The 50,120-nt window shown below is 66.1% G+C and carries 53 protein-coding genes and 1 tRNA gene (1 of these 54 running past the window's edge); 19 read left to right on the top strand and 35 right to left on the bottom strand.

Annotation, left to right across the window (positions count from 1 at the left end):
• Positions 1-940, top strand: a 940-nt coding sequence (locus ABZS43_RS22410; RefSeq protein WP_355037866.1) for a nucleoside hydrolase, incomplete at its 5' end; no start/stop codon positions are given.
• Positions 941-1,112: 172 nt separating this feature from the next.
• Complete coding sequence (locus tag ABZS43_RS22405) at positions 1,113-1,529, top strand: DUF4254 domain-containing protein (RefSeq protein ID WP_355037865.1); 417 nt, start codon at positions 1,113-1,115, stop codon at positions 1,527-1,529.
• A 98-nt stretch (positions 1,530-1,627) separates the two neighbouring features.
• On the opposite strand, the gene ABZS43_RS22400 is transcribed toward ABZS43_RS22405, so the two are convergent.
• Positions 1,628-2,389 (bottom strand): ESX secretion-associated protein EspG, encoded by a 762-nt coding sequence (locus ABZS43_RS22400; protein WP_355037864.1) that lies wholly within the window; start codon positions 2,387-2,389, stop codon positions 1,628-1,630.
• Entirely contained in the window at positions 2,386-4,425 is a 2,040-nt protein-coding gene (locus ABZS43_RS22395; RefSeq protein WP_355037863.1) for a hypothetical protein, read from the bottom strand. The genes ABZS43_RS22400 and ABZS43_RS22395 overlap by 4 nt, the downstream gene beginning before the upstream one ends.
• Positions 4,426-4,702: 277 nt before the next feature.
• Here ABZS43_RS22395 and ABZS43_RS22390 point away from each other — a divergent pair, with 277 nt between their 5' ends.
• The 3 genes from ABZS43_RS22390 to ABZS43_RS22380 are packed head-to-tail and all read left to right on the top strand — an operon-like array spanning position 4,703 to position 8,120.
• Positions 4,703-4,975, top strand: a complete 273-nt coding sequence (locus ABZS43_RS22390) for a hypothetical protein (RefSeq protein WP_355037862.1) — start codon at positions 4,703-4,705, stop codon at positions 4,973-4,975.
• Positions 4,975-7,485 carry a hypothetical protein gene (locus tag ABZS43_RS22385; RefSeq protein ID WP_355037861.1) on the top strand — a complete coding sequence of 837 codons (2,511 nt, stop codon included), beginning with the start codon at positions 4,975-4,977 and terminating at the stop codon, positions 7,483-7,485. The genes ABZS43_RS22390 and ABZS43_RS22385 overlap by 1 nt, the downstream gene beginning before the upstream one ends.
• On the top strand, positions 7,482-8,120 hold the full coding sequence (locus ABZS43_RS22380; protein WP_355037860.1) for a hypothetical protein: 639 nt from the start codon (positions 7,482-7,484) through the stop codon (positions 8,118-8,120). Before ABZS43_RS22385 ends, ABZS43_RS22380 begins: the two co-directional genes overlap by 4 nt.
• A gap of 43 nt (positions 8,121-8,163) precedes the next feature.
• Here the strand turns inward: ABZS43_RS22380 and ABZS43_RS22375 are convergent, their stop codons facing one another.
• The 17 genes from ABZS43_RS22375 to ABZS43_RS22295 all read right to left on the bottom strand — a co-directional run bounded on the left by ABZS43_RS22375 (position 8,164) and on the right by ABZS43_RS22295 (position 19,294).
• Positions 8,164-8,763 (bottom strand): DUF3558 domain-containing protein, encoded by a 600-nt coding sequence (locus tag ABZS43_RS22375; protein WP_355037859.1) that lies wholly within the window; start codon positions 8,761-8,763, stop codon positions 8,164-8,166.
• Entirely contained in the window at positions 8,760-9,149 is a 390-nt protein-coding gene (locus tag ABZS43_RS22370) for a hypothetical protein (RefSeq protein WP_355037858.1), read from the bottom strand. The genes ABZS43_RS22375 and ABZS43_RS22370 overlap by 4 nt, the downstream gene beginning before the upstream one ends.
• A 133-nt stretch (positions 9,150-9,282) precedes the next feature.
• The gene (locus ABZS43_RS22365; RefSeq protein WP_355037857.1) at positions 9,283-9,915 is read right to left on the bottom strand and encodes a hypothetical protein; all 633 of its coding nucleotides are present in this window, start codon (positions 9,913-9,915) and stop codon (positions 9,283-9,285) included.
• Between the two features lie 71 nt (positions 9,916-9,986).
• Positions 9,987-10,367: a hypothetical protein gene (locus tag ABZS43_RS22360; protein WP_355037856.1), complete on the bottom strand. Its 381-nt coding sequence runs from the start codon at positions 10,365-10,367 to the stop codon at positions 9,987-9,989.
• A gap of 250 nt (positions 10,368-10,617) precedes the next feature.
• On the bottom strand, positions 10,618-11,598 hold the full coding sequence (locus tag ABZS43_RS22355; protein ID WP_355037855.1) for a GAF domain-containing protein: 981 nt from the start codon (positions 11,596-11,598) through the stop codon (positions 10,618-10,620).
• Between the two features lie 106 nt (positions 11,599-11,704).
• The gene (locus tag ABZS43_RS22350; RefSeq protein WP_355037854.1) at positions 11,705-12,496 is read right to left on the bottom strand and encodes a hypothetical protein; all 792 of its coding nucleotides are present in this window, start codon (positions 12,494-12,496) and stop codon (positions 11,705-11,707) included.
• A complete protein-coding gene (locus ABZS43_RS22345) occupies positions 12,496-12,708 on the bottom strand; it encodes a hypothetical protein (RefSeq protein ID WP_355037853.1) in 213 nt (70 codons plus the stop codon). The genes ABZS43_RS22350 and ABZS43_RS22345 overlap by 1 nt, the downstream gene beginning before the upstream one ends.
• Complete coding sequence (locus ABZS43_RS22340) at positions 12,705-13,094, bottom strand: hypothetical protein (RefSeq protein WP_355037852.1); 390 nt, start codon at positions 13,092-13,094, stop codon at positions 12,705-12,707. Before ABZS43_RS22340 ends, ABZS43_RS22345 begins: the two co-directional genes overlap by 4 nt.
• Positions 13,091-13,561, bottom strand: coding sequence for a hypothetical protein (locus ABZS43_RS22335; protein WP_355037851.1), 471 nt, complete (start codon positions 13,559-13,561; stop codon positions 13,091-13,093). The genes ABZS43_RS22340 and ABZS43_RS22335 overlap by 4 nt, the downstream gene beginning before the upstream one ends.
• Entirely contained in the window at positions 13,558-13,857 is a 300-nt protein-coding gene (locus ABZS43_RS22330) for a hypothetical protein (protein ID WP_355037850.1), read from the bottom strand. The genes ABZS43_RS22335 and ABZS43_RS22330 overlap by 4 nt, the downstream gene beginning before the upstream one ends.
• Before the next feature lie 145 nt (positions 13,858-14,002).
• Positions 14,003-15,358, bottom strand: coding sequence for an AAA family ATPase (locus ABZS43_RS22325; RefSeq protein ID WP_355037849.1), 1,356 nt, complete (start codon positions 15,356-15,358; stop codon positions 14,003-14,005).
• A complete protein-coding gene (locus ABZS43_RS22320; protein WP_355037848.1) occupies positions 15,355-17,085 on the bottom strand; it encodes a hypothetical protein in 1,731 nt (576 codons plus the stop codon). Before ABZS43_RS22320 ends, ABZS43_RS22325 begins: the two co-directional genes overlap by 4 nt.
• Complete coding sequence (locus ABZS43_RS22315) at positions 17,066-17,314, bottom strand: hypothetical protein (protein ID WP_355037847.1); 249 nt, start codon at positions 17,312-17,314, stop codon at positions 17,066-17,068. The genes ABZS43_RS22320 and ABZS43_RS22315 overlap by 20 nt, the downstream gene beginning before the upstream one ends.
• On the bottom strand, positions 17,311-17,721 hold the full coding sequence (locus tag ABZS43_RS22310; protein ID WP_355037846.1) for a hypothetical protein: 411 nt from the start codon (positions 17,719-17,721) through the stop codon (positions 17,311-17,313). The genes ABZS43_RS22315 and ABZS43_RS22310 overlap by 4 nt, the downstream gene beginning before the upstream one ends.
• Positions 17,718-17,876 (bottom strand): hypothetical protein, encoded by a 159-nt coding sequence (locus ABZS43_RS22305; RefSeq protein ID WP_355037845.1) that lies wholly within the window; start codon positions 17,874-17,876, stop codon positions 17,718-17,720. The genes ABZS43_RS22310 and ABZS43_RS22305 overlap by 4 nt, the downstream gene beginning before the upstream one ends.
• A gap of 81 nt (positions 17,877-17,957) precedes the next feature.
• Entirely contained in the window at positions 17,958-18,899 is a 942-nt protein-coding gene (locus ABZS43_RS22300) for an ATP-binding protein (protein WP_355037844.1), read from the bottom strand.
• A 170-nt stretch (positions 18,900-19,069) separates the two neighbouring features.
• Positions 19,070-19,294, bottom strand: coding sequence for a hypothetical protein (locus ABZS43_RS22295; protein WP_355037843.1), 225 nt, complete (start codon positions 19,292-19,294; stop codon positions 19,070-19,072).
• Positions 19,295-19,479: 185 nt separating this feature from the next.
• Here ABZS43_RS22295 and ABZS43_RS22290 point away from each other — a divergent pair, with 185 nt between their 5' ends.
• The 4 genes from ABZS43_RS22290 (at position 19,480) to ABZS43_RS22275 (ending at position 22,634) form a co-directional block, all read left to right on the top strand.
• Complete coding sequence (locus ABZS43_RS22290) at positions 19,480-19,869, top strand: helix-turn-helix transcriptional regulator (protein WP_355037842.1); 390 nt, start codon at positions 19,480-19,482, stop codon at positions 19,867-19,869.
• 176 nt (positions 19,870-20,045) lie between these two features.
• The gene (locus tag ABZS43_RS22285) at positions 20,046-21,221 is read left to right on the top strand and encodes a tyrosine-type recombinase/integrase (RefSeq protein ID WP_355037841.1); all 1,176 of its coding nucleotides are present in this window, start codon (positions 20,046-20,048) and stop codon (positions 21,219-21,221) included.
• 119 nt (positions 21,222-21,340) lie between these two features.
• Positions 21,341-21,414, top strand: a tRNA-Gly gene (locus ABZS43_RS22280).
• 770 nt (positions 21,415-22,184) lie between these two features.
• A complete protein-coding gene (locus ABZS43_RS22275; RefSeq protein ID WP_355037878.1) occupies positions 22,185-22,634 on the top strand; it encodes a hypothetical protein in 450 nt (149 codons plus the stop codon).
• A 471-nt stretch (positions 22,635-23,105) separates the two neighbouring features.
• On the opposite strand, the gene ABZS43_RS22270 is transcribed toward ABZS43_RS22275, so the two are convergent.
• From ABZS43_RS22270 to ABZS43_RS22260, 3 genes are read right to left on the bottom strand one after another with little or no spacing between them, the layout of a single operon-like run.
• Positions 23,106-23,603, bottom strand: coding sequence for a flavin reductase family protein (locus ABZS43_RS22270; protein ID WP_355037840.1), 498 nt, complete (start codon positions 23,601-23,603; stop codon positions 23,106-23,108).
• On the bottom strand, positions 23,596-24,129 hold the full coding sequence (locus ABZS43_RS22265; RefSeq protein ID WP_355037839.1) for an NAD(P)H-dependent oxidoreductase: 534 nt from the start codon (positions 24,127-24,129) through the stop codon (positions 23,596-23,598). Before ABZS43_RS22265 ends, ABZS43_RS22270 begins: the two co-directional genes overlap by 8 nt.
• Before the next feature lie 27 nt (positions 24,130-24,156).
• Positions 24,157-25,386 carry an SfnB family sulfur acquisition oxidoreductase gene (locus tag ABZS43_RS22260; protein ID WP_355037838.1) on the bottom strand — a complete coding sequence of 410 codons (1,230 nt, stop codon included), beginning with the start codon at positions 25,384-25,386 and terminating at the stop codon, positions 24,157-24,159.
• Between the two features lie 350 nt (positions 25,387-25,736).
• Here ABZS43_RS22260 and ABZS43_RS22255 point away from each other — a divergent pair, with 350 nt between their 5' ends.
• Complete coding sequence (locus ABZS43_RS22255) at positions 25,737-26,231, top strand: GAF domain-containing protein (protein ID WP_355037837.1); 495 nt, start codon at positions 25,737-25,739, stop codon at positions 26,229-26,231.
• A 127-nt stretch (positions 26,232-26,358) separates the two neighbouring features.
• Here the strand turns inward: ABZS43_RS22255 and ABZS43_RS22250 are convergent, their stop codons facing one another.
• The 3 genes from ABZS43_RS22250 to ABZS43_RS22240 form a co-directional block, all read right to left on the bottom strand.
• Positions 26,359-26,691, bottom strand: coding sequence for a hypothetical protein (locus ABZS43_RS22250; RefSeq protein WP_355037836.1), 333 nt, complete (start codon positions 26,689-26,691; stop codon positions 26,359-26,361).
• Positions 26,692-26,817: 126 nt separating this feature from the next.
• A complete protein-coding gene (locus ABZS43_RS22245) occupies positions 26,818-27,441 on the bottom strand; it encodes a TetR family transcriptional regulator (protein WP_355037835.1) in 624 nt (207 codons plus the stop codon).
• A 41-nt stretch (positions 27,442-27,482) separates the two neighbouring features.
• Positions 27,483-28,340 carry an oxygenase MpaB family protein gene (locus tag ABZS43_RS22240; RefSeq protein ID WP_355037834.1) on the bottom strand — a complete coding sequence of 286 codons (858 nt, stop codon included), beginning with the start codon at positions 28,338-28,340 and terminating at the stop codon, positions 27,483-27,485.
• 135 nt (positions 28,341-28,475) lie between these two features.
• On the opposite strand from ABZS43_RS22240, the gene ABZS43_RS22235 reads away from it, so the two are divergent.
• A complete protein-coding gene (locus ABZS43_RS22235; protein ID WP_355037833.1) occupies positions 28,476-29,261 on the top strand; it encodes an alpha/beta fold hydrolase in 786 nt (261 codons plus the stop codon).
• 14 nt (positions 29,262-29,275) lie between these two features.
• On the opposite strand, the gene ABZS43_RS22230 is transcribed toward ABZS43_RS22235, so the two are convergent.
• From ABZS43_RS22230 to ABZS43_RS22220, 3 genes are read right to left on the bottom strand one after another with little or no spacing between them, the layout of a single operon-like run.
• Complete coding sequence (locus tag ABZS43_RS22230) at positions 29,276-29,911, bottom strand: TetR/AcrR family transcriptional regulator (protein WP_355037832.1); 636 nt, start codon at positions 29,909-29,911, stop codon at positions 29,276-29,278.
• Between the two features lie 4 nt (positions 29,912-29,915).
• Positions 29,916-30,677: a crotonase/enoyl-CoA hydratase family protein gene (locus tag ABZS43_RS22225; protein WP_355037831.1), complete on the bottom strand. Its 762-nt coding sequence runs from the start codon at positions 30,675-30,677 to the stop codon at positions 29,916-29,918.
• 12 nt (positions 30,678-30,689) lie between these two features.
• On the bottom strand, positions 30,690-32,198 hold the full coding sequence (locus ABZS43_RS22220; protein ID WP_355037830.1) for an acetyl-CoA acetyltransferase: 1,509 nt from the start codon (positions 32,196-32,198) through the stop codon (positions 30,690-30,692).
• Positions 32,199-32,320: 122 nt separating this feature from the next.
• On the opposite strand from ABZS43_RS22220, the gene ABZS43_RS22215 reads away from it, so the two are divergent.
• From ABZS43_RS22215 to ABZS43_RS22200, 4 genes are all read left to right on the top strand, one after another.
• Positions 32,321-33,082 (top strand): crotonase/enoyl-CoA hydratase family protein, encoded by a 762-nt coding sequence (locus tag ABZS43_RS22215; RefSeq protein ID WP_355037829.1) that lies wholly within the window; start codon positions 32,321-32,323, stop codon positions 33,080-33,082.
• Between the two features lie 158 nt (positions 33,083-33,240).
• Positions 33,241-34,350: a DUF4185 domain-containing protein gene (locus ABZS43_RS22210; protein WP_355037828.1), complete on the top strand. Its 1,110-nt coding sequence runs from the start codon at positions 33,241-33,243 to the stop codon at positions 34,348-34,350.
• Between the two features lie 140 nt (positions 34,351-34,490).
• Entirely contained in the window at positions 34,491-35,711 is a 1,221-nt protein-coding gene (locus ABZS43_RS22205) for an erythromycin esterase family protein (protein ID WP_355037827.1), read from the top strand.
• A 14-nt stretch (positions 35,712-35,725) separates the two neighbouring features.
• Positions 35,726-36,415 (top strand): class I SAM-dependent methyltransferase, encoded by a 690-nt coding sequence (locus tag ABZS43_RS22200; RefSeq protein WP_355037826.1) that lies wholly within the window; start codon positions 35,726-35,728, stop codon positions 36,413-36,415.
• A 58-nt stretch (positions 36,416-36,473) separates the two neighbouring features.
• Here the strand turns inward: ABZS43_RS22200 and ABZS43_RS22195 are convergent, their stop codons facing one another.
• The gene (locus ABZS43_RS22195) at positions 36,474-36,968 is read right to left on the bottom strand and encodes a VOC family protein (RefSeq protein WP_355037825.1); all 495 of its coding nucleotides are present in this window, start codon (positions 36,966-36,968) and stop codon (positions 36,474-36,476) included.
• A gap of 46 nt (positions 36,969-37,014) precedes the next feature.
• Entirely contained in the window at positions 37,015-37,608 is a 594-nt protein-coding gene (locus ABZS43_RS22190) for an alpha/beta family hydrolase (RefSeq protein WP_355037824.1), read from the bottom strand.
• 297 nt (positions 37,609-37,905) lie between these two features.
• Here ABZS43_RS22190 and ABZS43_RS22185 point away from each other — a divergent pair, with 297 nt between their 5' ends.
• The gene (locus ABZS43_RS22185) at positions 37,906-39,741 is read left to right on the top strand and encodes an acyl-CoA dehydrogenase (RefSeq protein WP_355037877.1); all 1,836 of its coding nucleotides are present in this window, start codon (positions 37,906-37,908) and stop codon (positions 39,739-39,741) included.
• A gap of 66 nt (positions 39,742-39,807) precedes the next feature.
• On the opposite strand, the gene ABZS43_RS22180 is transcribed toward ABZS43_RS22185, so the two are convergent.
• Complete coding sequence (locus tag ABZS43_RS22180; RefSeq protein WP_355037823.1) at positions 39,808-40,950, bottom strand: GGDEF domain-containing protein; 1,143 nt, start codon at positions 40,948-40,950, stop codon at positions 39,808-39,810.
• 274 nt (positions 40,951-41,224) lie between these two features.
• Between ABZS43_RS22180 and ABZS43_RS22175 the strand changes: the two genes are divergently transcribed.
• A complete protein-coding gene (locus ABZS43_RS22175) occupies positions 41,225-42,310 on the top strand; it encodes a DUF4185 domain-containing protein (protein ID WP_355037822.1) in 1,086 nt (361 codons plus the stop codon).
• A gap of 70 nt (positions 42,311-42,380) precedes the next feature.
• Here ABZS43_RS22175 and ABZS43_RS22170 read toward each other — a convergent pair whose 3' ends face one another.
• The 3 genes from ABZS43_RS22170 to ABZS43_RS22160 form a co-directional block, all read right to left on the bottom strand.
• The gene (locus ABZS43_RS22170) at positions 42,381-42,704 is read right to left on the bottom strand and encodes a hypothetical protein (RefSeq protein ID WP_355037821.1); all 324 of its coding nucleotides are present in this window, start codon (positions 42,702-42,704) and stop codon (positions 42,381-42,383) included.
• A gap of 242 nt (positions 42,705-42,946) precedes the next feature.
• The gene (locus ABZS43_RS22165; RefSeq protein WP_355037820.1) at positions 42,947-43,153 is read right to left on the bottom strand and encodes a hypothetical protein; all 207 of its coding nucleotides are present in this window, start codon (positions 43,151-43,153) and stop codon (positions 42,947-42,949) included.
• Positions 43,154-43,858: 705 nt separating this feature from the next.
• Positions 43,859-45,553, bottom strand: a complete 1,695-nt coding sequence (locus ABZS43_RS22160; RefSeq protein WP_355037819.1) for a VanW family protein — start codon at positions 45,551-45,553, stop codon at positions 43,859-43,861.
• A 527-nt stretch (positions 45,554-46,080) separates the two neighbouring features.
• Between ABZS43_RS22160 and gnd the strand changes: the two genes are divergently transcribed.
• Positions 46,081-47,109 (top strand): phosphogluconate dehydrogenase (NAD(+)-dependent, decarboxylating), encoded by a 1,029-nt coding sequence (gene gnd / locus ABZS43_RS22155; RefSeq protein ID WP_355037818.1) that lies wholly within the window; start codon positions 46,081-46,083, stop codon positions 47,107-47,109.
• A gap of 346 nt (positions 47,110-47,455) precedes the next feature.
• Here the strand turns inward: gnd and ABZS43_RS22150 are convergent, their stop codons facing one another.
• Positions 47,456-48,766, bottom strand: a complete 1,311-nt coding sequence (locus tag ABZS43_RS22150; RefSeq protein WP_355037817.1) for an acetyl-CoA C-acetyltransferase — start codon at positions 48,764-48,766, stop codon at positions 47,456-47,458.
• Positions 48,767-49,003: 237 nt separating this feature from the next.
• Here ABZS43_RS22150 and ABZS43_RS22145 point away from each other — a divergent pair, with 237 nt between their 5' ends.
• On the top strand, positions 49,004-50,120 hold the 5' portion of the coding sequence (locus ABZS43_RS22145; RefSeq protein WP_355037816.1) for a 3-oxoacyl-ACP reductase. 257 nt of this gene lie beyond the right edge of the window; only the first 1,117 of its 1,374 coding nucleotides appear in the window; the start codon lies at positions 49,004-49,006; its stop codon lies beyond the right edge, outside the window.

Below are 50,120 nucleotides of genomic sequence, written 5' to 3'. Positions count from 1 at the left end.
CGGACAACCAACCTTTCGGGAATCATCTGACCAGCCGAAAACCATGCAACAAGAACCAATCCAGCAACAGGTTCGAACTGGCGATAGAAATATCGGGGGTGACCCCGATGATTTCGTTGCTTTGGTGATCGCGGCGCGGTTGGTGCCGCAGCTGCTGGTGGTCACCGCTGACGAGGTCGGTGGTCTGCGTGCGGAGCTGGCGCGGCGGGTGCTGGAGCTGCTGGGGCGAGGCGATGTCGAGGTGATCGAAGGGATCGATCTGGGCGGGCGTCGTTTGTTTCTGCCCGATCCAGGCCAGTCGGTGCCGCCGTATGTGCTGGCGAGTGTGGAGGAGCGCGAAGACCGCCGCCACGAACTGGCCGATGCGTTGAATCAGCGGATCGTGAATTCCGACGGGCCGGTGCGGTGGGTGGGCTGCGGGCCGATGACCAACCTGGCTACCCTGCTGCGGGCGGCACCGGAGATCGCCGAGCAGATCACCGTCACCCAGATGGGCGGATGGGTCGATCACTACCGCGATCCCGAACGCGCTGAACACAACTTGCGTACCGATAGCCTCGCGACCGGGTGGGCGCTGCGGATACTGCCCGCACCACGACTCGTACTGGCCGATCACACCAATCACCCGGCGATCCAGGTGACCGCCGACTGGGCGTTGATGCAGGCGTGGGAGTCCGACGCCGCCCCGGGATGGGCGCGGCTGCTGTCGGCGCATTTTCATCGGTGGATCGCGCGCGGGTACGAGGGGTCGTGGATGCATGACCCGCTCACCCTGTCGGCCGCGTTGGGCCTGCCGTTCGTGAGCTTCGCCGAAGAACGTCTGCGTATCGGCGACGACGCCCGCCTCTACCGCGACCCCTACGGGCGGGTCATGCAGGTTTCGGTCGCGGCCGACTACGCGGGTTTCCTGCGCTGGCTGCACCAGGTGCTCTCGTGGTGAACCACCACGCACCCAGCCGCTCGTCGACGTGCCGTCGGAGCGGTTTTCGGCTGCGCGGTCGCGCCATTGCGTGGTGAGCGAGAAGTGCGCGATCAAGCCATACACGGTCTGGGTTTGGACGACTTGTCACCACAGCCAACGAGTGCCGGATAGGCGCTCGAGTCAGGACTTCATGAGTACTCCGTTGCCCTCGAAAGACATGGTCGCGAGCGCGTGCGCCGGGATTGTCGCCCTCGACCATCCGGTCCTGCATGCCGCTCGGGAGTTGGGCGAGCTCCACCAGGCACGGGAGCACACCAACGTGGACGCCTTCGACTGTGAGCGGACGCGACTGGTCGGCCGTATCGATGAATGGGTGGCCGCGGTGATCCCGGCGACTCTGGGTGCCGCGTACCTGCATTCGGAGACCGTCGGCATGATCGTCGATCGCCTCGCTCGGCTTTCGGTCGATGCCCGTGCCGCCGATGCCGAGCCGGGTTCGGTGTCGTGTCCGGGGCGGGCTCGCGATCGGTTCACCGAATTGGCCGATGCCTATGGTGATCTCGCTTTCGAGATCGCGCGGGGGACGCGTCGCCTGCCGAGGTTCTGATGTCGACCGTTCCCGAACCGCGGATCATGGTGACCCGTCTACCTCGCCTTGGCCCGCCACCCGCGATTCGCATTCCCGGTCGCGGCGGTAAAGCGGGTTCATTGGCCGAGGTCGGCGCGGTGGTGTAGCTGCTGGGCGATGGTCTCGGGGGAGGCGGGGGTGACGGTCGTGTCGTTGTTGTCGACGGTGATCAGGTAGCGGCCGTGGGCGGGTTGGTCGTCTCGGATGTCGATCCAGCTCAGGTAGGTCGGCGGGTAGGGGCGCGGCTGGTGGAGGTGGCGTTCGACGCGGAGGTGGCCTTCGGCGCTGCGGGGTAGTCGGATCAGACTGCGGATGCGTTCTTCGACCGGACGCCCGTGATCGGCCGATACCCGCCACGCGGTGGGTTGTTCTTCACCACGGACGCGGGGGGTGTATCCGGTCATCGCAGCGACCGTGCCAGCGGGTGTCCTGGGCATGGTGTGGGCGATGTGTTTGGCGAGGTGGTGTCGTTGGGTGACGACCAGTTTGAGGTCACCACCGAAATCGGCTGTGGCGCCGGAGCGTTGATAGAGCACGACCGCGAGGTCGGCGACAGCGACACCGAGCGTGCGGACTCGCTTGTGGGAGCGAAGTGATCGTCCGACGCACACGATGCGCAGTTCCGGGTCGGCGAGTGCGCGCAGCGGGCCGGTGAGGTCGGGATCGGCATGGCGTGGGAAGCGGCGACGAATGTCGGCGGCGAGCAGGTCGTAATCGTTTTTGGTGGTGGGTGTTTCGAGGATGCTGATCGGATCGGGGTATTCGTCGGCTCCGGTTTCAGCGCCCCATATCCAAGCGAATTCGTCCGGGTTGAATTCCCATACGGTCTGCGGGTTCACCTGGCCCGTCCGGCCTCGTCATCGGAGGCCCGGTCGGTGCTGGTCGTTGTGGTGATCCGGGTGGTCAGGTCGTCGCCGCTGCCCGGCCCTCCGCCCGCGAACGGCCCGCTGCCGGTGATCGTCACGACCTGCTCACCAGCAGAGTCCCCCTCGGAGGTCTCGCCGATCTGTGGATCGTTGCCGGTAACAGGTTCCGCCGCTGGCCTTTCGCCCGGGTTGCCACCGTCGCCGCCTGGCCCGATGTCGGCGGGCAGGGTGGCAGCGCCTGCGAATGTCGACTGCGGGTTCGCCTCACCGTGCGCGTCACCGGGTCTGGCGGTCGGCTCGACATGGCCACGGAACGCGGAATCGTCGCTCGCTGGTGCGGGCGGCTGGTGTGGGTGTGTGGTGGCGGGGTAAGTCGCAGCGGGATTCACGACGGCGGGGGTCGTGGCCTGTGGCAGCGTCGGCCGTGCCGGTGGCCGCTGCGGCGGTGCCGGTACTTCGGGGCGGGCCTGGGGCTCGTGGCGTGGGTGTGCGGCGCTCGGGCTCTGGGGACGCGCCGGGGATGCGGGTGAATCGGTGTAGGCCGCCGCCGGGTTGGTGAAGGCCGTGGTGGGGTTGTGGGGTTCTCGTCCGAAGTCGGAGGCGTCGGCGCCGATGACTCCGGCGGGGCTGTCGAGCCCTTGGGTCCAGTCCGAGTAGACCTGCCGCAGGTAATCCGGGGACTGGTGGGTGTTGTCGTCGTCGTCCTTTTTCCCGCGTGTCCCCGCACCCGGACCCATCGACCCCATCGGGGTTCGCGTCGCCCCACGATTATTGGCCGCCGACGCCGACGTTGCCGAGTTCGCGGTAGCGCCCGGCAGCGGCGAGTTCGTCACGCTGCGCCCGAGCCCCGGAGACCCTGGCGTGCCCGATCCCGGTGTGCCTGATCCTGGCGTGCCCGATCCCGGGGTGCCCGATCCGGGGTTGTTCCCGCTGCCGTGCCCGGACCCGTTCAGGCCGAGCGTGGGACTCGTCGGGGATGTGGGTGCGGTGCCGACTCCGGCCGGTGTTGTCGCCGTGCTCGGCGTGGTGTTCTGGCCGGTGCCCGACAGCCCATCGGGCAGGTCGAGCCCCGACGGCACGGTCGCGGACTCATTCGCCGACGACGCGGCAGGCGACTGGATACCCGACGGCGACTCCTGTGTGGGCGCGGCGCCCTCCGGGTTCTGTTGACCCGCACCCGCGTTCGGTCCGAACTGGTTGCCGGATCCAAGAGCTGAGGTTCCCGGGTTCGTGTTCGTTCCCGCTGTGGTGTCGGTGCCGCCGATGTGCGGGACGGAGGTGTATGCGGGGACGTCGGTGCCTGCGGGTGGGAAGACAGGGGTGTAGGCGCTGTTGAGTGCGCGGATCACGGCTTGGCGTGCTTGTTCCTGCGCGGTGCGGGTCTGGTCGTCGTATTCGGGATTGATCAGCCCGGGCAGGATCGACTCCACCTGGTTGTCGGGATTCAGCGGCGGCGCGGCGGCGGGAGGGGGCTGTACCGCCGCGCGCACGGCTTCGGCGGACCAGGACAGGGCATCGAGTCGGTCGGCCACCGAGTCGAAGACACGCCCGATCTGGTTGGCCGCGGCCGACAACCGCGTCGAGGCGGCTTGTGCCGCGGCACCGCTGGCGCCGTCCCACAGGCCGTTGCCGAAGATCCGGGCCAGTCCCATGGCGTTGAACGTGGACAGGTTGGCCAGATCGGAGTAGCTCGCGAACCATGTCCGTTGCAGCGTCCGTAAACCGGCCGCGTCCATGCCGCCGGGACCGTGGACGGCTTGATACATCTGTTCGTGTGTCATGCCTTCGAAATGTTCGATGGTCTGCACGAAAGCCGGGTCTGTTCCCGCGCCGAGGTCGTCGAGTTCGGCGTCACCGGCACTGACCCGCGTCTGCGCCGCTGCCGCGTTCTGCTGCGCGGTGGTCACCGTCGCGATCGCGGTAGCGTCGAGCGTTCCCTGCGCCGGGACGGGATTCGGGATCCCGGGTAGCGCAACGGGATTGGTAGCCGGTCCGTCGTGGTCCCCCACTGCTCCCCCAAATGTCGCGAACAGAGTCTCCCTGCCGCGAGCCTAACACGGCCCACATCGACCTCGAGGTGCCCGAAACGGTGCTCTCCGGCCGCTGATCGGCCGAGGAGACTCACGCCGAGTCCGTGGTGCGAGCGGGCTGGAGGTCGCCGGGTGGTTGGCTGCTGGCCCGGGCCACCGATAGGGTGAAAGCGAGAGCTCGCCGCTACGGCGGCACGGCACGACTCAGGGGGAATCGACGGTGCTTCGTGCAGACATAGATCAGATGAACAGTCTGGTGAGCGTGTTGAACGATGTCGGCAACGGCATCGACGCACTCGAAATCCGCACCGTCGGTGACCAACTCGCCGCGGCACTGCCCGGTGCGCCGATCCCTGCCACGTGCGCCAAAGCCGGAGAGTTCACCGAAGGCGCTTGGCTGCGGGTCGCCGACCGGATCCGTCAACTCGCGGCCATCACCAACCGATGCGCCGCCGACTACCAGGCCACCGACGAGACCTTCGCCCAACAACTGGGCACGATGGCGTTCCAGCAGCCCCAGGCCCGCTGATGCTGGTACTCACCAAAACACAGGTCGAGGGATGGCAGACCTGGAAACTCTCGGACTGGGCCGCCCTGATCGAAGCCCAGAACCAAACCTTCCAGGACCACCTCGCGCGCATGCGCGGTCACTTCACCAGCCTCGACAGCGCCTGGTCGGGCAAAGCACACGACGCCGCCTACGACCGCATCGCCACCGAACACGACCAAGACAGAAAACTCGCCGACGAAGTCACGCAACTGGTTACCGCCCTGCGCGCGGCCGACGCACGCCTGGGCGGTGAACGCCGAGTACTGCTCGACCGGGTCACCGACGCCCAAACCCCGTACGTGTTGAACGGCAACACCATCGACATCACCGTGACCGACCAGTGGGAAGTCACCACGACATCGAGCTTCGCCGGACCGGTCTCCGCCGACGCGCTCGCCACACTGCAAAACGAAATCCGGGCACGACAGACCGCCGTCAACACCGCCTACTACAACTTCGCCAACGCGGTCACCGAAGTCGACCAGGCCCTCAACACCGAGGCCGGTGAAATCCGCGCCAAGGGCGACCTGCTCGGCAACGGCATCGACGCGGGCACCGGCCTCGACGCCGGTTTGACCGCCGAGCAGGGACGCGCCGACGGCGAAACCCTCGCCGACGGCAAACTGTCCAGCGCCGAGATCGAACGCATCGCGAAAAACCTCACCGCCGCAGGATTGACCCCGAGCCAGCTCGCCGCGCTCGAACGCGGCGAAGAGGTCACCATCCCCGCCTCGACCATGAACTACCTCACCGAGCTCTACGACAAAGCCGGACGCGACGGATTGATCGGCGTCTCCGAACAGCTCCGCAGCGACAGCTCTCCCTCCTCGGGCAAGCTGCGCGAGAGTCTGGCCAACGGCCTGCTCACCGTCTCCAACGACAACGTCGTCGGACGTGACTACCGCACCGGCAAAGACGACCGCGGGGGTTGGGAGAAACTCGACCCCGAAGTCAGAGAGATCATCGGCACCAGGCCCGCCCTGGGCACCGACGCCCCCGACGCCAACACCACCCGGCTGCCCGACGACTACCGCAACAACGCCTGGGACTCACGCAACGTCACCGGCTCCTACAAGGACTACGTCCAGGACCTCAACCAGTTCGGCGACTTCCTCAACGCCTCCAGTGACGGCTACCAGCCCGGCGACCGACTCGGTGTCGAACTGTCGCGCCAAGCCGCACATCAGATCTGGCTGGCCGACAGCGGCGAATACAGCAGCAAGATGAACCCCAACGAAACCAACCTCATCAACAGCCGCGTCAACAGCACCGCCCAAGCCCTGCTCGATGTCGGTACACGCAACGAAGTCTCCAACCACGCGATCCTCACCGACAACGGCAACAACCCGCTCATCCATAGCGGCGATCCCGGACAGACCCTCAACGACCACTACAAATTCGACACCACCATCGCCCCCATGCTCGAACACCGATGGCAGGACGACGGTCAATCGGCGGCTGGGTTGTTCAACTGGATCAACGAGGACGCCACCTCCCCCGACCACGACACCGCCGCACGCGCAGGCCAAGGCGCGTCCGCGATTTCCAGCTACGTCGCTGCCAACAGCGATCACCTACTCGACCTCGACGGTGACCGCACCGAGTCGTTGGGCCAACGTAACCCCGCACTCCTTCAGGGGATGGCCGAATCGCTGTCCCCCTACATCGCGAACATGGCTGGTGTTCCCGATGGCGCGACACTGACCGAAGGCTTCACCCCTCCCGACGATCTGCGCAAGGGAGGCGGTTGGAATTTCGAGAACGCTCAATCTGTCTTCGCGGTCATGGATTCCGACAAGGGCGTAGCGGCCTATTGGAACGCTCAGGCGATGGCGACCGGTTCGGAGCTCGAATCTCAGTGGCTGTCCAGCGCGCTCGACAACCCGCACGGGGGCAATTCGAACTATGCGAGTTCGGTCGGCGTGATCCAGGGCCTGATCGACCAAGGTCTTACCGCCGAGGCCGCAGACCGCACCCGAGACCAAACAGCCGAGGCCGCACGCGAATACGCCGACAAGAGCGAACGCTACGACGCAGCCAAGGGGCTACTGACCACCGGCATCAAATACCTACCGATCGTCGGACCGACAGTCAGCGACATCGCTTCGAACTCCGCGTCACCGGCCATCGACATCGCCAACACCTACGTCAAGAACGCCACCCTCGGCCTCTACATGGCACCCGACCCCGCCACGCCGAACGCTGACGGGGCGGCCAGCCCTATCGACCCCCAACGCTGGTACCGCACGACCCAACAACTCGAAGATCTCCGTGGACCGGTAACCCACGACGCCGACTTCGACTATCTGTTCGACTCGTCCGGCAAACTACTCGGCTACGACAGCCTGATCAACAACCAGAACATCAGCCCCGGCCAACTGTCGGAAGACCTGAACGCCGTGCTTCGAAACTACGGCGACGGCGGGCTCGCAGGTCAACTGACCACCTTCGATCAGCATGTGACCAACGGACGGACGGCCGTCAAATGACACCGAACAACGCCCGACGCGGACAGCGTTTCGACACCGGTCGAGCCCGCGCACTCTGCCGTGGCGCGCTTATGGCTCTCGTGATATCGACATCTCTTGCCGCCGTGTCGTGCACGCCCGCAACGGTCGAATCTCCGCCATCTCGAACTCTGGGGGAATTTTGCGAGCCGCTCCGCGATTTCCTCGCCGAGCAACAAATTGTTCGAGACGCAAAGGTAGAGCCGTTTCAGAACCGGCTGAACAAACAGGTCAAGGATATTTCTGACGATCAGATCAGGTGTGACTACGAATCGGCAGATTCCGACGGAGTCTATGCTATCTCGATCCTATCGCCGGTCGAGGGTGAGTTCAATTTCGACGAGACCAACAAGTTTCTGACGTCGGATGTACGAGGGTACGTGTACCTGGACGGTCATTCCTCTCCGGTTTGGCTGCGAGACGCTCGACAATTCGACGAAAAGTTCCAGACAAAATCCACAGCAGACTTTACGACTACCGTGGGAAGATGGCAGGGCTCGATCGAACTCTTCGGAGGGAAGAAGCCGCTACCAGTTTCCGATGCCCAAGTATCGCAGTTGGCCGACGCGTTGATAGCGGCAACCGCAAAGATGAACGAGTCGCCAGCAGGCTCCTGATCAAAGTCAGCCAGATGGATGCTTGCACGGTATTCCCGAGCAGTCAGTTCGGCACTTCGGAGACGACTATCGCTGCGATCTCTTCGAGACGATCGCAGGGGCGTTCGGTGGTGAATGCGGCGTATGAACTCTTTTGGATATTCACGACGCCATCCGCCGCCGCTACAACGATAGTGCATGTTTCGCTACTGGCATCTTTATAAGTGATGGCTTCGCGTCCGCTCACACTGATTGTTCTTGCTTTATCGCCTTCACGACTCCGGAACTCGCCGAGGGTGATATTGGTCGATGACACGGCCAAGGACCCGACGGGCAGCATCTGGCCCCTAACATTTCCCTTGCGATCGAAAGCGCATCCGATAAAGGAATAGTTGTCGAAAATGAAGTCGTTGCGTTTTCGCGTAGCCGGGTCGTATCCAATCTTTGAAACGGTGTCGTCGCCAATTTTGAAGCATGGATCGAAGAGAACACTGTTGCGGCCGTTATTTACCTGAGGCGGTGCAGGCGGAACAGACACAGATATCTGCACTGAAGATGGCTGAATGCTTGTAGCCTGAACGTCTGGCGTCTGATCTTTCTCACAACCAGCGACACTGAGGGCAACCATCAATCCGAATGCCGCGCCGGTCAGGTGTTTTTTCACTCGGTTCCCGCTTCCTCGCCGGCAAGGAAGCGGAGCGCATCAGCACTCATCTGATCCGCTTCGGAAAGCATATTGCCAGCGCGCAAATAGGCTTCCTGCAATCGCATCACACCTGCGATCAACTGATCGAGGACGATGATGCCGTTGGCAGCCTTGTTCGCGAACCCAGTTTGGAGCTCGACCGAGGATTGGAACCCTCCGAAGCCGGTAGCCTCTTGAGCGCGCTTGAGGCGGCCGCGAATGGTTTGCAGGCCAACGATCATTTGATCGTAGAGCCGTACAGCCTCCCGTACGACGCCTTCGTCGTATCGGATTGTTCCTGCTCGCGCCGCCTCGTTGAATGCGGCGATCTCTGCCTGCCCGTAGTCGATACTCGATTGCGCCACTGGCTCATCCCCCGATCCGACGTCTCATGCGACCGTAGCAGATAGCGCGCCCGGTGTTCGTCGGCTGACGGGTGGCATGGATCGATGTAGTGGGCGGGTCTGCAAGGGGTTTCGGATCGGCCGCGTTGCCGTGCTATTCCACTACGCCGACCGGGATTTCACATCCAAGCGCTGCGGCGAGCAGGTGGTAGTGCGTGGGTGCCCATCTGGTGTGGCAGGACTGGCAACCGCAGCCCGCCGCGGTGATCTGGAGGGCGGATTGGCGCACGATCTCCCCGCTCAGGTCGGGTCGATGCACGGTGGTTTGCCCGCAAGCCGGGCACGCCGCGACCAGCTCCCAGCGTCGTACCGGTTCCAGTAGCGCTTTTCCGGCCATCGCCCAGTGCTCGAGATCGTCGATGCACCAGGCGATGGCTTCGTGGTCCTCGGGTGCCCAGGTGTGGGCGGCGAGGAGATTGAGGCGCCGCACGGTCTCGGGTTGCCCGTCGTTCGGTCCTGGATCGGGCCACCACTGGGCGACGGCGGTGTCGATGGTGGTGAGCCAGTCCAGGCCCTCGACCCAGGCCGGGGGCAAGCTGCGAGGACGTAGTGTTCCGCCCTCGCCTGTGCGGGCGGCGAGTTCGGCGCGGATCTCGTCGTAGACCGATTCGCGGTAGCCGGAACGGGTTTGGCCGTCGTGGTCGGTGTGGGTGTGCAGGCGGTGTCCGATAAGGGCATGTACGGCGTCGTCGAGTTCGCGGGACATGGCGTGTCCGGTGGCGGTCATGGGTGCGTGTCCGTCGAGAGCGGCAGCATGTCTCTACTGTAGCGCGCAACATTAGAGAATCTTTCGGCGTGTCAGCGTATAGGGCACAACTGGATGTGGAGCGCTTCGAGTTGGGCGCGCTGGACGCGGGTGCCGTGGGCGATGAGGTCGGCGAGTAGGCGCACGCCTTGTTCCTCGTTGCAGTGGTAGAACAGTTGCCGCGCTTGGGCGTGGGCCAGGCCGAGGAGTTCTCGGGCGAGCATGGGCACGCTGCGGGTCCGGTCGCGGTAGCGGACGAGTTCGCCGGTGCCGATCCATTCGGCTCCGGCGAGGGTGACGGCCCATCCGGCGATGTTGTGGGCGGTTTCGCCGTCGTGTTCGCTGCGCCAGAGGGTGGCGTTGTGCAGGTGCGGGTGGGTGTGCAGGGCGCGCAGCACCTTGCGGGCGAGCGGTAGGTTCAGTACTGGTGACACCGGTATCTCCTGGGGTGACACGGCGAAACCCGCGTCCGGCCCGTTGGTGTGGCCGGTCGGGTGCGGGCGGTGCGGGGCAGCGGATTGGCTGCGCGCGCCGTTTCGGTGGTCGGTTCTCAGGGGGGCGGGGTCGGCCAGTGAGGCAAGGGGGCCTGATCCCGAACAGGAGATCGTAAACGTGAGATCCGCTATATAGGAAGGGTTCTGGTTAACCCTCGGCTGTGTCATGTGACACGAGAATCGATGCCCTCTACCGTCTTGTTGTGGTGTGGGACACGCTCACGAGTGCGGCTGTCGCGTGTGATTCGCGGGTCAGCAGCATACGTTTGGCTTTCAGGTGTACCGATGTCCACCCGCCCTGGGTGTTTCGCAGTCGCACGATCCCGGTGACCGGTCCCTTGTTGAGGTCGCGTGCGAGTTGGCGGGCGGCGGGGAGGTCGTCGGGATGCAGACCCGGGCCACGGTCGGGGTCGTCGCCGAGTTCCCAGGCGATGCCGGGCATCGGGGGGCCGAGCCAGCGGTGAGGAGTGAGCGTGGCCAGGTCCACTGAAGCGTGGTAGATGCCGGGTTCACACAGTTCGGCGTGCATGACGGCCTGGGCGAAGGTCAACGGTGGTGGCGGGGCGGGGATGTCGCGGCCCTCGCTGATGTCGAGCATCAATCCGTGCACGAACCTGTGGCCGTCGACTCGTGCGCCGCGCGCGGCGAAGTGCATGTCGCGGGGGACGCTGTCGTCGCGCAGGATCTGCCAGGTGGCGTAATGCACTGTGCGCTCGTCGGATTCGGCCGCGAGCGCGAGCGCGGTACCTTCGTCCTCGGCGTGGATCAGCCACCGCATCGCCTGCATGCGGGTGATCTCCGGGCGCCGCGCCTGGGCGGCGACGGCGTGCATGTCGTAGATCTCGTCGGTGAGCAGGACCGTGGTGGCCTCGAGGTTCCAGTCGAAGCACCCCGAGCGCGGGGCAGGTGGTGGTTCCTGGTCGTAGGCGCCGGTCCAGATCCGCACGCCGTGCACCCTCCCGGCCAGGTTGCACACAGGTTCGGCGACGAGGTGTTCATCGCGCTCGCGTGAGCGTTCCTCCCAGCAGTGCCCGCTGGCCCTCACCTGCATGGTCAGCCGACGTGCGACCCGCAGCGCCGGGCCGCGCAGTGCACGTTTGAGCGGCACCAGGTGCGCGGGCCTGCGGCCGATGGCCATCACGGTCGGTTCGGCCTGGATGCATTCGATCAACAACCATTCCCCCCACATACCGACCTACCGTAATCCGAAACGTGAGGTCCGGTACCGAGGTGAATACCGTCCAGTGCCGAACCTCACGCTGACGGGTCGGGTCGGGTCAGTCGGTCACGGTCTGGCCGGTGACGTGGGTGACCATGGTGCGGGGGTCGATGTGCCCGTCGACCTGGTAGCGGCCTCGCATCCGATCGTCGATCTCGATGACGACACCGTGGGGGTCGATCGCGGCCCGGTAGCCTTCGGCGTCGCTGTCGTCGTCCAGGACGGTCAGCATCAGGCTGCCGAGAAGGTAGGTGGCACCTGTCGGGGGTTGCGGGGTACCGGGTGGGTGGTAGCGGAACAACACAGTCAACGGTCCGCTGCCGCTGTCGTCGGGTTGGTGCATGACCACGACGTGATCGGCTCCCCGCCAGGTGGTCCCGAGCCGGAATGCGAAAACCGCGGCCCGGTAGGACAACGGGTCAGGGAACTCGATCGCGCTCGTCACCCCCGATGCCGGAAACAGGTCCGGGTCGGCGGGAGTATCGAGAGGCATTGTCACGAGCTGGATTTCGACGATGTCGAGGGTGAGGTCGAACCCGGCACGGTCCAGGCGCACCTCCAGGGGTTCGATCGGGCCTTCGATAGTGGAGCCTGGGCAGATGATCTCGCTGGTGTCGGTGGCGTAGTCGTAGGCGTCCAGCTCCCGGTCACAGTCGGCGCACCCGCAGTAGTTCTGCCGCAACACGACCAGGTCGCGGCGGATCGGCAGCGCGTGCCAGTCATCGATACAGTTCGGGCACTGTTCCGGCCGCGGAGCCTGCGGTTCCACCGGGGTGTCGGGTTCGGCGGCCAAGGCGTCGATGCGGTCGGTGAGGAGTTGGTCGGGAGTCTTGTTCTCGTGCTTGGTCATCAGCGGATTCCGAGTTCGTCGAGGCGATCCTGCACGGCAGCGGCGGCGGTGTCTGGATCGGTGTGGATGGCGTGCAGGTGGCGGATGCGCCCGGCCTGGTCGCAGTAGGCGATGCGCGCGGACCAGCGTTGCGGTTGCCCGGCATAGGCGGGGAGTTTGTCGACCACGATTTCGGCGGCCGCGGTACCGGGCGCGATCGAGTGGACGGTCACCGGGGATCACCGACGCCGGGGATGCGCAGGTCGGCGTAGGCGACCGCATCACACCAGCAACGGCCCCTGCCCTCTTGGACCTGGACGACGTTGAGCCACAACAGCTCCTGCGCCCACAAGCCCAATCCGACGAAGCACATGACCGTGCTCGCCGCGGACAGGGCATAGGCGTCGTGCTCGGCCAGCGCGTCGGGGTCGGCGCCGAGGTCGAGCAGGGCGCGCCCGAGCAGGCGCGAGCCCCGCCACCGACCTTGGTCGTCACGGATGACGTAGCGATCCCCGTGCGGGTGCTCGCTGCCGGTGGGCGTGGTCCCCTCCGGCGTGGCCGTGGCCAGTGCTCGGACCCGGTTCACCAGGGCGGTGGCGGTAATGACGGTGGCGGTCACAGTCGTCCCCGGCTGATGCGGTCGATGATCTCGGCGAGGTCGTCGAGGGTGTTGGACCACAGGAACAGGGTCGCGGCCTGGTCGGAGGTGAGTCCGAGTCGGCGTTGGGCGTACTCGTCGGCATACAACCGGTGACCGGTGGACAGGTCGACCGCGGTGGTCAGACCCGCACTCAGGGTGATCGGCGGTGAGGTGGTGTGGTCGGTGAGTTCGTTGACGCGCAGGGTCATCGAGTCGTACGCCCAGTCCACCTCGGGGTCGAGTTCCACGACCCATCCGGCGAAGCACATCGCGGTCGCGCATACCGGTGCGCCGTTGTCGGCGTAGACCACATCCTCCACGTCGACTTCGCGGTAATAGGTTTGGTCCCAGGTCAGGCCCGGATGGCGTGGATGGTCGGGTAGGTCGGCGATCGTGGTGAGCACCCGTGTCGCGAACCGCATATCGGGGGCCAGGCGGCGGATCATGACCGCACCCCCGACCGCGACACCGGCTCGGTACCGAGCAGCCGTCCGGCCGAGAGCAACCGCACGGGCCGCTGCGGCAGCCAGGTGGCCTGGCAGCACGGGCAGTAGGCGGTACGCCGGTTGTGGCCCTCGAGCACGGTCAGCCCCGGTTCGAGGACCGAATCGGGGCAGGCCGGGCAGCGGCGCTGCGCCAAGGGCCGCGCGAGGCTGGTGACCAGCCGTGAGGTGTCGGTGTCCGCGAAATCCCCGACAGGTTCGTGGACCTGCGGGCACTGCAATTCCAGGACGATTCTCATTCGTCATCTCCCGTAGAAAGCGATATTCAATTCAAGGGGGCGGTGGGTGCTAGCCACTGAAATCCCCTACACACCAGTCTATTTCAGTTCATGTGCGCTCTCAACACTTCACATTGAGTGCCTCCCAACAACATTCGATTCAGCCTCATCGGTCATAGACGCCTTTGTCGCGACACATCGCGAAATAGCCGCCACTCGGAGTCCACGGGAACCCGGACTTGTCGTGGTACAGCTCGCGCGGGAACAGACGTTCGTCGCGGGCGTAACGCCACTGACGCAGATCGACCACGGACGGATGTTCGTCGTCCTCGTGCCCCTTCGCCGGAACGATGCCGTACCCGAACTCCGGCCACCGCAACAACAACGACGACCCGATCGGGCGCACCGACCGCGATCGCCCGTCTGCCGCATGGGGAATGTGGCCTTCGAGGATGAGGGTGAACCGATACTTCACCCGCAGATGATCGAGAATCCGCACCAACTCCCGTGCACCGTCAGCGGCCTCGGTATCAAGGGCGTTGAGCCGGTACAGCGGCCCCGCCACCACCAGCACCGGCTGATGCGCGGCGATCGCCGCTTCGATCCGGCGCAGTTCGCGCGGGTCTTCGAGGCGGACACCGTCGGGGCGGGCCTCGATGCGCAGTTCGTCGTCCCAGTCCGGGCGCGGATGCCCCAGCCGGTCACAGGTCCTGTTCACCCGGTACACGAGATCGCCGTAGCGACGGCGCAACTGCCCCGGAAGATTCTCCGCGTCGATCACCAACACCCGGTGTGAGAGCGCCCGCGGCGCGCCCGGCCCGATGATCGGGGCGGCGAGGAACGGGTGCAGTCCGGCGGTGACCGCGACCGCGATCTGCGCGAGCAGTGTCGATTTCCCGAGTCCTTCGATGCCGGTGAGGATCATGCGGTCCCCGTACTCGAACAGTTTCGGGATCAACCAGTCGTAGGAATCCGAGCCGGACAGGATCTCCGCGACCGAGGGCGGCAGCGCCGAAACGTCCGGCGCGGCAAGGTCGGACAAATCCAGGTCCAGGGCCTCGCGTGCGCGCGCAAGGACTTCACCAGTGAATTCGAGGTCGCCCGAGCGGTGCAGGCCGTGGAGTTGCTGGATGAGGCGCGTGGCCTCGGTGACGGCGGTGCGGGCGTGCCACAGGGTGATGATCCGGTCGGCGAAGTACGGGACCGAGGCCGGGATGCCCTTGCCGAGTAGTTCCAGGCTCATCCGGCGTAGCCGGTCGGGGTTGCCGCCGAGTGAACCCCGGCGCGCGGCGCGGTCCACGATCACCACCGGATCGGGTATCAGGTCCTCACGTAGCACCTCCACCAGGGACGCGTGCAGTAGCTGGTGTGCGGGCACGTAGAACGCCTGATTCGCGATCCCGGCGACTTGTTGCGCGACGTCGAGGTTGCCTTCGGCGTAGAGCGCCGCGCCCAGGAGCTGCTGTTCGGCCTCGACATCACACATCTCCGGGGTGTCCCAGTCCACCCCGTTGCCGGTCATGCGCTGTCTCCCGACAGCCGTTCACGCAGTTTCGAGGCCGACCACAACCCGACCTCGAGCATGCTGCGCAGTTCCGAGCACAGCACGTCCTGGCTCACCCCGGCCTCGAGCAACGCTTCGAGTTCGGCGCGCATCGCCTCACGCGCCTTGCCGGGAGGTTGTCCGCCGTAGCGGGTGATGTCGTCGATGTGCTCGCGTGCCAGCCGGAACGCGAGCGCGCGCCGCTCACCGACCGTGACCGGGTCCGGCACGGGCAGCGGTCGCTGCGCGGCCGACATCCGCCGCATGAACCCGTTGTCGCCGAAGGGGTCGAACAGCAAGTCCGCCTCCGGGTTCGAGGCCAGATCACCGGTTTCCAGGTACTCGGCGCGAGCATCGATGACCGCTTCAGCGCAGTCGATTTCGTGTTGGGCGCGTTCGCGCCGGAGCTCATCGGCATCGGGTTCGGCGAGCACCGCGACCGCGTTGGGCGCCAACCGAGCCACGACGCGCCGACGCATCGCCGCAGTCGCGGGGACCTCCGGAGCGGAGGCGTTGATCCGGTCGGCGGCGTCGTCGCCGCCGTGACGGGCCCGCGGCGCAACACGAACCGGCGGCGACGGCGGCCGTGGTCGTGGTGGGTCTGGGTGTTTTTCCTCCCGCGCGTCACCTACTGGAGGGGGGATACCAACGTAAGGACCAGGGGTACTTATGACTTGTGACTTATGAGACGCGCGCGCGTCACGCGAGGGAGGCCGCACGGTTTCGCCACCCGACTCGCCAGCGGGTCCGGTAGCCGGGTCGCGGATTTCCGCCTCCTTCGCCGTAGCGTCGTATTCACTGTCTGGGCTGGCCTTTTCCCTTGTTTCGGAGGGGTTTTGGTAGATGGTTTGGTGGTGTCGGTAGTCGTGCATGGTGACGACACCATGCCGAGATGACGCCGCCGTGGTGCTGTCGTCTTGCCGCCGTGTTGGCACCGCCTTGCCACCGTCGTGCCCACGCTGTGCCGAGATACCCGTGCCGTCATCGTCGCGACGTGAGGCCGCCGTCGTGCCGACATGGTGCCGGTGTCCTGTCGGCGTGGTGTCGTCGTGGTGGTGGCAGGATCCGGCCGCGAGGAGCATCTCGCGGACGCGGGTGGTCGCGATCTTGCGGAACGCCGACAACGGTAGGACGCCGTTGGTGCGGTTGCGGTGGCAGTAGATCCACATCTGGATCAGTGCCAGTTTCGCCACCGGCGACAAAGGCCCGGTGCGGTGGTTCTCCAGGAAGTCCACCGCGAGTTTGATGTAGGGACGCGGGTCTCGGCGCCGCCCGTCCTCGCGGGGATAGCGGGACTGGTGCTTGCCGTAGTCGTGCATCACATACCCGTCCTGGCGGCAGGGTGTCGACGAGGTGCAGCCATTGTGTCGGCACGGCGACTGCGGGGTGCAGGTGTAGTGCTGCCAGCATCCGGCCGCGGCGAGTACCTCGCGCAGGCGTTTGTGCACCATGCGGTGGGCGTGGGCGGCGGGAATGATGCCGTTGGTGCGGTTGCGGTGGCAGTAGATCCACAACTCGATCAAGGCGAGCTTGGTCACCGGCGAGAGCGGGCCGGTGCGACGGTTCTCCAGGAAGTCGATGCTCAGCTTGATATAGCTGCGTTGATCCCTGCGAACCTCAGCGGGCACGCACGGGTCGGACACCGGCTCGGTGTCCGACCCGCCACGCGCATCGCCGAGGTCGCGCTCAGGCGACCTGTTCGACATCACGAGACTCCGGTACGCCGTCGTGCCAACGCCGCTCGCGCACCCACGCCGCAGCGGTATCGCTCTCGATGAGGTAGCGGCACTCGTACAGCACCCGCGTCACTCGCCCGGCCTCGTCACGCACCTGCCCGACGGCGTGCCACGGTTGGCCGTCGCCGAACGGGTCACCGGGATCCGAAACAACGACCGGCACAGTGGGATAGGCGGGAGCGGTCTTCGCCCCGGTCACGAGACACGACCTTCATCGACCGGTGTGTAGACCGAGGGCCGATGCTTGCGCCCGGTCTCGGCCTGCGAGGAACGCACACGGCCACGTTTGAGCGCCATCCCGACCAGCCAGGACGCGGCCGTGTCATCGACACCCGATAATTCATCGAGAGTGAACGGGTCACCACGCTCGATCAACGCATCGAGGCGATCGGAAGCGCGTTGCTCGGCCGCGGTCAACACCATGCACCCGTAACGCAGCACCCGCGTCTGCAACGTGGTCAGACTCATCCCGAAGCGTTGTGCGATCGACTCGTGCGACATCTGACCCTCGCGCAGGAACCGGTACTCCTCAATGAAGATGCGGCGGGCGTCCTGCGCTTCGATGCTCCTGGCATGAAGCGAGGAACGCCCGCGCACCGTACTCACGCCGACCTCTGATGTTCGATAGCTTCGAGGTAGGCGTGCCAGTCGCATTCCAGCCACCGCAACGGCCCCGACTCACCGTTGAGCGGAAATCCCTTATCCGCCAACCGGTGCGGTTTGGGCTGGGACCGCCACTGCAACAACAACTGCCGACTCACACGCAACCGCTCCGCGATCTCGTCGGTAGTGAGCAAACCGTGCCCGCACCCCGGCGTGTCACATCGTCTCGCCATTCTGATTCACCCCCTCTCCCCATCGTGATCCCGTGCGCCGCGTTGAGCGGCGAGCTTGGCATCCACGGTCTCCATCGCCTCTTTGATCGCGACCACCAACTCCCGCAGCGTGGTCGGTGTGCCCTCGTGATCGACCGTCGGCGCACCCAGCAGTCGGTAGGAGGCGATCTCGCGATACAGCTCCCGCAGTTCTTCCAGGGACTCGACATCCAGAACGCGTTGGCGGAACTCCGCCACGGTCGGGACCTCTTCGCCGCCGTCGAGCCAATCAGCGATCCGGGTCGCCAGCTCCGCACCCGGTTGCGCGATGACCTGCCCGTTCAGGAAGGGCAGTCGGGTTTTGGAGATGTGAAGATTGTTGGACAGGTCGAGGTCGGCGACGATGTCGAACTCGTACTCGAGGCCGTCGCGCTGCACCGGCTTGGTGCCGACCTTGCGCGGCACCGACCGGCCCTTGTCGTCATCGACGACGAGATATTCGGTCTTGGTGCGCAGTGTGACGATCAGATGCCCGGGGAAGGTGAGCATCGCGTCGATCATGCGCCGCTCGTCGGGGTTGACTTCCTTCCAGCCCGAGAACGAGTTGTTGCCCGCTTTGCGGCGGTCGACCTGCTCGAGCATCCCGTCCTGGCCCATCCAATAATGGCTCCAGGTGTCGATGATGAACACCGAGAACCCTTCTCCGGCAGCAGCTCCCAAGATCTCGACCAGGCTCGTCGGTGAGAACCGGTCCGGGTCCAGGGTGCGCCACTGCCAGCCGTTGGTGCCCTGATACTTGCTCGCGGAGCCGCGTTCGGTGTCGACCATCCCGATCCCGCCGCCCTCGCGCTGGGCCCATTCCCACGCCAGCGACAGGGCGGTGTAGGTCTTGCCCGAACCGGACGGACCAGCCAAAGCGAGGCGGGCAGGGGACTTGCGGCGTACCGCGGGTTTGAACTCGATCACCATCACCACCACCGCCGTGATGTGCGGTCGTTGACGATCCCGGCTGCATATTCGACGGCAGCCGGGTTAGACTTGGGTCGCATGACTACTCCCGTAGATGTGCACAGACCCGGCGGGGTGCTAGCCCGTCGGGTCAACTTATGTCTCCCGTAGGTTCGACTGTGCTGTGGCGGTTACTCCTCCTCGATCCGGAACAGCGATTGTGCGGGGATATCCAGTGCGGCAGCGAGTTTCGCGGCAGTGGCGGGAGTGCAGGTGGTTCGCGCTCCCGAGCGCAGCAGGCCGACTATGCTCTTGCCGCACCCCGCTCGCCCGGCCAGCGTCCGCACCGGAATTCCCTTGGCCGACATCGCATCCCGCAGCACGGTCCGCGATGTCAGTCTCGCTCGATAGCTCATCTGCCCCTCCTGGTTCCTCCCACTCTCAACCTACCAGCAGTAGAGGCCGAGTTCTACAGGTAGTCGCAATCAACGCGAATGATTCAGCTGGCAGACGCACTACTAGACGAACAAATCAGGCGCTTCCCGAATGGTTCCGCATCTACTGTTATGTACATGTAGAAAAATGCCCTACCCTTGTGGACATGCCACGCAAGCGCGCTGTTCCCGAACCGTGGGCCTCGGCGATGGCCGCGGCCAACATCGACAGCCGGAACGAACTCGCCGACCTCGCCGGACTCCACGCCACCACCGTCAGCCGACTCATCGACAATCCCGAACTACTGCCCACCCTCGACACCCTCCGCGCCGTCGCCAAGGCCCTCAAACTCGACGTCCGCGACGTATCCCACTGGGCGGGCCTGGACCTCGACACCGACGAACCCTTCATCCCGACCCCCGACGCGACGATGCTCAGCCGCGAACAACGCAAACTCGTCAACGAACTCATCCGCGCACTCGTGGCCACCAACCGACATCCCCGCCCACCCTTGAAGATCCAAACCACCGGATTCATCGTCTCGACCGACGACTGAGCAGAACACCCGACTCTCGAACAAATACCTCTCTCGACCGTTTGTATCCATGTGAATTAAATGTGTTGCCGCCCCGTAGAATTGGAATGTCAATACCGGCTAGCACCCGGAATACCTTCTACGGGAGTTCAAATGAATACGAAGACGGCCGCCTTCGACGCGGGCGGCGATCACTGATGCCTCGAGCCAGAACGAAACCCGGCACTTGGGGCAAAATCACCCGGAAGCGACTGACACCGAAGGGTGTCAAGCCGGAGAAGTGGGAAGCCAGAGCGCAATACCGCGATCTCGATGGTCGCCTACGTCCTGTCACCGCGACAGGACCGACGGCACCGAAGGCGGAGACCACGCTCAGAGAGAAGCTCGACCAACGCTACAAGACCAGCGACGCCGAAGGTGAACTCACACCGGAGACCACCATCGAGATTCTCGCCAACATGTGGTTGGAAAAGGTCAAGGAATCCAGCCCGTGGTCAACCTATCGGCGATACCGCACAGTCACGCTGGGGCACATCACCAAAGGGCTCGGCGGACTCACCATCAACGAACTCACGGCCGCGAAAATGGAAGTGTTCTTCGACAGAGTCAAACGCGAGATCGGATATCCCACCGCGCAACTGACGCGGGTATGCCTGACCGGGATGTTCGATCTGGCTACACGCCTCGGCGCCGCGCGGTTCGGAAATCTCGTCAAACTCACCTCCACCATCCGCGTCGGCAAGAAGCAGGTCGTGGCACTCAATCCCGAGCAGGTGAAGATCGTGCGCAGGCTGCTACGCGCGGACCGGTTGGCCGGTCGCAACGGCATCGCCGACATCGTCGACGTCATGCTCGGCACCGGCGCCCGCATCGGCGAAGTCGTGGTGCTCCGATGGAAACACCTCGACCTCGATCCGAGAGCGTCGGGGGCCACATTGCTGATCGAGGGCACCGCGGCGTGGGGTGAAGGTAAGCCCGTGTACACCCAGCCTTACCCCAAGGGCGGCCCCCAAGCCCGCCGACGGCTGATGCTGCCCGAATGGCTGGCCACCGTCCTGCGATCACTACGCGCGGTGTCAGATCCAGATCCCGAGGACCTGATCTTTCCGTCACGGGCCGCGACCATCCGTCACCCGAACAACGTCCGCACCCAGATCACCGAGGCACGCAACCGCGTCGGTCTGACCGATCTGCCGATGAACCCCCACACCTACCGCAAGACCGTGGGCACCAAGATCGGCCGCAACGACATCGAGAAGGCAGCCTCGCAGCTGGGTCACGCCAGCAGCGCGACGACCCGGCGGCACTACGTCGAGCCCGCCCACGAAGGCCCCGACGCCCGCGAGTACCTGGAGGACTTCGCCGAGATCTGAGCAATCTTTAGAGTAAATTGAGACCTGGGCCGTTTTCAGGCCCAGGTCTCTACTCGTACCAGCACAGTTGCATAGCATCATGCCTGGTCTGCTAGGCTGACGGTCGCGTCACGACGCACGCCGATGTAGTTCAATGGTAGAACTTCTGCTTCCCAAGCAGACAGCGCGGGTTCGATTCCCGTCATCGGCTCCACGAAACCACTTGGTAGACAAGGGATTTCACCCATCGCACCACAGCGGGCACGGGCACTATACCCTATGCACTCCGGCTGGTGGAGGTTCAGAGCCTAGCCCAGGAGCGTCGTCGCTCCAGGTGGTCGTTCGGCGCGATCCGGCGCTTGGGTTCGAGCTGCATTCCGTCACCGGGCGAACGCGCGGACGGCACGACCGGATGTTCGGGTTCCGTGCTGTGGGCGGTGCGCCGTCCTAGCTCGCAGCGCTGGTTCGATCGCAGTGAGCCCGGTCTCCGGCACGGCGAACCGATACCCGTCGCGGGGCTCGGGTCCTGGTGATGATCGCGAACGTCCGACGATCTCCAGCACCTGGACGTTTCGGCAATCGGAGAGCAACCGACCTGTGGTCGCCGACACGCAACCACGGGCGCCGAGCCGAAGTCCCGGCCGGACCGATTCGCCTACCCGGCAGCACCCAACCTGAGTCCTGAACCTATTCGCCCGAAGGCAGATCGGGACTATCGACGAATAGGGGGCATGGGAGGCAATTCCCGACTCACGGTTCGAAAAATTTCTCGTACCGGAAACCTATCGACATTTCATCCATCCGGTAGAAAGATCAGGTTGGACGGTCAACGTCGCCCGCCCGGGAAAGAATCCACACATCGGTCCGATGATTGGACTCCCAATGATTATCAGGAAACTAGTGGCGACCGCAATGTTCGCCATCGCGTCAATGGGCATAGCAATGGCCACAGCGCACGGTGAGGGCACTCTGACAAACCTCACGATGAACGGAGTGGACGGGCCCATCGCCTACACCACCACCCTGGCCGCAGATCACAGCAGCGCAGTCGTCGATCTGGCCGCCGGCAGATTCGAAGTGACGCCGGCGGCGATCAATGTGATCGCCGACGACGGCGCGATCGTCGGCACGATTCCGACGACACTGCGGATGGAGACCGGCCAGAACTTCAGCGTCACACCGTCGCTCGACCCGTCGGCTAGGACGCTGACGCTGACACCGGCAGCCGGCGTGCCGTCACCCGCCGCGGTCACACCCGAGCTTCAGGGCCTGATGCATGACGCCCTGCTCGGCGGTGCCGTGGTGGGCGCGGCGATCGGTTGCGCGATCGGCATTGCCATCGGAATCTGGTTCTTCGTCGTCGGCGCTGTCTTCGGTTGCGCGGTCGGCGCTGCAGTCGGTGCCTCGATCGGCTTCTTCTTGACGCCGTTCTGATCGATCCGGAAGAACCGAATCAAGGTTAGGGAATACGACCGGGCGGATTACATATATCCGCCCGGTCGCGCACTGTCCGAAATGGTCGTTTGGTTCAGTACATCAGGTCGAGTATTGGAACAGCGCAACGATCGTTGCGCGGCGTGATGTCGACGACGAGGGAAAAGGGTCGGGGATCCGCGAAATGGCTCGAGGTGATGTTCGGCTTCGACTCGGCACCAGCTGAGAAGTCGTCTCTTCGGCGAAGTGACAGCAATCGCTCCAGACCGTAGCCACTCGGCGCTCGAGACGACCCGCCGCACCCGCGGACCAACTCCCGGGTGAAGGCCGAACCACGAGCGACGGCGCGGCAGCGTCAGCTCGTTCGCGGGTTCGCGGGTTCGCGACCGCTCAGGCTCACCGGCCACCTGAACCGTCGCCGGACATACTGCCCACGTGTGGGCGAGCGGCAGGCGAACCGCGATCAAACGTTCAACCGGCGAGCAGGCGACGGAACCTACTGCCGTGGAAGACCAACGGCTCGATATCCGCCCGCGTTGCCAAGCGGTGGATCCGCAGGATGACGACCGTGTGATCACCAGCGGGAACCCGCGCCTCGGGAACGCCTTCGATCCACGCCGAAGCGCCGTCGATGAATACCGCGTCACCGGTGCCGCGGTGGAGTTCCGAATCGCGGAAACGGTCACCGTTGCGCGCCCCGAGCGCCTTGGCGGCAGCCTGCTGATCGGTGCCGAGCAGACTCAGCCCGAGGTGGTCGGCGCGCTCGAGCAGGGGCCAGGTGGCAGAGGAGTTCTGCACGCAGAACGAGACGAGCGGCGGGTCGAGCGAGACCGGGACGAAGGTGCTCACCGCGAGTCCATGTGGGACGCCGTCGACCTCGGCGCAGACGGCGACGACACCACTGGGGAAGTTGGCGAAGGCGCGGCGCAGTCCGTCGCCGTCTGCGGGGAACTCGAAGAGGTCATGCATGATTCGTCGCCTTCTCTGTGCTCGACTGTAGGGGGCTGTTGGTGAGTGCGTCGACAACAGGACGCCAGCGCTCGGCGTAGGCGGCGATCGCGCCGTCTTCGAGGAAGGTGCGATCGGACAGGTAGAGACCGGGCAGCGCGGCGGTCGCCCCGATTTCCACCAGCACCGGCTTGAGCAGCAGGTCCGGTGCTAGCGCGTGGGCGGGGCCGGCGCCGAGCATGAGCGGGACCGCTACTACCCCGGCGAGTCCGGTGCCGCCGTCGAATTGTTCGAGGAACAGTTTCAGCAGACCGGTGTAGGTCGCCTTGAAGGTGGGGCTGGCGAAGACGACGAGTTCGGATTCGGCGACGGTGTGCGCGGCCTCCGCTACGGCGGGATCGCCCCAGGACAGCAGGCCGGAGCCGAGCGTGACGAGATCGATGACGGCGGGTGTGGAATCGGGACGCAGTGCCTGGGCGACCAGCGTCGCCGCGGTGAGCGTGCGCGAGGCGGGTTTGGGGTTTCCGACGACGACCGTCACTGACATATTCGTATCCTTCTCTTGCTCGACGGCTCAGAACACACCGTGCTGCGGCGGCGCGGTGTCGTGCAGCAGGGCGCGGCCGATGTGCTGGTACTTCCAGCGGACGGGATCGTGCAGGGTGTGCGTGCGGGCATTGCGCCAGTAGTGATGCAGATTCAGATCCGCTGCCGCACTGCGGGTTCCGCCCACCTCGAAGAGAGCAGCGGAGACTTCGTTCGCGGCACGGTCGGCGAGGATCTTGGCGGTGGCGACGGCCAGTGACGCGCGTGCGACGGCGTCGCCCGACGCGAGTCCCGCACCACCCGGGTCGACACCGGCATCGACAGCGGCGCCTGCGGCGCCCAGTGTCGCCTCCGCGGCCGAGACACCGACGGCCAATTCCCCGAAACGCTGGATCAGCAGTGGATCGTCCACCGCCCGCTGCACACCCGCCTCGAACCAGGGCCGACTCGACCGGCGCACGAAATCCGTTGCCGCGGTGAGTGCGCCACGCGCGATCCCCGCATCGATCGCCGCGTGCAGGAGTTGCGCGAACGCGCCGTACCCGGTCGGCGCGTGTACTGCCGCCGCCCGCGCCACCAGTTGATCCCGCTCGACCAGCACACCGTCGAACACGATGGTTCCGCTGCCGGTGGTGCGCTGACCGATTCCGTTCCAGTCGTCAACGATCCGCACACCGGGCGTATCGGCGGGCAGGTAGACGACGTATTCGCCGGGCGCGAGGCCGAGTTCCTCGTCCGGATCGTCGAGGCGGGTGAGTACGGCCAGCAGATCAGCGAAAAGTGAACCGGTGCAGTAGTACTTGGTGCCGTCGACCCGGAGACGGCTCCCCGCGGGCCGCACGGTGGTGGCGATATCGGCGACCGTCGCGCCGCCGCGCTCGGATTGCGCGTTGGCGATTCTCGCCCCGTCGAGAACGGCCCCGAAGTAGCGCGCCTGCTGGTCGGGATCGCCCGCCAGCCTCAGCAGATTCAGGTAGACGAAATGGCTGTGCGGAATCTGGGCGATATTCGGATCGGCGGTGGCGATGATCCGCACCACCTCCGCGACCACCGTTGGCGCCAAATCCGCGCCCCCGAAAGCGGCGGGCACCGTGATCGCGAGCAGGCCGCTCGCGGCCAAACGGTCCACCTGCGGATACGGCAACTGCCTTGCGCGGTCCCGCGCGGCGGCCCCCACCGCGAATTCCGCCGCGAGATTTCGCGCGATATCGATCGCCTGAGCTGCCGATTCGATGCGGTCGGCGATGACCGCGGTCATCACTGCACCGCCGCGACGGGCTGCCCGGCAGCCGCCGATTCCCGCACCAGCGACAGCACCTTCTCACCGGGTCCGCCGCTGACAGTGGGGACCCGGTAGGCGAACCGGATCTCTCTGCGATCTGCTCGGTGGTCATAGCTACTCCATAGGTCCGAAGAATCGGCCGGTCTGTACTCCGCTTCAACACCGGGACCGGATCGGCAGGAGGGTTTGAATCCGCGCGATCCGATCATCGACGGATTCGAGCCGAGGAACGGGTGCGGATGACGCGGTAATCCGACCGGCACGCTCGCGAATCGCGGTTCGACGGATAGCCATCCGCGATCGCGGTGCGGGCCTACGATGCACGCATGTCGTTCACCGTTGCCGAACTGTCGGGGGATCGCACCGAACAATACCGCGAGCTGAATGCGCAGGCCACGGAGCTGATCGCCGGGGAATCCGACCGCATCGCGAATGCCGCGAACCTGTCCGCGCTGATCTTCCACGCCCTGCCTCGACTGAACTGGGCGGGGTTCTATTTCTTCGACGGGCGAGAACTCGTGGTCGGGCCGTTCCAGGGCAAACCGGCCTGCGTGCGGATCGCCCTCGGCCGCGGTGTCTGCGGCACCGCGGCGCGGACACAGCAGACGCAGGTGATTCCTGACGTGCACGCCTTCCCCGGCCATATCGCCTGCGACCCGGGTTCCCGTTCGGAAATCGTCGTGCCACTTGTCCGCGATGGCACGCTGATCGGCGTCCTCGATCTCGACAGCCCCGATCCCGGCCGATTCGACGATACGGATCGGCACGGACTCGAGGCCGTCGCGCGCGTATTCCTCGAATCGCTGCCCGACGCCGAATGAGTCGAGCACAACGCGCGGCAGCTCCCTGATCGCGCATCTCGACTCCACCGCCCGCACTCGGTCGCTCGCGCTCCAGCCGAAGGGCGGTTGCGCGTATGCGGGCCTGCGGTCTACAGCCGGTGTCGGATCAGGATTTGCCGACGCATTCGGTGCCGATCTTGGCGGCGGCGGCGCGGGCGCGGTCCGCGTCTTCCTTGCTCATGCCGAGAGTCTCTTGATCGACGGCCTTGTTGTCGTATTCGTCGCTGATCAACGTGCGCAGCCCCGCCTGGGAGATTCCCTCGGCGACGTACAGCTCGGCGGCGCAATCGGCGAGCCCCTTGCTCGGAAGTCCCTTGTCCTGCAACGACCGTGAGATATCCGCCGCCGTCACCGGGGCGGGATCGGCCTCGGTGTCCGAACCGCACGCCGACAGCATCGGCAGCGCGACGATTGCCGCGGTGACCAGGAAGATCCGCACCTGATTCCTCTTTCTCGCTTCGATGACACCCGCCCCGTGGGGCGCCGCAACGATAATGCCGCATCGCGGGGCCGGTGGTCGATCGAGCGAGATTCGTTCGCGCACAGGTCGTTGCGCACGTGGACGCTATCCCGCCAGCGGGCCCAGGAACCGGTCGGCGAAATCTCGCAGCGCGGCCTCGTCGTGCAGGTCGAAATAGCCGTCGGGGGTGAGGACAACCGATTGGGCCAACCGCAGCGCGATCTCGGCGGCGGCGTCGGCGTCGACTGCCATCGTCTGGCCCTCGGCCAGCAGTTCACGGCATTGCGCGGCCAGGAATTCCCGGCAGGCCCGCAGGATCGGCGCACCGTCGGTGGTCAGGTACGGCACGAAGATCTCCGGTTCGCTGGTCAGCAGTCGCCCGACCAGCGCATCGGTCCGCACGATCAGCACACAGCGCACGAAACCCTCGACCAACCGCGCGCGCACGGTCGGCCGGTCGGCGACCGCGGCGGCGGTTTCGGCGAGCAGGCCGAGTGTCCACCGTTGGAAGGTGGCCGCTACCAGGTCGTTCTTGGTGGCGAACCGGCGATAGACGGTCGCGCGATTGACCCCGGCCCTGCGGCGGATATCGTCGACGGACGCGCGCCGCAACCCGAAATCGGTGAATTCGGCCAGCGCCGCGTCGAGAATTCTCTCGGTGATCGGATCCGACGCCGCGCTCGGTAGATCGAGCAGAGTGGCGAGCGAAGGCAATTCGACATCTGCCATGGGTTCATGCTGCCACGCCGGGGCAGGCGCGGACCGTGTCTTCACCCGACAGCGGCACGTTCGCGCGCGATGCCAGCCAATGCTCGCGGCTGGTATCGCAGCCGTTCCGGCAGCAGCGGCCAGGCCTTGCGGATCACCGCGACGCGGAGGCGGAACTGCCTGCGCTGCCGCGGCCCCCAGGGCAGGCCGAGCCGTTCACGCAGCACGGGGGGCATGGTGCCCGCCGCGACCAGCCGATATTGATGCATGAACGCGGTGCCGAACAGCCGCCACACCACATCCGGCACATAGGGCAGGCTCATTTCGTCGGGCCGATCCAGCTGGGAGACGACCCAGGCGGCCGATTCGGTGAGGACCAGCCGGTCGGCGCACATCCGGTCGTAGTAGGCGCGGAAGGCGTACCAATCCTGCGGCATCGGCCGCTCGCTGATGCCGTAGAGCCGATACCACTGTTTACTCTCGCTGTAGAGCTGCTGCTTCTCGGCGTCGCTGAGCCGGTGATCGAAGACATCGGCCATCATGATCGCGGACCAGACGAAGGTGGCGTGCGCCCAGAAATAGGTTTCCGGGTCGAGCGCGTGATAGCGATGCCCGTCGGCGTCGACGCCCTTGATATCGCGGTGGTAGTCGCGCACGGCGGCGGCGGTCGCCACGGCTTCCGGTCCGTCGTAGACGGTCCCGGCGATCTGCGGAATCGATCGGAAGATGCGCTCCCACGGCTCGTTGAAGAAATCCGAGTGCTGAGTGACGCCCGCACCGAGCGCGGGCAACATGAGCTGCATGATCCCCGCGGCGGGCGCCATCAACATGACTCGCCAGTCGCCGAAGTATTTCCACAGCAGGGAATCCGGCCCCAACATCTCGGTCTCGGCATCCATGTCGATCGACATCGTCGTCATCGCACTCTCGCTCACTCGGTAGATATAAAGCGACAATATGGCACTCTTTGTCGCTTTGCAATGGTCTCGGCATCGACGGCAACCCGCGCTGCTACTGTTGGCGCTGCGCCAATGAAACAGAGTTGGGATGACTGGATGAGGACGTTGAACCACCACCGGGTCGGCCGGGGTGAACCGCTGGTGCTGGTGCACGGCATCGGCAGCCGCTGGCAGGTGTGGGAACCGATCATCGACACCCTCGCCCGAACCTTCGACGTGATCGCGGTCGACCTGCCGGGATTCGCCGGGTCCGCACCGCTGGAACACACCACCGTCGCGACACTCACCGACGCGCTCGCGGAATTCCTTGCGGCACAGGGCATCGAACGTCCGCACCTGGCGGGCAATTCGATGGGCGGGCTCATCTCGCTCGAACTCGGAGCACGCGGACTCGCGCGCTCGGTCACCGCGTATTCGCCGATCGGGTTCTGGGACAAGGCCGGTCGCATCTGGTGCCAACAGTCGCTGGGAATATCACGCGGACTGATCAGGCCGTTGCGACCGGTGCTGCCGAGCATTCTCGGCACCGCGGCGGGACGAACGGCCTTCCTCTACCTCGTCTTCGGGAAGCCGTGGGCGGTGGACGCGCCGATCGCCATCGACACCGCGAACGGAGCGGGCGACGCACCGGCCTTCGCGGACGCGCTCGCCTCCTTCGATACCGCGCGACTGGGCGAAATCGGCGCACTGGCCGACATTCCCGTCACCGTCGCCTGGGGTAACCGCGACATCCTGCTCACCTACGCCACCCAGAGTCGTCGCGCCAGGACGGCGCTGCCCAACGCCAGACATGTCACCCTGCACGGCTGCGGACATACGCCGTTCTACGACGATCCGGCCGCGTGCGCGAAAGTACTGCTCGACACCGCGGGCACTGCCTGATCAGGCGGCGGCGCTCACCCGCGATCGGTGAGCGTCGCCGGATCCGCCGTGCCGAGCAGGATGCGCACCGCATTACCCCAGCGCTGCTGGATGATTCGGTTCCGATCGAGATCCCCGGTGAGCAGCACGCGCAGCGCGAGGCCGGTCATGATCTCGATGGTGAATTCGGTAATGGTCGGCACCCGAGGATCGTCGGGGAACTCCGCGCGGAAGATATCGCGAATACTGGTGTGCATCAGATCGAACAGCCGATGTTCCAGGGGCAGGAAGGCCGCGAGCAGTTCCGGATCGGTCCGCGCACCCACCCACATCTCCAGCGCCGCCCAGAAGGACGGCCCGTTGAGCATCCGCATGGTCAACTCGACGGCTTTCTCCAGCCGATCCGCGCCGTCGGGAATGGCCTCGAATTCCCTTGTGAGCTGGTCGAATCGCTGCGCGGCCACATATTCGACCGCCCCGGCGAGCAGCGCGGCCTTGGTCGGGAAATGGTGTTGCAGGGTGCCGCGCGCCACCCCGGCCCGCTTCTGCACCGCCAGCGTGGTCGTGCCCGCGTAGCCGACCTCGACCAGACTCGCCACCGCCGCGTCCAGGAGCCGCGTCCGCATGCGCGCGCTGCGCTGCGCCTGCGTCTCCCGGACGCGTTCGGTCATCGAATCAGCGTCCTTGCCACTGGGGTTCGCGCTTCTGCGCGAAAGCGAGCGCACCCTCGGCGGCGTCCTTGGAGAACAGCACCGGCAGCGCGATCTCCCCCTGTTTCGCGAAACCCTCCGCCACCGACCAATCCGGGGACTCGTCGATGATCCGCTTGCTGGCCGTCACCGAAAGCGGTGCCGCAGCGACGATTTCGGCGGCGAGTTCCAGCGCCACGTCGAGCGCGCCGCCCGGCTCGGTGACCCGGTTGACCAGTCCGAGGTCGTAGAGGCGCGTGGCGCTGATGCGTCCGCCGGTCAAAGCCAATTCCGCGGCGATCGGACGCGGCAGCCGCTGGGTCAGGCGAAGCACACCGCCGCCCGCGGCGACGAGTCCGCGTTTCACCTCGGGGATGCCGAACTGCGCGTCATTCGCCGCGACGATCAGATCGCCGGACAGCGCGAGTTCGAATCCGCCCGCGAGCGCGAAACCCTCCACCGCCGAGATCATCGGCTTGACCGGCGGTCGCGCGGCGATACCGAGCGGACCGCGCTCGGTGATGGGCATCTCGCCCTTCGACGCGGCGACGAGATCCATTCCGGCACTGAAGGTTCCACCGGCGCCGGTGAGGACGAGCACCCGCGCGGAATCATCGGATTCGAAATCGTCCACCGCGGCGTGGATGGCCTGCGCGGTCGCCAGATCGATGGCGTTGCGGGCCTCGGGACGGTTCACGGTCAGCACAGTGATCGCATCGCGCCGTTCGACCAGAATCGGGTCGGTCATGGGTGTCCTCTCTCAGAGCAGGGTGATTTTATCGGCATCCGTGATCTCGACGGACGCGCCGAGCGGATCACCGTCGGTGAACGCCGCGATGGTGTCGGCGTCGCAGGCCCTGACCAGCGTACGGGCGCCGTCCGGAGTCAGAGCGCTGATCACAACGGCCTCCGGCTCATCGCCGTCACGAGTCTTGCGATAGGGGACGGTATAGGCCTCGACTGTCGCCGACCCGGTGTAGCCGGGCGCGATCTCGCGGCGGGCGGCGACGGGTTCGGCCTCCACCGCGCGGAACAGGCGACGCGGCGGGCGGGTCGAGAAGACTCCGACACCGTGCTTGGTGATGTACCAGCCGAGCGCGGTGGTGAGGCCGTAGCTTTCGGGGTCGGCGCGCAACACCTGCGCCATCGTCGCGATCGAGTGCAGGGTGTAGTTGTTCCCCGGACCGCCGGCGAAGGTGAGACCGCCCGTCACCGAAAGCGGCCTGGACGGATCATCGATCGGCAGCCCGAATGCCTGCGCCGCGACCTGCACCGCGACCGGGAAGCACGAGTACAGGTCCAGATGCGCGACGTCATCGATGCCGACACCCGCGGCGGCGAGCGCGGAACGCCCTGCCGCGGCGATGGCGGGTGAGGCGCCCATATCGGCGCGCTCGGTGACGAACCACTCTTCGGTGGCGCTCGCCCCGCCGTGCGGGAAGACCCAGCGGTCCCGCGGCACCCCGGCCGCGTCGGCTGCCGCGGCGCTGCACACGATCAGCCCCGCGCCCTGATCCACCGTGAGATTGGCGACGAGCAATTTGGTATAGGGGCTCGACACCAAGCGGTTGGCCGGCGTCGGCGTCACCAGATCCGCGACCGACTGCGCGACCGGCATCCAGGCGTGCGGGTTGCCCACCGCTATCTCGGACAGCCGCGACCACAGCCCGCCGATCCGCTCGAGATGTTCGGCCTTGTTCAGTCCGAGCCGGGCGCGCAGCGCGGTTTCCATCAGGGCGTAGAAGTACACCGGCCCCCACAGACCCGCCGCGTTCTCCATATCCGAGTTGGGACCGCGGTCCGATCCGATGATCTGGGTCGGCAGCACGGTCTCGGCCTGGTCCGGCCAGTCGACCGCGATACCGCCTCGGCTCGCGGCATTGCCCGAGGCGACGGCCTCGGCACCGGTGAGCAGTGCGATCTCGGCCCGCCCCTCAGCGATGTCCTGCGCGAGCAGATTGAGCAGTCGCTGCGGCGCGTCACCGCCGAAGCGCACCGATTGCAGCGTCCGCTTCGGGCTCGCGCCCAGCTCGGCCGCCACCAGCGCGCCGAGATCCGTATACGGCCTGCTCACGGGGGCGACGGACGCGATCACGTCGGCATCGCGCAGCAGGCGATCCCCAGCGCCGCTGTCCGCGCCGGCGCGGCGCAGCGATTCGGCGGCGAGTTCGACCGGCCCCGGCAGGCCCGGCTCGCCCCCACGGTGCACCACCTGGCCTACACCGACGAGCACTGGCGTCCGCGGATCCATTCCGGCTGGCAGCATCATTCCTCCGCTCCATCTCACTTACCGTCAATATTGACGGTAACTTGCGTTCGATTACAGCAGAGCGCACCCGGAGCAGGCAACTGTCGCCGTCACCCAAACTGACTCGCGGGTAACATCCGGGCATGGGCTCCCACATCGCTGTGCGGTTCGACGGTGACCGCGCCTACGTCACCCTCGACCGACCGGATAAACACAACGGCCTGACCATCGACATGCTGCACGGTCTCATCGACGCGGCGCACACCGTCGCTGGTCGCGACCGGGTGCGAGCGGTCATCCTCTCCGGCAACGGCCCGAGTTTCAGCAGCGGTCTCGACATCGCCGGGGTGACGCGCGATCCGCTGGCGATCGTGCGCAACTTCATCCCCCGGCCGTGGCGCGGCACCAACACCTTCCAGGAAGCCTGCTGGGCGTGGCGCAGACTTCCCGTGCCGGTGATCGCCGCGGTACACGGCCGCTGCTATGGCGGCGGCCTGCAGATCGCCCTCGCCGCCGACATTCGTTTCGCCACCCCCGACGCCGAGTTCTCGGTGATGGAGGCCAGACACGGACTGGTCCCGGATATGTCGGGCGCGGCAACGCTATCCCGGCTCATCGGGATGGACAAGGCCCTGCTGCTGACCATGACCGCCGACACCGTCGACGCCGCCTACGCCGCACGCATCGGCCTGATCACCGAGGTGAGCGCCGACCCGACAGCCGCGGCGGAAGCGCTCGCCGATCGCATCGCCACTCGATCCCCGCACGCCGTCGCCGGGGCGAAGCGCCTGTTCGAGCGCACCTGGCAGGCGTCCACTCGCCGGACCCTCGCGATAGAACGCTCGACGCAACTGCCGTTGGTCGTGCGCCGGGCCCGAATGAGCGGCGAACGAACAACGAAATAGCCGCCATTTTCGTTAGATTCGGGATGCAAGCCCCCATTTTCTATGGTTCGGCTGCTAGCATTTGCTCGATTTGCCAGCCAGCTGAAATGTGGCTCGACACACATAACGGGGGGTTGTGGATCGTGCTGCCTTCGGCGAGACTCCGGAAGGCCGCAACCTTGAACAAGACCGCATCCGTCCTGCTATCGACTCTGGCGGGGGCCACGGTTTTGCTCCTCACGGCGACTATCCCTGCCGCGGCAAACCCCAACGCGATCAACCCCATTCCGGTGCTGAACGGCACCACGGGCCTGCCGAACCTGGGCGGGCGGACCAAGGCCGTATTCCAGGTGACCGGAATGGCGAGCCCGAACAGCACCCAGTCCTACAACGTGCTCGGCACCGACCTGGGCATCATGTGGGACAACGGGCAGGACGAAATGCTGACCGCTTTCGGCGACACCGCCGGCATCGGCTTCCCGAATCTGCTCGCGGGCAGCACCTGGGCGTGGCGGAGCAATATCCTGGTACGCAGCCATACCAAGGACCCGTCCGGCGGCGTGTATTTCGACAGTGTGGTACGCGATATCGTCGGCCAAGCACGCGATCTCGTCCCCAGTCCGAAGATCCCGTTCATCGAGATCAGCCGCATCCCGACCGCGGGAATCGCGGTCAACGGCGTTCAGTACATGAGCCTGATGTCGGTGAAGACCTGGGATAACGTCGGCGAGTGGACAACCAATTTCTCCGGACTCGCGGCATCGGCCGATAACGGCGAAACCTGGGCCGATCTCGGCCACACCCGTCGCCCGAACGAGGGCGGTCATGCCAACTTCCAGATGAACGCGTTCCTGAAGGACGGCGGATTCGTCTACGAGTACGGAACCCCTTCCGGCCGGAACAACGCGGCCTATGTCGCCAGGGTGGCCGAGAACGATATCCAGAACCTGGGCGAATACGAGTACTGGGACGGTGGAAACTGGTCGCGCAAGGGTGACGTGAATGCCGCGGCGCCGATCATGGGCGGCGTCGGCGAACTCTCGGTGATGTACAACTCCTATCTCGGACAGTTCATCTCGCTCACCACCGACCCGTTCAACTCGGTCGTGATGCGGCGCTCCCCCTCCCCGACCGGCCCGTGGAGCGCCCCCGAGGTGCTCATCGACACCCGTGAGCTGCCGACCGCGTACGCGCCGTCGATCTTCCCGTACCAGACCGGCCGCGATCTGTACTTCCTGACCACGGTGCACAGCCAGTACAACGTCGTGCTCATGCGCACCACTTTCTGAGCCCGACGAGAACGACGGGACCGGTGCTCACCACGGGCGAGCGTCGGTCCCTTTTCTCGTTTCGACACCCTTGACCTCAACGTTGGTTGACGTCATTGACTGGGTTCGCACGCCCAACCGTCGACCTTCGGGAGATCTCCGTGAACGCACTGTCCGCACCCGGCGACACCGCGACCGTTCGACACTGGTTACACGCCAACGCGCATCCGATCACCGGTACCGACGGCGATCACACCGGAATCGACCTGGACGCGCTGATCGACCGGCTCGGCTCGGCCACCGTGGTCGGACTCGGCGAATCCACCCGATTCTCCCGCCAGACCTATGGCGTGCGCGAACGAATCCTGCGCACCCTGGTGCTCCGGCACGGCTTCCGCGCACTCGCGATCCAGGACAGCGCACGCTCCGGCGACCGCTTCGACGCCTACGTGCGCACCGGAGCGGGAACGCCCGAGAACGTGCTCACCCAAGCCTGGCGCCCGTTGCGCACCGCGCAGACGATCGCGACGATGGAGTGGATTCGCGCGTACAACACCGAACATCAGGACGATCCCGTCACGATCTTCGGCGTGCGCCCCCCGGAGGCGGAATCCGCCGACTACGACGCGGTTCTCGACTATCTACGCGCCGCGGCCCCGGACCTGGCGCCGACCGTCGAATCCCATCTCACACCGATCCGCACCGCGCACCGGATGGACGAACACGTCCAACGTCACCGCGGCGTTCACCCCGGAAGGCCGTTCGCCGAACACGCCCGCGATGCGTACGCGCTGATCGACGGATCGCCCGCGACACCGGAGCGGGACACGGCACTGCACCACGCGCGGGTCATCGTGGAATTCCACGAGAACAGCGTCGCGGGTCGAGGCGGTTTCGGCGGGGACGAACTCCGCTCGGCGCGAAGGATTCTGGAACGGGCGGCCGAGTCGAGAATCGTCTATTGGGATGGGAGCGCGCATATCTCGGGAATTCCGGTCGGTGTCGACCGCACCAGTCCGGACGCCTTCGGCAGCGCGGGCAGCCATCTGCGCAAACACCTGGGGGCCGAATACATCGCGGTGGCAGTCGGATTCCACCACGGCGACCTGGGGATGGGCCGGGCGCCCGCACCCGCCGCCGACCTGGTCGACGCCGAACTCGGCACGGTGGACCTTCCCGCGTACTCCATCGATCTGCGCGCCGGCGCGCCGGAAGCGGTCGACCGATGGCGGCGCGGACCGGCGAAGCTGCGCGTCATCAGCGGGATCTACGACGCGGCGAAGGATTCCGAGGCGAATATGGCGGTGGATTCGCTGCTCGACGCCTTCGACGCGCTCATTCATGTGCGGGCGACATCGCCGGTCACATGGTTGCCCGACTGAATAGACTCCGCACTATGGAGGCCGCTGATTGGGACGCACGCTACGCGCAGGGCGAGTTGGTGTGGGGTGCGCCGCCGAACAACACCGTGGTGGAGCACGTGTACGGGCTGGAACGCACGACCCCGCTGCTGCCCGACATACCCGGCGGTGAACCGCCCGCCCTGCCTCGCGCCCTCGATCTCGCGTGCGGCGAAGGCCGAAACGCGCTCTGGCTGGCGACCCACGGCTGGCAGGTGCACGCGGTGGACTACTCCCAGGTGGGAGTCGACAAGGGCAGAACCGTCGCGACGCGGCTGTCCCGCTCGGTACGCAGCCGCATCACCTGGCAGTGCGCCGACGTCACCGAACTGGACGCGGCAGGGGTCACCGGCCCCTTCGAACTGATCCTGATGGTCTTCCTGCACCTGCCCGCCGACCAGCGCCGCACCGTTCTGCACGACGCCGCCAACCGCCTTTCCCCCGGCGGCACGCTGCTCGTCCTCGGCCACGACACGATCAACCTCACCGAAGGTTTCGGCGGCCCCCAGGATCGCGCCATCCTCTTCACCCCCGACGACATCACCGCCGACCTGGCCCCGTTCCATCTCGACATCCGCCTGGCCGGCCGCGTGCACCGGCCCACCGAAGACCGCGACGCCATCGACGCCCTGGTGGTGGCAACTCGTCCCCCAACCCCCGACACCCCTTCCGCGACAATCGAATAGGAAGCGGATGCCGCTCACCGGTGCGGTTATCGCCGACCGGCGACCCGCCGTGCCTGCCTCACGCCGCGCAGAATTCGTTGCCCTCCGGATCTCGCATCACCCACCAGTGACCGGCAGGCCCCTGGTCCACCTCGTGCACCCTGGTCGCCCCGAGCACTTCGAGCCGGGTCACCAGCGCGTCGAGACCACCCGGCTCACTGTGAATATCCACGTGCAGACGGTTCTTGCCGGACTTCGGCTCGGGCACATCCTGGAAAAGCAGCCGACGACCGTGGCCGACGCCGCTGATGTCGTCGAACGGGTCGTCGGGATGGCGGATACCGGCCAGACCGCGGAAGATCCTGTGGCCGTTGTGCTCGACGACGGCGTCTTCACCGATATGACCGGCGGCCAATAGCCGTTCGATGAGCGCGCTGGGATCCTCCACCTCGTAACCGAGCGCGGCGGCCCAGAAGTCCGCGAGGTCCGGCGCATTCGCGCTGTCGACGACCAACTTCCAACTCAATGCCATATTCCAGTTATAGGCGCACTGTCCGACATATTCGGCCGCCATGTACGGCTGCCGCGCGGCGAGATCTATCCGCCGGAGCGCGGCGATCTCACTGCGACCAGCGCCGCAGCCATGGGCTCACGGTCGCGGTGATGACATCGAAACCGCCGCGGAAGGAATGCGGCTGGCCGGGGACGACGCGGACTTCGGCGGCATCGGCCGGGTCGGGGATGCCGAAGGGGTCGTTGGCCCCGTTGATGACCACCACCTCGATATCGCCGACGGCGAGTAGTTCCTCGCGCCGGGACTTCTCCGGCTTACCCGGCGGATGCAGGGGAAACGACAGCGCGAGCACGCCGCGGGCCCGAGCGGCGACGGCGGTCCGGCAGGCGACGCGCGCACCATTGCTGCGACCGCCCTGGATCAGCGGTTTACGCACCCGCTTGCGCATCGCGGCGACGATTTCCAGCCACGCCGCGTCCTGCGCGACGGCGGAACCGGGGGCGCGACGGCCCGCGACCCGGTACGGCTGCACCACCCGCGCCACCGCGCCACCCGATTCCAGTGCCGTATCACGCACAGCCAGCAGATCCGCGGCGTCGACACCGCCGCCGGAGCCATGGGTCAGCAGCAGCAGGAAGCGCGCGCCACGCGGTTTGTCGAGTTCGACCTCGGCGGGCCCCGCACTCGTCTCGATCTGCACACCTCACGGTATCGCCCACCCTGGGCTGGTGACCCGCCACAACACCGGCGGCTGCGCCCCGCATTCCGCTCACACCGCGCTCACCTACTAGGTGAGTCGCGGCGCGGCAACGGCGTGGCGGTGTTCTCCGCGTCACATTCCCCGCTCGAGCCTTTGCCGACTCGATTACCGGCCGGTAATATACCGAGTAAGTTACCCGCGAGTAGCATGCGGAAAACCGGCTACCCGGTGGAGCGAAGAACGGGCGGGAACGGCAGACAACCGACCGCACCAACTCAACGGAGAGTGAGTACCGAAATGGGTCACTACAAGAGCAACGTCCGCGACCTCGAGTTCAACCTCTTCGAGGTGCTCGGCCTGGGTTCCCTCCTCGAATCCGGCGCCTACGGCGATCTGGACACCGAGACGGTGAAGGAGATGCTCAGCGAGGTGCGTCGCCTGGCCGAGGGCCCGCTGGCCGACTCGTTCGCCGACGGCGACCGCAACCCGCCGACCTTCGACCCCAACACCCACACCGTCACTCTGCCGGAATCGTTCAAGAAGTCCTACCGCGCCCTCGAGGACGGCGGCTGGTCCAAGGTTCCCGTCCGCGAGGAGCTCGGCGGCCTCGGCGCCCCCAGCGTCATCGGCTGGGCACTCGGCGAGATGATCCTCGGCGCCAACCCGCCCGCGCAGATGTACGCGGCGGGCGCGGGCTTCGCGCAGGTCTTCTACAACAACGGCACCGACGAGCAGAAGAAGTGGGCCCAGGTCATCGCCGACCGCAACTGGGGCGCCACCATGGTGCTGACCGAGCCCGACGCCGGTTCCGACGTCGGCGCGGGCCGCACCAAGGCGATCAAGCAGGAAGACGGCTCCTGGCATATCGAGGGCGTCAAGCGCTTCATCACCTCGGGCGACTCCGACGACCTGTTCGAGAACATCATGCACCTGGTGCTGGCCCGCCCCGAGGGCGCGGGACCTGGCACCAAGGGCCTGTCGCTGTTCTACGTACCCAAGTGGCACTTCGACTTCGACACCAAGACCAAGGGTGATCGCAACGGCGTCTTCGTCACCAATGTCGAGCACAAGATGGGCATCAAGGTCTCGGCCACCTGTGAGGTCACCTTCGGCGGCCACGGCGTACCCGCCAAGGGCTGGCTGGTCGGCGAGGTGCACAACGGCATCGCGCAGATGTTCGACGTCATCGAGAACGCCCGCATGATGGTCGGCACCAAGGCCATCGCGACCCTGTCGACCGGTTACCTGAACGCGCTGGAGTACGCCAAGACCCGCGTGCAGGGCGCCGACCTCACCCAGATGACCGACAAGACCGCGCCGCGCGTCACCATCACCCACCACCCGGACGTGCGCCGCTCGCTGGCTACCCAGAAGGCGTACGCCGAGGGCCTGCGCGCCATCTACCTCTACACCGCCGCCCACCAGAACGCCGACGTGGCGCAGCTGGTCTCGGGTGCGGACGAGGACATCGCCTTCCGCGTCAACGATCTGCTGCTGCCGATCGTCAAGGGCGTCGGTTCCGAGCGGGCCTACCAGTACCTGACCGAATCGCTGCAGACCTTCGGCGGCTCCGGCTTCCTGCAGGACTACCCGATCGAGCAGTACATCCGCGACGCCAAGATCGACTCCCTCTACGAGGGCACCACCGCCATCCAGGCGCAGGACTTCTTCTTCCGCAAGATCGCCCGCGACCGTGGCGTCGCCCTGGCCCACGTGGCGGGACAGATCCAGAAGTTCATCGAGTCGGAGGCGGGTAACGGCCGTCTCAAGGCCGAGCGCAAGCTGCTCGCGACCGCGCTCGAGGATGTCCAGGCCATGGCCGCCACCCTGACCGGGCACCTGATGGGAGCCCAGCAGGATCAGACCGAGCTGTACAAGGTCGGTCTTGGTTCGGTGCGCTTCCTGCTCTCGGTGGGCGATCTGCTCATCGGCTGGCAGCTGCTGCGTCAGGCCGATGTCGCCATCAAGGCGCTCGACAACGGCGCGACCGGGTCGGACGTGGCGTTCTACACCGGCAAGGTCGGCGTCGCGCAGTTCTTCGCCCGCAATATCCTGCCGGAGCTGACCGCGACCCGCGCCATCCTGTCGAACCTGGACAACGACATCATGGAGCTCGACGAAGCCGCGTTCTGATGAGTCGCTGAATACCTGCGAAACGGCCCGGAGGCAGAAGTCTCCGGGCCGTTTCGCACGTCAGCGCTATTTCGTATCGGGGAAGAACGGGGGCAGATACTCCTCGCCGCGCACCGGCGTCAACTCGTCGATGACGACCAGATTCCCGCCCGACTCCTTCGCCCGGTACATCGCGGCATCCGCACGTTGCAGCAGGATCTCCGGCGCGGGCCGGGGACTGTCCGCGTGGGCGTCGGCGTCGAAGACCGCGACGCCGACGCTCGCCGTCACCTCGACCTCCGATTCGGTCGTCACGGCGACGGCGCGGCGCAGGCGTTCCGCTTCGGCCCTGGCATCGGCGGGCGTGATCGGCGCGGCGATGACGAACTCCTCGCCGCCCGTGCGCGCCACCACCGCGTCGGTATCCGCGGCGGCGCGCAACCGCCGGGCCGTCCGGATCAGCACGGTATCGCCGACCCGGTGACCGAAGGTGTCGTTGACACTCTTGAATCGGTCGAGGTCGAAGGTCATGACGCAGATCGCGCTGTGCCCGTCGATCAGCCGCGGCAGGCGGTTCTCGAGGCCGCGCCTGTTGAGAAGTTCCGTCAGCGGGTCCGACAGCGATTCGGTGCGCAGCAGCCAATACATGAACTGCAGGGCGGGCAGCGCGCCCGCGACCGCCCCCACCATGAGCAGCGCGGCGGCCACCGCCAGCCGGACATCACCGCCGTCGATCGCCACCAGCGACGACAGGACCACGACCGAGATGAGCGCCCATACGGCATGAACGGCCAATACCTTGGCGCTGTGGAAGAAAGCCAGGTAGCTGCCGGACGCCACGAACAGAATCGCGCCCATGGCCCCGAACAGACGGTCCGTCACCTGCAGGAACGCGACAGTGAACAACACATCGACGAATCCCATCAACAGCAGTGACTCCGCCTTGCCCGGCCAGGGCAACAGCCACCACCGCAGTGTCCAGCACACCCCGGTGACCACCCCGATAACAGTCGCCGGACTCGGATGGCCGGGGGGCCCGAAAGAGGTCCCGGCGATCACCATGGACAGAACGACCAGGCTGACCCCGGGCAGCCCGACCAACCACTTCAGCGGCCGCAACGCGGATCGAGCCGCGAGGGTGCGGATCAGCCAGTGGTAGTCGACCGGGTCGCGCCACCAGGCACGCAATGTCTTGTCGTCATCCATCAGCTCACCCGTGGTCGAGACCATGCGCGTCGATCATCGTCAGCGCCGAGCGTGAGATCACCGGGTGCCGGATCTCGCCTGGTCATCCGAGCAGTCTAGGACCGGCGGACGCATGCCCGACGCGCGCATATGTGCTCCAGCCCACTATATGCAGTCGGCGGGGACGATCTTGGTGATTCCCCGAAGGACTCGATCCGGTGAACGTGTCCCGCCCCACAGTGCCGTACACCACACGAATTCACGATCAACGGGCACAATGTTGCGGGCAGACCGCGCGCCACAGGAGGGATTCGTCCGGATGAAACGATCGCTGTCGGCACTGACCAGAGCCTGTGCCATCGGCGCGGTGCTCGCCATCGGATTCGCCGGCCCGTCCGTCGCCGATCCGAACAATGTGAACCCGATCCCTGGGCTGAACGGCTGGCGCGGACTTCCACAGCTGTCCGGCTCCACCCGGGCCGTCTTCCAGATGACTGGCATGGACAGCCCGAACCGCACCCAGAACGTCAACCTGCTCGGCACCGACCTCGGCATCATGTGGGATGACGGCCGCGGCAACATGATCACCGCCTTCGGCGACAGCGCCGGACTCGGCATACCCAATCTGCTGGCGGGCAGCGTGTGGGCGTGGACATCCAATGTGCTGTTCCGCAGCACCACCAAGGATCCGTCGAACGGGATATTCTTCGACAGCGTCGTGCCGAATCCGTTGCCGAGCCCCAAAATTCCCGGTATCGAGATCAGTTTCATTCCCACCGCGGGCATTTCGGTGGGCGGTGTGCAGTACATGAGCATGATGTCGGTGCAGGGGTGGGGCGAGCACGGCAAGTGGACGACGAACTTCTCCACCCTCGCCGTCTCCGGTGACGGCGGGCAGACCTGGGCGCAATTGCCCAACACCCGCCGCGCGAATGTCGACGGCTGGCAGAACTTCCAGCAGAGCGCCTTCGTGAAGGCGGGCGGTTACGTCTACCGATATGGCACCCCCGCCGGGCGCGCGAATCCCGGATTCGTCTCCCGCACAAAGGAAGCCGATATCGCGAATCTCGATACCTACGAGTATTGGGACGGCAAGGAGTGGAAGCCCGACATCAAGGTCGCCGCGCCCGTCGTCGGTGATGTGGCCGAACTGTCGGTGATGTGGAACGACTACCTCGGTCAATACGTCATGCTGACAACCGATCCGGCGAATTCGGTCGTGATGCGCACGGCACCGTCGCCGGAAGGTCCGTGGGGTGCGCCGCGCGTACTCATCGACGCGCCGTCGCTGCCCACCGCCTACGCCCCGATGATCTTCCCGTATCAGACCGGGCGTGACCTGTACTTCCTGCTCACCATCCACACCCAGTACAACGTCGTTCTCATGCGAACACCGCTGGGGTAGTGGCGGCTACGACGAAACGGCCCGGATCGCTCCGGGCCGTTTCCGTATTCGTCGCGTCGCCGTGGGCGGATCAGGCCGGGGTGGACGACCCGCTTCCGAACAGGCGGTACAGCCCGATCGCCAGGTTGCCCGAGCCGTTGCCCCAGCCGTCCAGCCACGGGTTGTCGTATCCGGTCGCGATTTCCGAGCGCGTCGGCAGCGGCTTGACGTCACCCGATCCGGTCGACAGCAGATTCGACAACCCGGTACCGAAATTCGACGAACCCGACGCCGACCCGGTGTACGGCTCGAGCACCGGCGCGGCAGTGGGCACATCGGCGGAAGCCACCGCGACACCGGAGAGAACGATTCCGGCCGCCGCGACCGCAGTACCGAACAGGCGAATCATGCGCATGGAGATATCCCTTTTCTCGAAAGTCCGGTCGGCGCGAAAGTCAGCCGACCGGCACATGCTCATCACGCGAGATTTTCGACCTGCGACGTGGTGGTGAACGGGCAGCGAACGACGTGCTAAATCGTCCGTTCGATCCGGACGGCAGCGGTCAGGATTCCCGCGGAACGGGCGGACACCCGCCGAAACGAGTGGCCCCACCACGACGGCGCCTGCCGCAGTGGGGCCGGTCCGCACCGCGAAGATTACTGAGCGGTCGGAGCGGGGGGCTCGCCCGGCTTCGACGAACCGGTCGCGAGGGCCTGCAAGACCTTGGCCAGCGACTCCGAGGAGCCCGTGCCCGCAGCGGGCGGGGGTGTGGTTTCGCCTGCGGCGGCGGCCATGCCCGCGCCGGAGAGGACGATGCCTGCGGCGGCGGCGCCGGTCAGCACGAACATCGAAATCTTCTTCATGACCTGAATCATTCCCATCGAGTTGTTTCCCATGCCGTTAGCGGACCAGCTAACGACTGGGAACAGTCCTATCACGGACCCGGCATAACCCGGCAGCACATTCCAACCGGTAGATCCAATCGGCATTGCCTGAGGTTAACGGGTGTTTCACAATGCGTGACTTATCCGTGAGACTTCAGAAGGAAACAGAAATCGCAAGGATTTACCCACAATGGTAGATCCCTACTGCTAACAGGTGGTTTCTCGCTGAAATGCATGCGCAGGCGAATCGGAGATGCCCCCGCTTTCCGGGGTTCCGATGACGGATTCCAGAATTGCGAGACATAACTTGTGGGGGCACGCTACGTTCCGAGCAAACACGGCACCCCCCCAATTAGAGGGGCAGCTATCGAACATATGGCAATAGTTCAGCTATCTTGAGACAAAATTCACCACTGGGGAATGTAACGTAGGCATGCTCATTTCGATCACGCCAACCTTTTGGGCAAACCCGGTCATCGACCATGCCGCACCGCTAGTGGACACGACAGACACCGAGTCGCACCCGTCGGGCGCGCTGTGCGTCGATATCGGAATCGAGTTACGGCTCGCCGAAGACACGGTGCCCCAGAATGATTCGCGGATACCTCGGCATTCGCACCGCTGAGATGATCGCCGCCGATCAGCGTCGCAGGTGCGCGATTTCAGAACCAGTCAGCGTAATGCCTACTCGCACTTGACGACCGGGATCGGGTCGTACTTCACCGTCCGGGTATGGCGCGAGATTTCGCGTCCGGTCTTGCGGTCGGTGATGATGCGGGTGTCGGAGATGGTGAACCCGGGAGCGCCCTCGGAGGCGATGCAGTCCTTGCCCTTGGGCAAGGTGACGGTATTGGGTTCGGTGGGTTTGGTCTTCTCGCCGGTGACGGACTCGACATTGACGGTTTTGGTGCCCCAGAGCCGGACGGTGATCTCCGAGCCGGTCGCCGAAGTCTCGATGTAGACACCGGATTGGGTGTTGTTGCGGAATTGGAGGTCGATGGCGCCGTCGAAGACGGTGGCTTCGCGGGCGGCCGGGTAGCGGGAGATGTAGTAGCTGTGCTCGGTGTGGCCCGCGTCCTCCAGGCCCGCGAAATAGGCGGCGTTGTAGAGAGTGGTGGCGAATTGGCTGATCCCGCCGCCGACGGCGGTGCTGGGGCGGCCGTGGTCGATGATGCCGGATTCGACGTAGCCCTCGGCGGTGCCGCGCGGACCGGTGAACTCGTTGAGGGAGAAGGTGTCTCCCGGTTTGATCACCGCGCCGTTGACCTTTTGCGCGACGGTGCGGATGTTGACGCCGGAGGGACCGCTGAAGCCGCCGGTGGTGAAAACTCCCATGGGCTCGACGATGCCGAGGGCCTCCGCGGCCTCGGTGGTGAGGGCCGGTTCCACCTTTTCGTAGACGGCCTTTCCGGTGCGCTCCTGCGGTGCGACCAGCAGGGCGGGGAGTTGTTCCAACGTCTTGGGCCAATTGATCTTGTCGCCGATCACCGCGGGTACCACCCGGGCGGCGCCACCGGCGACGGTGAAGGTCGCGTCCTTGGGTTGGACCTCGGAGGCAGCCAATTGCGGCGCGAGCAGGCCGACCGCCAGGTTCTGGTCGACGGCGAGGCCGAGCCCGCCGTGTCCGTCCGGCGCGAAGGAGATCAGGGTCGCGATCTGGGCCGGGTCGAGTTTGGCGTCGCCGCCCTTGCCCGCGAAGAACACATCCGCCCGCACGGCGGGCTCGGCGACCTGGTGCAACGCCTGGTCGACGGCCTCGGGGCGCACCGTCAACGGCGCGGGCACCACGGGCAAGTCGACGGCCGCACCGAGGACCCAGCTGTCGATGAGCAGGGTGCGCGCGGCGGCCGTGTCCATTTCACGGCCGGGCACGGGCGGCACCGCGACCGGTTTGCCACTGTGGAATTCGATGGTGCCCTCGACGGTCGGGCGGTCGTGCACGCGCAACGAGGTGAGCTGCTGATTCAACGCGGCCTCGTCGACACGGCTCGCGACGGGAACGTGACGCATGCCGAACAACGAGGCGAATCGGGTGAACGGATTGGTCGGCTGACCGCCGATACGCTGCCAGGTCGCGTCCCAGTCGACCTGGAGTCCCGCGGCGGCCGGAACCATACTGGTCTGCACGTCACCGATGCGCAGCGGCAATTCCTCGTTCGACCGGTTACCCAGTGCGGCATGGAGTTTGGAGTCCGCGGCGGCGGGTTCCATTCCGCCGATATCGACACCGGCGACCACGACGCCACGTGGCACCTCGCCGGAGGTGCTCACCCGGTCCGCGAGGTAACCGATAACAGCCAGAGCGAGCACCGCGCCGACCGCGACGCCGACCCGCGTTGTCGTCGGCGATTTCCACCACGGGTTCGGTGCGGACGCCACGTTCGAGCGCGGCGGTTGCGCGGGCGGGCGCGGCGATCTCGGTCTCGGGGTGTTTGGCGGCGTCGGGCGCTGGGTACGCAGAGGCTGGGTCGGCGCGGAACCCCAGCCCTGGGTCGGCGGCTCACCCGCCCGGTTCGATTCGAGGAGCTGACGTAGCCCGACCTCGCCGTGCTGCCGGCCTCGGTCGTGACTTCCGGTGCTCGACTCGCTCGTCACGAACCGTCCTCCCCGCTGAAGCTTCAAGGAACCCGCACTGTGCGGATCTCCCCAACGATAGTGGCCGCTATCGCCCACGTCCGCACAGCACGAAGGCGCGGATGGTATCGCGCGAGGAAAACCACTGGCACGTGAAAGAGCCCCGCGCAGTTGCCGGGTCGGGGGTCTGGCAACTACGCGGAGCCGATCTGTTTATCGGCGCAGCGCACAGCGCGTTACACGACTCACGCAGGATCGGTGAGGACCACCGCGGAAAGAATCGGGCGTGACTCTCGCCACATCGCTCGCCAGACACGAGGGAGATGGACCGAATGCAGCTAGGAATGATCGGCCTCGGCCGTATGGGCGCCAATATCGTGCGACGCGTCGTCGGGGACGGACACACGTGCGTCGGCTACGAACGCGCCGCGGGCAAGATCGACCCGCTCAAGGCCGAACTGGGAGACAGCTTCGAAGGCAGTACCGATCTGCCGGATTTCGTCGCGAGGCTGCGCACGCCACGCGTGGTGTGGGTGATGATCCCCGCGGGCGCGACCGGGGCGGTGATCGACCAGCTGGCCGATCTGCTGGAACCGGGCGATATCGTCATCGACGGCGGCAACAGTCGGTACCACCAGGACATCGAGCGGGCCGCCGAGTTGACCCCCAAGGGCATTCACTACGTGGATATCGGCACCTCGGGCGGTGTTTTCGGGTTGACCCGCGGCTTCTGCCTGATGATCGGCGGCGAGACCGGACCTGTCGAATATCTGGATCCGCTGCTGAAATCCATCGCGCCCGGCGTCGAGGCCGCCGAACGGACACCGGGACGAACCGGGGAGCCGTCCACCGCCGAACAGGGCTACCTGCACTGCGGTCCGGCGGGTGCGGGACATTTCGTGAAGATGGTGCACAACGGCATCGAATACGGGGCGATGGCCGCCTACGCGGAGGGCCTCAGCATCCTGCACAAGGCGAACTACGGCGCGGAGCAGTCCGGGGCGTACTCCGCCGAGGAGACGCCGCTCGAACGCCCGGAGTACTACCGGTATCGCCTCGATATTCCGGAGGTGACCGAGGTGTGGCGACGCGGCTCGGTCATCGCCTCGTGGTTGTTGGACCTCACCGCGGGCGCGCTGTACGCCGATCCGAACCTGGATTCCTTCGATGGACGGGTCTCGGATTCCGGCGAGGGACGCTGGACCGTTGATGCCGCGATCGACATCGGGGTACCCGTTCCCGTCCTCGCGGCGGCGCTGTTCCAGCGCTTCTCCTCGCGGGGCGATTCGCTGTACGCGGACAAGATGCTCTCGGCCATGCGCGAGGCCTTCGGCGGGCATCACGAATTGCCGAAAGGGTAAGGGCTACAACGAAACGGCTTCTTGTCACCACACCCACGGCTGGAACGCCCGCACCTATTACCCCCGGTCAGAAGAACAAACCGGCCGTTCCGCTCACCCCGAAAGCCCGATTGCAGTAGTTTTTCACCGGCTGGTCCCATCCGGTCCGCTTCGGCACCACTACGGCTTCCGCTGCGGTCAACCGATCCGGCCGGAACCGGGATACGGCAGAGGGTGGCATCCGATCCCGGGGAAGGATCGGATGCCACCTCTCGATTCCACTGTGCGAGTCACCCGCCGCTTTCACCGCGAGTCGGCGGCACCCGACCGACGGGACCGGATGCCGCGCGATCGCGCACTACCCTTCTCAGCGCTCCAGGATCGCGACGACGCCCTGACCACCCGCGGCGCAGATGGAGATGAGGGCGCGGCCCGAACCCTTTTCGGCGAGCATCTTCGCGGTGGAGGCGACGATGCGGCCGCCGGTCGCGGCGAAGGGGTGGCCCGCGGCGAGGGACGAACCGTTGACGTTCAGCTTGGTGCGGTCGATCGAGCCGAGGGCGCCGTCCAGGCCGAGGCGCTCCTTGCAGTACTGGTCGGATTCCCAGGCCTGCAGAGTGGCGAGCACCACGGAGGCGAAGGCCTCGTGGATCTCGTAGTAGTCGAAATCCTGCAGGGTCAACCCGTTTCGGGCCAGCATGCGCGGCACCGCGTAGGTGGGGGCCATCAGCAGGCCGTCGGGGCCGTGGATGTAATCGACCGCGGCGACCTCGGAATCGACGAGGTAGGCCAGGGTCGGCAGGTTGCGCTCGGCGGCCCACTCGTCGCTGGACAGCAGCACCGCGGACGCGCCGTCGGTCAGCGGGGTGGAGTTGCCCGCGGTCATGGTCGCGCCGCCGGCCTTGACGCCGAAGACGGGCTTCAGCGTGGCCAGCTTCTCGACGGTCGAGCCGGGACGGAGATTGTCGTCGCGGGTCAGACCGAGGAAGGGGGTGATCAGGTCATCGAAGAAACCGCGATCGTAGGCGGCGGCCATATTCTTGTGCGACAGATAGGCCAGCTCGTCCTGGGCCTCGCGGGCGACGCCGAATTCCTTGGCGGTGATGGCGGCGTGGTCGCCCATGGACAGTCCGGTGCGCGGTTCGGCATTGCGCGGGATCTCGATGCCGAGCATGCCGGGACGCAGCTGACCGACGAGCTTGAGGCGGTCCTTGTTGGACTTGGCGCGGTTCGCGTCGAGCATCCACTCGCGCATGCCCTCGCTGACCCCGATCGGCGCGTCGGAGGTGGTGTCGGTGCCGCCGCCGATGCCGGCGTCGATGCGGCCCGCGGCGATCGCGTCGCCGACGGTGACGATGGATTGCAGACCGGTACCGCAGGCGAGCTGTAGATCGTGGGCCGGGGTGTAGGGGCTCAGCTTGGAGCCGAGGACACTCTCGCGGATCAGGCTGTGCTCGCCGACGCGCTTGAGCACGGCGCCGCCGACGACCATCCCGAGACGTTCACCCTGCAGGTTGAATCGGCTGACGAGTCCGTCCAGCGCGGCGGTGAACATGTCCTGGTTGGAGGCGTGCGCGTACGCCTTGTCGGAGCGGGCGAACGGAATCCGGTTACCGCCCACGATCGCGATCGGGCGCGGCTGCCGTGGGGTCTTGGCCGAACGGGCTTTGCTTGTCACTCGAGTCTCCAGGTCTCGTGGGTGGGCATATGCGTTGGGAACAACTGTCCGCGCGCCGTCACGCCGGGCCGAGAAAGGAGATTCCGTCGGCGAGTCGGGCGAGCGGCGATATCGGTTTACTTTAAACTTACTCTGGAGTAAGTTAATTGTCGACACCGTACCCCGCACGTGTTCAGCACGTTCGCCTCGGGGCATGAGTACACGAGACCACCACGAGACACAGAAAAGGTAGGAATTGTGGCAGCCAGCAAGAGCTCGGTCAGCAAGAGCAAGGGCGCACCCAACCTCTACGGATCGTTCGTACACTCCGCCCCCGGCCAGTTCCTGGCGAGCAAGCTGGGCCTGCCGAAGCCGGAGAATCTGCGCCGCTACGCCAAGGGCGAACCGCCGCTGCCCGGTCCCGTCCTGATCGGCGGCAAGGGCCGCGTGGCCGAGCCGGTGCGCGCACTGCTGTCCGACTACACCTTCGCCGACTCGCTGAGCCAGGGCGCGAAGCACGGCGCGCTCGTCTTCGACGCCACCGGCATCCGCTCCGTCGAGGATCTCGCGCAGCTGTTCGAATTCTTCCAACCCGCCATGCGCAGCCTCACCCCGTCGGGTCGCGTCCTCGTCATCGGTACGACGCCCGAACTCACCGCGAGCGTCGACGAGCAGATCGCCCAGCGCGCGCTCGAGGGTTTCACTCGTTCGGTCGGTAAGGAACTGCTGCGCGGCTCCACCGCGCAACTGGTCTACCTGTCGCCGGAGGCCGCCCCCAGCGCCAGCGGACTGGAGTCCACACTGCGCTTCCTGCTCTCGGCGAAGTCGGCCTTCGTCGACGGCCAGGTCATCCGGGTCGGCTCGGCCGATTCCACCGCACCGGCCGACTGGGACAAGCCGCTGGCGGGCAAGGTCGCCGTGGTCACCGGCGCGGCACGCGGTATCGGCGCGACCATCGCCGAAGTCTTCGCCCGTGACGGAGCCACCGTCATCGTGGCCGATATCCCGGCCGCGGGCGAGGCGTTGTCGCAGACCGCGAACAAGGTCGGCGGGACGGCGCTGGCGCTGGACGTCACCGCCGCCGACGCCGCCGAGAAGCTGGCCGAATTCGCCACCGAGCGGTTCGGCGGCATCGACATCATCGTGCACAACGCGGGCATCACCCGCGACAAACTGCTCGCCAATATGGACGAGGGCCGCTGGAATTCCGTTATCAACGTGAATCTGGCCGCGCCGCATCGCATTACCGAGGGCCTGGTCGCGCGCGGCGCGCTCAGGGAAGGCGGACGCGTGATCGATGTGTCCTCCATCGCCGGTATCGCGGGCAACCGCGGCCAGACCAACTACGGCGCGTCCAAGGCCGGTGTCATCGGCA

Origin of the sequence: Nocardia sp. NPDC005366 (assembly GCF_040606855.1) — a bacterium.
GTDB lineage: Bacteria > Actinomycetota > Actinomycetes > Mycobacteriales > Mycobacteriaceae > Nocardia.
The sequence above is the reverse complement of the archived record's forward strand: the minus strand, read 5'-3'. Positions and strand labels throughout refer to the sequence as shown.

Excerpts from the sequence above, each read along its gene's own strand:
- ABZS43_RS22405 (WP_355037865.1), top strand. The coding sequence starts at position 1,113 with ATGAGTACTCCGTTGCCCTCGAAAGACATGGTCGCGAGCGCGTGCGCC.
- ABZS43_RS22385 (WP_355037861.1), top strand. The coding sequence starts at position 4,975 with ATGCTGGTACTCACCAAAACACAGGTCGAGGGATGGCAGACCTGGAAA.
- ABZS43_RS22380 (WP_355037860.1), top strand. The coding sequence starts at position 7,482 with ATGACACCGAACAACGCCCGACGCGGACAGCGTTTCGACACCGGTCGA.
- ABZS43_RS22365 (WP_355037857.1), bottom strand. The coding sequence starts at position 9,915 with ATGACCGCCACCGGACACGCCATGTCCCGCGAACTCGACGACGCCGTA.
- ABZS43_RS22350 (WP_355037854.1), bottom strand. The coding sequence starts at position 12,496 with ATGACCAAGCACGAGAACAAGACTCCCGACCAACTCCTCACCGACCGC.
- ABZS43_RS22335 (WP_355037851.1), bottom strand. The coding sequence starts at position 13,561 with ATGATCCGCCGCCTGGCCCCCGATATGCGGTTCGCGACACGGGTGCTC.
- ABZS43_RS22330 (WP_355037850.1), bottom strand. The coding sequence starts at position 13,857 with ATGAGAATCGTCCTGGAATTGCAGTGCCCGCAGGTCCACGAACCTGTC.
- ABZS43_RS22325 (WP_355037849.1), bottom strand. The coding sequence starts at position 15,358 with ATGACCGGCAACGGGGTGGACTGGGACACCCCGGAGATGTGTGATGTC.
- ABZS43_RS22320 (WP_355037848.1), bottom strand. The coding sequence starts at position 17,085 with ATGTCGAACAGGTCGCCTGAGCGCGACCTCGGCGATGCGCGTGGCGGG.
- ABZS43_RS22300 (WP_355037844.1), bottom strand. The coding sequence starts at position 18,899 with ATGGTGATCGAGTTCAAACCCGCGGTACGCCGCAAGTCCCCTGCCCGC.
- ABZS43_RS22295 (WP_355037843.1), bottom strand. The coding sequence starts at position 19,294 with ATGAGCTATCGAGCGAGACTGACATCGCGGACCGTGCTGCGGGATGCG.
- ABZS43_RS22290 (WP_355037842.1), top strand. The coding sequence starts at position 19,480 with ATGCCACGCAAGCGCGCTGTTCCCGAACCGTGGGCCTCGGCGATGGCC.
- ABZS43_RS22285 (WP_355037841.1), top strand. The coding sequence starts at position 20,046 with ATGCCTCGAGCCAGAACGAAACCCGGCACTTGGGGCAAAATCACCCGG.
- ABZS43_RS22275 (WP_355037878.1), top strand. The coding sequence starts at position 22,185 with ATGAACGGAGTGGACGGGCCCATCGCCTACACCACCACCCTGGCCGCA.
- ABZS43_RS22270 (WP_355037840.1), bottom strand. The coding sequence starts at position 23,603 with ATGCATGACCTCTTCGAGTTCCCCGCAGACGGCGACGGACTGCGCCGC.
- ABZS43_RS22265 (WP_355037839.1), bottom strand. The coding sequence starts at position 24,129 with ATGTCAGTGACGGTCGTCGTCGGAAACCCCAAACCCGCCTCGCGCACG.
- ABZS43_RS22260 (WP_355037838.1), bottom strand. The coding sequence starts at position 25,386 with ATGACCGCGGTCATCGCCGACCGCATCGAATCGGCAGCTCAGGCGATC.
- ABZS43_RS22255 (WP_355037837.1), top strand. The coding sequence starts at position 25,737 with ATGTCGTTCACCGTTGCCGAACTGTCGGGGGATCGCACCGAACAATAC.
- ABZS43_RS22245 (WP_355037835.1), bottom strand. The coding sequence starts at position 27,441 with ATGGCAGATGTCGAATTGCCTTCGCTCGCCACTCTGCTCGATCTACCG.
- ABZS43_RS22240 (WP_355037834.1), bottom strand. The coding sequence starts at position 28,340 with ATGACGACGATGTCGATCGACATGGATGCCGAGACCGAGATGTTGGGG.
- ABZS43_RS22235 (WP_355037833.1), top strand. The coding sequence starts at position 28,476 with ATGAGGACGTTGAACCACCACCGGGTCGGCCGGGGTGAACCGCTGGTG.
- ABZS43_RS22230 (WP_355037832.1), bottom strand. The coding sequence starts at position 29,911 with ATGACCGAACGCGTCCGGGAGACGCAGGCGCAGCGCAGCGCGCGCATG.
- ABZS43_RS22225 (WP_355037831.1), bottom strand. The coding sequence starts at position 30,677 with ATGACCGACCCGATTCTGGTCGAACGGCGCGATGCGATCACTGTGCTG.
- ABZS43_RS22220 (WP_355037830.1), bottom strand. The coding sequence starts at position 32,198 with ATGATGCTGCCAGCCGGAATGGATCCGCGGACGCCAGTGCTCGTCGGT.
- ABZS43_RS22215 (WP_355037829.1), top strand. The coding sequence starts at position 32,321 with ATGGGCTCCCACATCGCTGTGCGGTTCGACGGTGACCGCGCCTACGTC.
- ABZS43_RS22200 (WP_355037826.1), top strand. The coding sequence starts at position 35,726 with ATGGAGGCCGCTGATTGGGACGCACGCTACGCGCAGGGCGAGTTGGTG.
- ABZS43_RS22195 (WP_355037825.1), bottom strand. The coding sequence starts at position 36,968 with ATGGCGGCCGAATATGTCGGACAGTGCGCCTATAACTGGAATATGGCA.
- ABZS43_RS22185 (WP_355037877.1), top strand. The coding sequence starts at position 37,906 with ATGGGTCACTACAAGAGCAACGTCCGCGACCTCGAGTTCAACCTCTTC.
- ABZS43_RS22180 (WP_355037823.1), bottom strand. The coding sequence starts at position 40,950 with ATGGTCTCGACCACGGGTGAGCTGATGGATGACGACAAGACATTGCGT.
- ABZS43_RS22175 (WP_355037822.1), top strand. The coding sequence starts at position 41,225 with ATGAAACGATCGCTGTCGGCACTGACCAGAGCCTGTGCCATCGGCGCG.
- ABZS43_RS22170 (WP_355037821.1), bottom strand. The coding sequence starts at position 42,704 with ATGCGCATGATTCGCCTGTTCGGTACTGCGGTCGCGGCGGCCGGAATC.
- ABZS43_RS22165 (WP_355037820.1), bottom strand. The coding sequence starts at position 43,153 with ATGAAGAAGATTTCGATGTTCGTGCTGACCGGCGCCGCCGCCGCAGGC.
- gnd (WP_355037818.1), top strand. The coding sequence starts at position 46,081 with ATGCAGCTAGGAATGATCGGCCTCGGCCGTATGGGCGCCAATATCGTG.